Origin of the sequence: Streptomyces sp. AM 2-1-1 (assembly GCF_029167645.1) — a bacterium.
In the GTDB taxonomy this organism is placed as follows: domain Bacteria; phylum Actinomycetota; class Actinomycetes; order Streptomycetales; family Streptomycetaceae; genus Streptomyces.
Map to the genome: position 1 here is coordinate 3659138 of NZ_CP119147.1, position 57671 is coordinate 3716808.

Genomic DNA, 57671 nt, shown 5'->3' on the forward strand with positions numbered 1-57671 from the left:
CATGCGGCGGACCTGGCCAAGGGGCACCCGGGGGCGCAGGACTGGGACGACGCGCTGTCGGACGCCCGGTTCGAGTTCCGGTGGGAGGACCAGTTCAACCTGGCGCTCGACCCGGACACGGCCCGCGCCTTCCACGACGAGACGTTGCCGGCCGAACCGGCGAAGACGGCGCACTTCTGCTCGATGTGCGGACCGAAGTTCTGCTCGATGAAGATCAGCCGCTCCATCACCGAGCAGTTCGCACCGGACCTGGCGCCGTCCGCCTCGGAGGAGGAGATCGAGGCGGGGATGCTGGCGAAGTCGAAGGAGTTCGCCGCGTCCGGCGGCCGGGTCTATCTGCCTCTGGCCGACTGAGCGGCCCCGTGCCCGACCGGTCGGGCACGGGGCTCGGACGGGCGCCCGTACCCGGCCGGCCGGCCCTCGTCGGCCGGGTACGGGCAGCCGCCCCGGGACGGGCAGGGGATCGGCGGCGGTCCCGCGCCGGGGCAGCCGTCACCCCCCGGCGGGTGCGGGGTCGTCCGGGTGCGGGGTGCCGAAGCCCGGACCCTCGTATCCCGGACTGTCGAAGCCAGGACCGCCCTGGGCACCCGGGCTGGTGAAGTCCGGACTGCTGAAGTCGGGGCTGGTGAAGGAGGGGCGGGGGCTCGGGCGCGAGCCGCCCTGGGAGTTCGAGAAGTCCGGGCTGCTGTACCCGATCTTCGGGATGCGGTTCGGTGACTGCCGGGGGGTGCGTGCGGCCGGCGCGGCGGTGGGGTCGTCCAGCGCGTCGCGGAGGAACGGGAGTATGCCGCGTTCCAGCAGGGCGTGCCGCCAGGCTTCCCTGGCGCGGGCGACCTCCTCGGGCATGTCGTCCTCCTCCAGGGCGGAGGCGAGCTCGTCGGAGCTGTTGCGGAGCGCCGTGGTCAGCAGTCCGACGGCGGCCGCGAGGATCGCCACCGCGGTGAGCGCGACGAAGAGCCACCCCGCGGTGACCAGCGGCTTCGCGAGGGCCAGGGACGGGCTCACCGTCCGCAGGAGGTAACCGGTCAGCAGGAAGATCACGGCCGCGGAGCCCGCCAGCAGCGGGGCGAGCACGGTGACCACCGCGCCGACTCCCACCCCTTCACCGGAGCGCTCCGGCGCGGTCCCCGCCTCGTCCGGGTCCTGGTCGGCGTCGCCGGTGGGGACCCGGAGTTCTCCGCGTGCCTTCACGTAGTGCTCGTACTCGGTGGCGGCGGCCGCGGTGATCAGGGCGGTGGCGCTCAACGCCATGGTCCGCAGCTGCTCCCGGTTGAGCCGCTCGCCGACTCCGTCCAGATCCGGCCGCTCGTGCGCGTGGCGCAGTGCGTCGCCGAGGATCCGCTCGTACTCGGGCCTGTCCTCGGCCAGCAGGTGCGGAGCGCTTGTCATCTGCATCCCCCGATGCCCCGTGGCGCCCGACCGACCCGCGCACGGCGGGGCTGCCCCGGACGAAACGGAGGAGAGCCTGCTACTGATACGCCGATGGTAGAGCGCCCAGGGCGAGGGGTGACAGGGTGTTTCCGGAAATAGGCCCGCCGACCGCGAACGATCAGGTCGACGGAGCCCTACCCGGGGGAACCTCAGTCATGCAGGGGGAGTTGGGCGACCAGCAGCTTTCCGGCCATGGTCACACCGCCGTCCATGGCGATGGCGAGACCGTCCGCGTACAGGTGCGGTCCGTGCACCACCGGGCCCGCACCGTGCTCACCGTCCTCCGAACCGACCTCGCCCAGCAGGTACGGGATGGGGCTGTGGCCGTGGACGACCCGCCGGCCACCGTACGCGGCCATCAGCTCGCGCACCGCCTGCGCCCCGCCGTCGTCGCGGAACGCGAACCGCTTGGTGAGCTTGCGGAACAGGTCCCAGCACTCGTCGGCGTCGTTGCGGGTGAGGATGGCGTGGACCGTGTCGTTGACGTCCTCGATCGTCGCCCCGTAGTCGAGGTAGGCCGTCGTGTCGGAGTGCATCAGCAGATGCCCGTCCTCCTCCACGACCGCGTCCAGCCGGGACATCCACTGGAGGTGGACGTCGCGCAGCCGCTCCATGTCCTGCTTCTGGCCGCCGTTGAGCAGCCAGGCGGCCTGGAAGGTGGCGGTGCCCGCGCCGGAGTTCACCGGGGTGTCCGCGAACCGCTTCGCGCCGATGAGCAGCAGCTCGTGGTTGCCCATCAGGGCCTTGCAGTAGCCGCCCGCGGCGGCAGCCTCGGCCGAGAGCTGCATGACCAGGTCGATGACGCCGATGCCGTCCGGGCCCCGGTCGGTGAAGTCGCCGAGGAACCAGAGCCGGGCGTTGCCCGCCGACCAGTTGCCGTTGACGTCGATGAGGCCCTGGTCGGAGAGGGCGGCCTTCAGCTCGTCGAGGTAACCGTGGACGTCCCCCACGACGTAGAGCGGGCCGAGCCCGTCGGTCCCGCCGGGGTGGGCGTCCGGGGCCGGGGCGCCGACGGGGACTCCGGCGGGGGTGATCACGGGCAGGTCGCGCTCGGTCGGGGTGTAGCCCTCCGGCATCCCGTCGTCGGGGACGACGTTCCCAGGATGCGGAAGCGATCCGTCCGGATGTGTCCCCTCCGTGGGTACGGGCGTTCGCGCGTACGGCGGAACGCGGAAGTCGCGCAACGTCGCCGTACGCACCACGGGTTCCTGACCGGCCCCCTGAGTCATCGACCCCTCCACCACCGTCGCGCCGCCGTACACCTGACGGGCCCTGGCTGGCAGGGGTGGTCCGCGGTGTCGTGCGCCCATCATAGGAACGCGGATCGCCCCGTGTGACGCACCAGGGGCGGTGAATCCGGGCGGGTGCGCCGTTCACCTGTCCATTGGTCCGGATTAATCCTTTCAGTCCCTGGTCGGGGAGCGTGGCGCGCTCACCGTCGTGCGCGGCGGTCGGCGCTGCGAGGAGGTCCGGACGATCAGCTCGGTCGGTATCACCTGCTCGAGGGGACCGTCGTGCTCCACGCCCTCGATCGCGTCGATGAGGAGCTGCACCACGGCGGTGCCGATGCGGCGCGGCTTCAGCGAGAGCGTGGTGATGGGCGGCTCGGTGGAGGCGTAGACCGTGGACTCGCTGCAGCAGACCAGCAGGAGGTCCTCGGGGACGCGCAGGCCGTACCGGCGGGCCGCGGCCAGCAGATCGGTGCCGTTGGGGTCGAAGAGCCCGTAGACGGCGTCCGGCCGGTCCGGGCGGGCGAGCAGCCGGTCGGCGGCGACCGCCCCCGCGCACGGGTCGTGGGCCGGGTAGGACTCGTACACCGGGTCCTGGCCCACGCGCTCGCACCAGTGCAGGTACGCGGTGGTGGAGAGCCGGGTGTAGGTGTCGGTGGTGGTGCCGGTGAGGAGCCCGATCCGGCGGGCGCCCGCCGCCGCGAGGTGGTCGAGGAGGTCCAGCACGGCCGCGCGGTGGTCGTTGTCGACCCAGGCGGTGACCGGGAGTGATCCGGCGGGCCGCCCGTCGGAGACCACGGGCAGCCCCTGGCGGACGAGTTCGGTGACCACCGGGTCCTGGTCCGAGGGGTCGATGACGACCGTCCCGTCCAGCGCCACGTTCGACCAGACGTCGTGCCGCGAGGTGGCGGGCAGGATCACCAGCGCGTACCCGCGGGCGAGCGCGGCCGAGGTGGCCGCCCTCGCCATCTCCGCGAAGTACGCGAACTCGGTGAAGGTGAAAGGTTCATCCCCGTACGTGGTCACGGTCAGACCGATCAGGCCCGACCTGCCCGTACGGAGGGTGCGGGCCGCGGCCGAGGGGCGGTAGCCCAGGCGCTCTGCGACCTCGCGGACATGGCGTCGGGTGGCCTCCGGGAGCCTGCCCTTGCCGTTGAGCGCGTCGGAGACGGTCGTGATCGAGACCCCGGCCGCGGCGGCGACGTCGCGGATCCCCGCGCGTCCTGGCCGGCCGCCGCGCCGGGGGGTCTCGGTCCGGCTCACCTGGTGCTTCCCTGCTGCTGTCATGGCGAGCCGATAGTAGGGGGCGGGAGGCCCTTCGTAAGGGACGCATATGCACCGGTTGACAGGCACGTTTCTGCAAGGTCATCGAGGATGGATCGCCTTGTAAAGCAAGGGGGTTGGCACCGGCTGAGCGGATGTGTCATGTATCCATCGGGGTGGGTCGACTCCGGTGTGGAGGGGCGGGGGAGGTCTCAACTCACCACTTCGGGGGACGCGCGCTACGGCGCGAGCCACCGGCGCGCGGTTCCATGAGCGCGCGCCCCCGTGGGCGCGTCCCCCGCGGCCGGGCACCTCTCCGCCGGGCCGGGGATCTCTCCCCGTGGGCCGGGGACCTCTCCCCGTTGGCCGGGCACCTCTCGCCACGGGCCGGGCCCCCTCTCATAAGGTGAGGGGCATCGATGAGCGTCGACGGTCGAGGAGGACCTGCGGTGAGCGAGACGAGCCCCAAGCTGCGCGCCGAGCTGGACGGTGTCCCCGCCTATGTGCCGGGCCGGCCGGCCTCCCAGGACGGGCCGGTCGCGTTCAAGCTGTCGTCCAACGAGAACCCCTACCCGCCGCTGCCCGGTGTGATGGAGTCGGTGCTCGCTTCCGCGGCGGACTTCAACCGCTACCCCGACATGTCCTGCGCGGGCCTGCTGGCCGAACTCTCCGACCGGTTCGGGGTGCCCGCGGACCACCTCGCGACGGGAACCGGATCGGTGGGTGTGGCGCAGCAACTGCTTCAGGCCACCTCCGGCCCCGGTGACGAGGTGATCTACGCCTGGCGCTCCTTCGAGGCGTACCCGATCATCACGCAGGTCAGCGGAGCGACCTCGGTGAAGGTGCCGCTGACCGCCGGTGACGTCCACGACCTGGACGCGATGGCGGGCGCCGTCACGGACCGGACGCGGCTGATCTTCGTCTGCAACCCCAACAACCCGACCGGGACGGTGGTCCGCCGGGCGGAGCTGGAACGTTTCCTGGACCGGGTGCCCTCCGACGTTCTGGTGGTGCTGGACGAGGCGTACAAGGAGTTCGTCCGCGACGCCGACGTGCCGGACGGGCTGGAGATCTACCGGGACCGGCCCAACGTGGCGGTGCTGCGAACCTTCTCGAAGGCGTACGGACTGGCCGGCCTCCGGGTCGGGTTCGCGGTGGCGCACCCGCCGGTGGCGGCCGCACTGCGCAAGACGGCCGTGCCCTTCGGTGTGAGCCAGGTCGCCCAGGACGCGGCGGTCGCCTCGCTGCGGGCCGAGGACGAACTGCTGGGCCGGGTGGGCTCGCTGGTGGCCGAGCGGAACCGCGTCCACCGCGGGCTGGTGGAGCGGGGCTGGACGGTCCCGGAGAGCCAGGCCAACTTCGTCTGGCTGCGGCTCGGCGAGCGTGCCGGCGACTTCGCCGCGTTCTGCGAGCGGGCCGGCGTGGTGGTGCGCCCCTTCGCCGGTGAGGGCGTACGGGTCACGATCGGCGAGGACGAGGCCAACGACGTCTTCCTGAAGGCGGCCGAGGCGTACCGCAAGCTGCTGTAGCGCCGGGCCGCAGGGCCCCCGGGGCCGGCGGTGGAGCACGGTGTCTTCCTGAGGCCCCGGAACCCTGACACCACGGGGTCCGGGGCCGCTTCCGTCCGTGGGCCGGTGCGAGGCGGGTGGACGGTGCCGAGGCGGGTGGACGGTGCCGAGGCGGTCCGCCGTGGTGTCGGTCACACGGTCCGCTCGTGGCGGAGGTCCACCGACCGGGTCGGCCCTCCGCCACGACCCCGCACCGCCCCGTGTTGGCCCGAAACCGCTGGTCCCCGCCGGTTCCACCCGTCCTGCCGCGGGCATCTCCGGAGGGGACCCCCGTTCGAAGATCCGGAAGAGCGTGCGCCATACTTTTGCTTGTGAATGTGAACGCGTTCACAAGCGCACCCCGATCGGTCCCGTAATGGGTGGGATCGAAGGGGTGCACCGCGGCTGTCACTACGGCGACGTAAGGAGACGACGACGTGGAGCTGGCTCTGGCGCCCGAGACGATGGCGCGATGGCAGTTCGGCATTACGACCGTCTACCACTTCCTCTTCGTGCCCCTGACGATCTCCCTCGCCGCGCTGACGGCGGGGCTGGAGACGGCATGGGTGCGGACCAACAAGGAGAAGTACCTCAAGGCCACCAAGTTCTGGGGCAAGCTCTTCCTGATCAACATTGCCATGGGCGTCGTCACCGGCATCGTCCAGGAGTTCCAGTTCGGCATGAACTGGTCCGACTACTCGCGGTTCGTCGGTGACGTCTTCGGCGCCCCCCTCGCCTTCGAGGCGCTGATCGCGTTCTTCTTCGAGTCCACCTTCATCGGGCTCTGGATCTTCGGCTGGGACAAGCTGCCCCGCAGGATCCACCTCGCCTGCATCTGGATGGTCTCGCTCGGCACGGTCCTCTCCGCGTACTTCATCCTGGCGGCCAACTCCTGGATGCAGCACCCCGTCGGCTTCCGCATGAACGGTGAGCGCGGCCGTGCCGAACTCACCGACTTCTGGCACGTGCTGACCCAGAACACGGCGCTCGCCCAGTTCTTCCACACCATCACGGCGGCCTTCCTCGTGGGCGGCGCGTTCATGGTCGGGATCGCCGCTTTCCACCTCGCACGCAAGAAGCACATCCCGGTCATGCGGACCTCGCTGCGGCTCGGCCTCGTCACCGTGGTCGTCGCCGGTCTGCTGACCTCCATCAGCGGTGACCTGCTCGGCAAGGTGATGTTCAAGCAGCAGCCGATGAAGATGGCGGCCGCCGAGGCGCTCTGGGAAGGCCAGGAGGGCGCACCCTTCTCGATCTTCGCGGTGGGCGACGTCGCCGAGGGCCACAACGACGTGGAGATCTCCGTCCCCGGGGTGCTGTCCTTCCTCGCCGACGACACCTTCACCTCGTACATCCCCGGCATCAACGAGTTGAACGAGCAGATGCAGGAGAAGTACGGCCCCGGGGACTACCGGCCCAACATCCCCGTCGCCTTCTGGGGCTTCCGTTGGATGATCGGCTTCGGGATGGCCTCGTTCGCCCTCGGCACCCTCGGACTCTGGCTGACCCGGAAGAAGTTCATGCTGCCGCCGGGCATGCGGACCGGCGACGACGAGGTACCGCATCTGGTCCTCTTCAAGAACAAGGCGCTCAGCCCGAAGCTCACCAGGCTCTACTGGCTGGTCGCCCTCTGGACCCTGCTCTTCCCGCTGATCGCCAACTCCTGGGGCTGGATCTTCACCGAGACCGGACGCCAGCCCTGGGCCGTCTTCGGGGTGTTCAAGACCGCTGACGCCGTCTCCCCCGGGGTCTCGCAGGGCGAGGTCATCACCTCACTGATCGCCTTCACCCTGGTCTACGCGATCCTCGCGGTGGTCGAGGTCAAGTTGCTCGTGAAGTACATCAAGGCCGGCCCGCCGGAACTCAGCGAGGACGACCTCAACCCGCCCACCACGATCGGCGGTCACGACGACGCCGACGCCGACCGGCCGATGGCCTTCTCGTACTGAGAGGAAGGAGCGGAACGATGGAACTCCACGACGTCTGGTTCGTCCTCATCGCCGTCCTCTGGATCGGTTACTTCTTCCTGGAGGGCTTCGACTTCGGCATCGGTGTCCTGACCAAGCTGCTCGCCCGCGACCGCAAGGAACGACGGGTGCTGATCAACACGATCGGGCCCTTCTGGGACGGCAACGAGGTCTGGCTGCTCAGCGCGGGGGGCGCGACCTTCGCGGCCTTCCCCGACTGGTACGCCACCCTCTTCTCCGGCTTCTACCTGCCGCTGCTGATCATCCTGCTCTGCCTGATCGTGCGGGGCGTCGCCTTCGAGTACCGGGCGAAGCGGCCGGAGGAGCGCTGGCAGAGCAACTGGGAACACGCGATCTTCTGGACCTCGTTGATCCCCGCCGTCCTCTGGGGCGTGGCCTTCGGCAACATCGTGCGCGGAGTGAAGATCGACGCGCACATGGAGTACGTGGGCGGGTTCTGGGACCTCCTCAACCCGTTCGCCCTGCTCGGCGGGGCGGTGACGCTCGCCCTCTTCACCTTCCACGGCGCGGTGTTCGCGGCGCTGAAGACGGTGGGGGACATACGCGTGCGGGCCAGGAAGCTCGCCCTGCGCCTGGGGCCCGTCGCCGCGGTGCTGGCGCTGGGGTTCCTGATCTGGACGCAGGCGCGCACCGGGGACGGGTGGTCCCTGCTGGCGATGTCCGTCGCCGTCCTGGCGCTGGTCGGCGCGATCGCGGCCATCGCCGCCGGCCGGGAGGGGTGGTCGTTCGCCTTCTCGGGTCTCACCATCGCCGCCGCCGTGGCGATGCTCTTCCTGGCGCTCTTCCCGGACGTCATGCCGTCCTCGCTGAACGGCGCGTGGAGCCTCACCGTCACCAACGCCTCGTCCACGCCGTACACGCTCACGATCATGACCTGGTGCGCGGGGATCGCCACGCCCCTGGTCCTGCTCTACCAGGGGTGGACCTACTGGGTGTTCCGCAAGCGCATCGGCACCCGGCACATCGCGGACGCGCACTGACCGACGCGCACACCGCCGACGCGTCCTCCGCCGACGGGCGCCGGACGTGGCGCCCGGCGGCGGCCCGACCGCCACCGGACGTCTGCCGCCACCGGGCGTACCGGCCGCACGGCCGCACCGACCTCAAGGGGTGTTTCACGTGAAACCAATCGATCCGCGTCTGCTCCGGTACGCCCGCGCCACCCGCTTCTTCCTCGGGGCCGTGGTGGCGCTGGGCGCCGTCGGAGCGCTGCTGGTCATCGCCCAGGCGATGCTGGTGGCCGAGATCGTGGTGGGCGGGTTCGAGGACGGGCTGGACGTCTCCGGTCTCCGTACCCCTCTGCTCCTGCTGGCCGGGGTCGCGGTGGGCCGGGCGCTGGTCGCCTGGCTCACCGAGCTGGCCGCCTACCGGGCGAGCGCGGCGGTCAAGTCGGAGCTGCGCGGCAGGCTGCTGGAACGGGCCTCGGGGCTCGGACCGGCCTGGCTCCACGGGCAGCGCACCGGTTCGCTCGTCGCCCTCGCCACCCGGGGCGTCGATGCGCTCGACGACTACTTCTCGCGGTACGTCCCGCAGCTCGGCCTGGCGGTCGTGGTGCCCGTCGCGGTCCTGGCGCGCATCGTCACCGAGGACTGGGTGTCGGCGGCGATCATCGTGGTCACGCTGCCGCTCATCCCCGCCTTCATGATGCTCATCGGCTGGGCCACCCAGTCCCGGATGGACCGGCAGTGGAAGCTGCTCTCCCGGCTCTCCGGCCACTTCCTGGACGTGGTCGCCGGGCTGCCCACCCTCAAGGTCTTCGGCCGGGCCAAGGCGCAGGCCGAGTCGATCCGGAAGATCACCTCGGATTACCGGCTGGCGACCGTCCGGACCCTGCGGCTCGCCTTCCTCTCCTCCTTCGCGCTGGAATTGCTGGCCACCCTCTCGGTGGCCCTGGTCGCCGTCACGATCGGCATGCGACTCGTACACGGCGAACTCGACCTGTACACCGGCCTGCTGGTGTTGATCCTCGCCCCCGAGGCGTATCTGCCGATCCGCCAGGTCGGCGCGCAGTACCACGCGGCGGCGGAGGGGCTCGCGGCGGCGGAGGAGATCTTCGCGGTGCTGGAGACCGAGCTCCCCGAGGGCGGTACGGCGGACGTGCCGGCGTCCCTCCGGATCGAGCTGGACGGGGTGACCGTCCGCCACGGGGGCAGGACCGACGCCTCGCCCGCAGGGGCCTCGCTGGTGGTCGAGGAGGGGGAGACCGTCGCGCTGGTCGGCCCGAGCGGAGCCGGCAAGTCCACGCTGCTCGACGTCCTCCTCGGCTTCACGGCGCCGGACGCGGGAACCGTCCGGGTGGGCGGTGTGGATCTCGCCGCCCTCTCCCTCGCACACTGGCGCGCGTGTGTCGCCTGGGTGCCGCAGCGCCCCGTCCTCTTCGCCGGCACGGTCGCGGAGAACGTCCGGCTGGCCCGGCCGGACGCCGACGACGCCGCGGTGACGGCGGCGCTGCGCGACGCGGGGGCGCAGGAGTTCGTGGCGGCCCTCCCCGACGGGGAGCGCACCCTCCTGGGCGAGGACGGCGCCGGACTGTCGGCCGGGCAGCGCCAGCGGCTCGCCCTGGCCCGCGCCTTCCTCGCCGACCGGCCGGTCCTGCTGCTCGACGAGCCGACCGCGAGTCTGGACGGCGCCACGGAGGCGGCCGTCGTGGACGCCGTACGACGGCTGGCGGCGGGGCGGACGGTCCTGCTCGTCGCGCACCGGCCCGCGCTGCTGCCGCTGGCCGACCGCATCGTGACGCTGGGACCGCCTCCCACCGGCGCACTCTCCGCCGGGGCGGCGCACGAGCGGGCGGACGCCTCGCGCACGGCTCCGGTCCGCGCGGAGCCGCCCGTACGCACGCCCGCTCCGCACCTCCTGCGGGAGACCGCGCCGCGAACGGGCAAGGTGCTCGCCCGGGTCCGTGAGGCAGCGGGCGCCCCGCGCCGTCGGCTGGCCCTCGCCCTGCTGCTGGGCAGCCTCGCGCTGGGTTCCTCGGTGGGGCTGATGGCGGTTTCCGGCTGGCTGATCTCCCGCGCGTCCGAGCAGCCCCCGGTGCTCTACCTGATGGTGGCGGTCACCGCGACCCGCGCCTTCGGCATCGGCCGGGCCTTCTTCCGCTACGCCGAACGCCTCGTCTCGCACGACACCGTGCTGCAGCTCCTCGCCGAGCTGCGCGTCGCCGTCTACCGAGGGCTTGAGCGCGTCACACCCGCCGGACTGCGCACCACCCGCCGGGGCGACCTGCTCTCCCGGCTGGTGGCGGACGTGGACGAGCTCCAGGACTACTGGCTCCGCTGGCTGCTCCCGGCCGGTACCGCCGTGATCGTGGGCGTGGCCTCCGCCGGCTTCCTCGGCATGCTCCTTCCGGCGGCGGGCGTGGTCCTCGCCGCGGGCCTGCTGCTCGCCGGAGCGGGTGTGCCGCTGGTCAGCGCGGCGGCGGCCCGCCGGGCGGAACACCGGCTCGCGCCGGCCCGCGCCGACCTCGCGGTCCGGGTCACCGACCTCCTCGGCGGTACCGCCGAACTGACCGTCGCCGGTGCGCTGCCCGCGCGCACCGCGCGGGTGCGGGAGGCCGACGGGGTCCTCACCCGGATCGCCGCCCGGGCGGCCTCCGCCACCGCCCTCGGCGGCGGCCTCTCCTCGCTCCTCTGCGGGCTGACCGTGGTCGCCGCCGCCCTGGTGGCGCTGCCCGCCGTACGGAGCGGCCGGCTCGGCGGCCTGGAACTCGCCGTCGTCCTGCTCACTCCGCTCGCCGCCTTCGAAGCCGTGACCGGGATGCCGCTCGCCGTCCGGTACCGCGCCCGCGCCCGCCGGAGTGCGGAGCGTGTGTACGAGGTGCTGGACGCGCCCGTCCCCGTACGCGAACCCGGGACGGCAGCCGCGGCGCCCGCCACCCCCTTCCCCCTGGAGCTGCGGGGAGTGACGGCCCGCTACCCGGACGCCCCCCGGCCCGCCCTGGACTCCGTCGACCTGACCCTGGAGCGGGGCCGCCGGATCGCCGTCGTGGGCCCGTCCGGCTCCGGCAAGACCACGCTCGCACAGGTCCTGCTCCGCTTTCTCGACGCGGAGTCGGGTACCTACCGGCTCGGCGGCACGGACGCCGCGGCACTCGACGGGGACACGGTCCGCGCGTACGTCGGGCTCTGCGCGCAGGACGCGCACGTCTTCGACAGTTCGGTACGCGAGAACCTGCGTCTCGCCCGTACCGACGCCGGCGAGGAGGAGCTGCGGGACGCCCTCGCCGGGGCACGTCTGCTCGACTGGACCGACTCGCTGCCGAAGGGTCTGGACACCTTGGTGGGCGAACGCGGCGCCCGGCTCTCCGGTGGCCAGCGCCAGCGCCTCGCGCTCGCCCGCGCCCTGCTCGCGGACTTCCCGGTGCTCGTGCTCGACGAGCCCGCGGAGCACCTCGACATCGCCACGGCCGACGCGCTGACCGAGGACCTGCTCGACGTCACCCGGGGGCGCACCACCGTGCTCATCACCCACCGGCTGGCGGGTCTCGACGCGGTGGACGAGATCGTGGTGCTGGACGGCGGGCGGGTCGCACAGCGCGGCACGTACGCCGGGCTCGCTGCGGTGGACGGGCCGCTGCGCCGGATGCTGGAGCGTGAACGGGCGACGGACCTGCGCGCGGTGCGTTCCCCGGCCGGTTCCCGGCCGGCTCTCGTCTGAGGGCCTCGGCGGCGGCCCGGGCCAGGCCCCTTCCCCGGCCGGGCCGCCGCCCTTCCCCAGAAGGGGCACTTCCGACTTTCCGTGCGTACCGCCGCTCCGTACGCTCGGTGCATGGCGGAGCGGCAGGAGCACGAGCGGCACCCGGCGGGCCAGGACGGGGCCGCGCCCCGGAACGCGTGGGACCAGGACTCGCTCGAAGCGGCCAGCCGGGCCGCCCGTGACCTGCAGGGTCTCTCCCCCGAGCTCACCGCCCGCGTACCGCAACTGCTGGAGGCCATGCGCTCGGTCGGTACGGGGCTGGAGCTGCACTCCACGCTGAACCGCATCTGCGAGACGGCCGCCGAACTCGCCCACGCCAGGTACGCCGCGATCGGGGTGGTGGACGAGACGGCCGAAGGGCTCCTCGACTTCGTCACGCACGGCATGCCGGACGAGCAGGCGCGCGTGATCGGGCGCCGGCCGAGCGGCCGCACCGGCCTGCTGGGGGCGCTCATCCACGATCCCGCGCCGGTGGTGCTGACCGATCTGACCACCGATCCCCGGTACGCCGGGTTCCCGCCCGGCCATCCCCCGATGCGTACTTTCCTGGGCGTTCCCATCAGCGTCCAGGGGCAGATCTTCGGCAATCTGTACCTCGCCGAGAAACACCACGGTGGCGCGTTCAACGAGTACGACCTGCACATGGTCCGGGTGCTCGCCACCGAGGCGGGCATCGCCATCGGCAACGCCCGCCTCTACGAGGCCGCCCGGCAGCGCGAGCGGTGGATCGACGGCTCGGTCGCGGTGACCACGGCGCTGCTCGCCGGCGGGGACGCGGACGAGGCCCTGACCGTCGTCGCCGAGCAGGCCCGCCGGCTCGCCGACTCGGCCGCGGGCGCCGTTCTGCTGCCGGTGGGGAAGGACGGGGCGGGGGGACTGGAGGTGGTCGCGGTCGCCTCCGACGACCCGTCCACCTCGCTGGGCGTGATCATCGGGCCGGAGAATCCGGTGGCGTCGGCGCTGCTGGCGGGGGAGCCGGTGTTCATCGACGACTCGGCGGACGACCTGTGCGTGATCAGCCGCGCCTCCGAGCGGTACGGCGGCCCGAACATGCTGCTGCCCCTGCGCAGCGACGACCGCGTCCTCGGTGCCCTGTCCACGCCCCGGGCCCGGGGGCAGCGGCCGTTCACGGCGGCCGAACGGACCCTGGCCACCCAGTTCGCCTCGCAGGCGGCGCTGGCGCTGATGATGGCGGAGGCGCAGCGCGACCGCGAGCGGCTCGCCGTCTACGAGGACCGGGACCGGATCGCCCGGGACCTGCACGACCTGGTCATCCAGCGGTTGTTCGCCACCGGGATGATGCTGGAGAGCGCCCGGCGCCGGTCGGTGGTGCCGGAGGTGAGGGAAGGCGTCGGCCGTGCCGTCGACGAGCTGGACATCACCATCCAGGAGATCCGTACCGCCATCTTCGCCCTCCAGCAGGAGCCTGCCGAGGCTCCGTCCGGACTGAGCGTCCGGGTGCTGCGGGAGATCAACATGGCTGCGGTGCCCCTCGGCTTCACGCCCTCGCACCGCTTCGTGGGGGAGATCGACACCCTGGTGGGCGAACTCACCGGGAAGAACCTGATCGCCGCCCTGCGGGAGGCCCTGTCCAACGCCTTCCGGCATGCCCGGGCCTCGTTGATCGAGGTGGTCGTCGACGCCACCGTCACCCTGCCGGACGGACGGGACGGCGTACGGCTGACGGTCTCCGACGACGGGGTCGGCATCCCGGAGGGCGGCCGGCGCAGCGGACTGCGCAACCTGGCCCGCCGGGCCGAGTCACTGGGCGGGGCGAGCCGCTTCGGCCCCGGGCTCGGGAGGGACGGCGGCGGTACGTCGGTGGTCTGGGAAGCGCCGCTCTGACGGTCAGCGGGCGGCGAGCAGGTGTTCGAGGACGACCGCCACACCGTCCTCCTCGTTGGTGAGCGTGCGGCGCGAAGCGGCCGACAACGCGGCCGGATGGGCGTTGGCCATCGCGTACGAGGTACCGGCCCAGTGCAGCATCTCGACGTCGTTCGGCATGTCCCCGAAGGCGACGACCTCCTCGGCGAGCACCCCGCGCTCGGCGCAGTACTCCGCGAGGGTGCGGGCCTTGGAGACGCCCGCGCCGCCGGCCTCCAGCAGGGCGGACGGGCTGGACCGGGTGAAGGACACCAGGTCCCCGACAGCCTCACGGGCCAGGGTGAGGAACGCGTCGGGGGCGATCTGGGTGTGGTGGGCCAGAAGCTTCAGCACGGGGGCACCCGTGCCCGGTACCTCCTCGTCCAGCAGCCTCTCGGCGGCCGCCACGGTCGCCCTGGGGTCCTGGAAGAGCGGCGGGTAGAGCGGCTCGTAGTGGACACCGGTGGTGAACTCCACCGCGAAGGTGGTGCCGGGCGCGGCGCTCCGTACCCGGTGCACGACGGCCAGTGCTTCGGCCCGCCCGAGCGGGTGGACCTTGATCAGCCTGCTGCCCGCGCTGAGGTCGACCACTGCCGCTCCGTTCGCGCAGATCGCGGTCGCGTGCGCCGGCAGATGGGAGACCACCGCGTCCATCCAGCGAGGCGGCCGACCCGTGACGAAGAGGACGTGCACGCCCGCCCGTTCGGCCGCCCCGAGCGCGGCGATCGTGCGCGCCGACAGGGTCTTGTCGTCGCGCAGCAGGGTGCCGTCCAGATCCGTGGCTATCAGCCGGGGCACGACGGGAGGCGGTGCGTCGGTAGGCGTGGTCACCGGGCCATTCTCCCGCATTCGGTGCACGGGCGTGCGGGGGGTCGCACATATGAGAGGCGCACGCCTCTGAGCAGCCGGGTAGGCCTCCGGCATATGCCAGGGCCTTGCGTGCGGATCTTGGGCGGGATCCGGGGCGGAGGTACCGGGGACGGAGGACCCGGGGGAGCCGGGCGGGCCGGGAGGGTGGGCCGTGGGCGGGGACCGGCGGGCACCCGGCGCGCGAGGGCCGGAACCGGCCGGGGCCCTCACTCACCGGGCGGCGGCGGACGCACCCCGGTTATCGTCGGTGACATGCGTCTGAGCACGGTGATCCTCCCCCTTTATCCCTGGGGCGAAGGACAGAAGATCTGGCAACGGGCCGAAGAACTCGGTTTCCACGCCGCCTATTCGTACGACCACCTGTCCTGGCGGTCGTTCCGCGAGAAGACGTGGTTCGGGGCGATTCCCACGCTGACGGCCGCGGCCGTCGTCACCGAGGACCTGCGGCTCGGCACCCTCGTGACCTCGCCGAACTTCCGGCACCCGGTGACGCTGGCGAAGGAGTTGATGTCGCTCGACGACATCTCGGGCGGCCGGGTCACCCTGGGGATCGGGGCGGGCGGCAGTGGCTTCGACGCCACGGCGCTCGGGCAGGAGCCGTGGACACCGCGCGAGCGGGCGGACCGCTTCGGGGAGTTCGTCCCGCTGCTGCACCGGCTGCTCACCGAGGGCGCCGTCTCGCAGCGGGGCACCTTCTACACGGCGGAGGAGGCCCGGAACATCCCCGGGTGCGTCCAGTCGCCCCGGCTGCCGTTCGCGGTCGCCGCGACCGGCCCGCGAGGGTTGCGGGTGGCAGCGGAGTACGGTCAGGCCTGGGTGACCACCGGCGACCCGAAGCTGTACGACGAGGGGACGCCGGAGCAGTCCGTCGAGGCGTTGCGCGGGCAGATCGCCAAGTTGGGCGCGGCGTGCGAGAAGGCCGGGCGGGACGTGGCGGAGCTGGACAAGATCCTGCTGACCGCGTTCACCCCGGACCGCAACCGCCCGATGGAGTCGGTCGAGGCGTTCGTGGACTTCGCGGGCCGCCACCAGGAGCTGGGCTTCACCGAGCTGGTCGTCCACTGGCCCGTTCCGGAGTCGGAGTTCGCCACGGATCCGGTCGTGTTCGAGCAGATCGCGACGGAGGCGCTCGACCGACTGGGCTGACCGGAGGCCGGAGGCCCGTGACCGTGTTCGGGCCCCGGGGCGGTGCCGGACCGGGCGGCCTTCCGGCGGGCCTCCCGCCGGGAGCCGGTCAGCCGGGGAAACGCAGATAGGCGGGGGGTACGGACTCCGCCAGCCACACCCCGTTGGCACTGACGCGGAAGACGTGCCCGTCGCGGTGCATCGCTCCCGCGTCCACGGAGAGCACCACGGGCCTGCCCCGTCGGGCTCCGACCCGGGTGGCCGTCTCCCGGTCGGGCGAGAGGTGGACGTGGTGGCGGGCCATGGGCCGCAGCCCTTCCGTCCGGATCACGGGAAGGGACCGGCCCACCGTGCCGTGGTAGAGGAACGGGGGCGGCTCGGCCGGCGGCAGGTCGAGGTCGACGGAGACGGTATGGCCCTGGTTGGCGCGGAGGCGGTCCCCCTCAAGGGTGAAACGCTGTTTGTCATTGACCTCGACCACGTACGCGAGCTCGGCCCGGGTGATCGGGAAGCCGTGGCGTTCCGCGGCTCTCAGCAGCTCCTCGACGGCCACCCACCCGTTCGGGTCGAGGGTGAGCCCGATGCGTTCCGGCTGATGCCGCAGGTGCTTGGAGAGGTACTTCGACACCTTCACGGTGCGTCTGTCGTCCATGGCTTCAGAGTGCCCGGCCCGTCCTCGGCGGCGCACCCGGATTTCTTCGGCGTTGCCGAACTACGGGTGGCTTCGGGGTTTGATCCACAAGCAACTCGACTTATCCACAGGCTGTTTGGCATTTCTGTGGACAACTGCGGTCCGCTGTGGGAAGTTTGACCAACTTCTGCATCAAAAAAGCTAGATGTATGAATTGTCTCCAAAGGGGCGCTCCACTGCTCGTGTTCCGGACCTCGCAACACCGCTCCGACCCTCGTGAGATCCCATGGTCCGGGCACAGCACCCCACTTGTAAGGGAAGAGAAACGCTTCCTCCACCGTGGTCGGAGGAGCCATGCCGGCGCGGACGGAGGGGCGGAGAGCGCGCACGTCACCGTCCCGCCGACACGAACAGCTCTTACGCTGAGCGCCGTTCTGTCCACAGAACCGTGGCCGGCATGGTCGACTCCGGCGTCCGCACGTCCCCCGAATGATCTACGGCAGGGCGCCCGCGGGGCGCACGACCGGGACGGGGGAGAAACGTCCCGCCGCCGCGACGCGGTGCCAAGCGCGGACGCGTACGCCGTCGAACGCGCCAGCACCGCACCCCGATTGGGCCGTTCCACCCCCAAGGTGGATTCTCAGCGTGCTTGTTCGTCATCACCTCTGTCGGAGCGGCGACCGACGCGACGCAACGGAACGCCGAACCCGAGTGCCCCGGCTACCGCTTGGGTGACGTCTCCGGGCCGCCCCGGAGACGGCGAAAGTGCCTCGGTCCGCGCGACCTCTCCGGTGTCACCACCAGCGCCCGGTCGTGGACGATCGCGTCCAGCACGGTTTCGGCGACTCCCTCCGGCGTACGGAGACCCGGGCGGCCCGATGTCGAACGCGCCCCGGGCACAGCCCCGTCGGGCACCCCGGGGCCGGTCGCACCGTCCGCCCCGGCGCTCCGATCAGTATCCGTCCCGGTGCCGTCCGACTCCGGCCACACCGGGCTCACCGTGCTCACCGACACGGTGCGGCCCGCCAGTTCGGCCCGCAGGCCCCGGCTGAGCGACAGAACGGCGGCCCGCACCGCGTCGTACGGGGAGGCTCCGGCCGGCCGCGACGAGGGGAGGGCGCTGGGCACCACGTTGACGATGTGCCCGCCCTGTCCGCGCGCGGCCATCTGTCCGCCGAACACCCGGCAACCGTGGATGATCTCCCACAACCCCGTGTCGAGGAGCTTCCGCCACTCGTCGGCCGTCGTCTCCAGGAGGGAGGCGTTCGGCGTGGACGACCTCCAAGGGGCCGTCGCGAGGTTGACCAGGACGTCGACGGTGCCGTACTCCGCCGCGACCTTCGCACCGAGCTTCTCCACCGCCTGTTCGTCGCCGGGGTCGACGGACTCCGCCCAGGCGGCGGGCGCCCCGAGGCGGAGCGCGGTCTCCGCGGTACGGGCGGCGCCCGCCGCGTCCCGGTCCACGGCCACCACCCGCGCCCCGGCCTCGGCGAACGCGAGCGCCGTCGCCCGTCCGACCCCTCCGGCCGCCCCCGTCACCAGCACCAACTGGCCGCCGAAGCGGTCCGCGTGCCGGCCGGACCGCCCCGCGGCGGCCGGCGCGGGGGTGCCGGTCCCGGACGGGGTCTCCAGCGCGGAGACGAACGCGGAGATCCAGGAGACCAGTTGGTCCGGCCGGGTGCGCGGTACCCAGTGCTGAGCGGGCAGCCGGCGGCGGAGCAGGTGCGGAACCCAGCGCTCCAGGCCGTCGGAGAGCGACTCCGACAGGAAGGCGTCACCGGTCGGCGTGATCAGCTGGACCGGTACGTGCGCGTACGCGTCGGGGCGGGGCCTGCGCAGCCGGGTGCGGACGTTGTCGCGGTAGAGCCAGGCGCCGTGCGCCGCGTCCCGGGGCAGCGAGGCGGTGGGGTAGTCGCCCGCCGGGACCTTCTCCAGCCGCTCCAGGATCTGCGGCCAGCGGCGTCCCAGTGGTCCGCGCCAGGCGAGTTCGGGCAGGACCGGGGTGTGCAGCAGGTACACGTACCAGGACTTGGCGCCCTGGCCGGCGAGCTGGGCCGCCCGCCGGGGCGTGGGCCGGGTGAGCCGGTCGTGGATCCAGTGCCCGAAGTGGTCCAGCGAGGGACCGGACATCGAGGTGAAGGAGGCGATCCTGCCCCTGGTCCGCTCGACCGTGGCGAACTCCCAGGACTGCACCGACCCCCAGTCGTGGCCCACCACGTGCACGGGCCGGTCCGGACTGACCTCGTCCACCACGGCCAGGAAGTCATCGGTCAGCTTCTCCAGGGTGAAGCCGCCGCGGAGCGGCACCGGTGCGGTGGAACGGCCGTGCCCGCGCACGTCGTAGAGCACCACGTGCCAGTGCTCGGCGAGCCCCGGTGCGACCCGTGACCACACTTCCTTGCTGTCCGGATATCCGTGCACCAGCACCACGGTGGGCCGGTCCGGGTTCCCCAGCTCGGCCACGTGGAGCTCGATCCCACCCGTGCGTACCCAGCGCTCGCGCGCTCCTGGGAGTCGCATCCCGCCACCTCTCGTCGGTCCGGCGCCGCTGTCGCGACGCCCCTCTTCGCAGGCCCCCGGACCGCCCGGACGCCGCTTCGGGACAGCGCGTGGGCGCGCCGTACGCGCCGGTAACCGTGCCCCCGAAGCTTGTGGCCGCCGCGACCGGGGGGTCAAGAGGGGCCCCGGCCCAAAGCGGCCTACCGGGGCCGCACGGCCGCCGCGCACAACTGCCCGGCGGAGCAGGGAGAGCGACGCCCCGGCCCGGGTCACTCCTCCGCCCGACTCCCCTACGGGGGAGTACAACTCAAGTGTGACGCGGATGCGACCGTCAGGTCTGACGACGCCCGGCGCCCGCACCACTAGCGTCGTCCCCGTGACTGTGATCGCGATGCAAGCCCTGAGCAAGCGGTACCCCCGGGTGACCGCTCTTGACCGGCTCTCCTTGGACATCGGACCGGGTGTGACCGGTCTGGTGGGTGCCAACGGGGCCGGCAAGTCCACATTGATCAAGATCCTGCTGGGACTCTCGCCCGCGACCGAGGGATCGGCCTCGGTGCTCGGGCTGGACGTCGCCACGCACGGTGCCGCGATCCGGGAGCGGGTCGGGTACATGCCGGAGCACGACTGCCTGCCGCCGGACGTGTCGGCGACCGAGTTCGTGGTCCACATGGCGCGGATGTCGGGCCTGCCTCCGACGGCGGCCCGGGAGCGCACCGCCGACACCCTGCGCCACGTCGGCCTCTACGAGGAGCGCTACCGTCCCATCGGGGGGTACTCGACGGGCATGAAGCAGCGGGTCAAGCTGGCTCAGGCCCTGGTCCACGACCCGCGGCTGGTCCTGCTCGACGAGCCGACCAACGGCCTCGACCCGGTCGGCCGCGACGAGATGCTCGGCCTCATCCGCCGGGTGCACACCGACTTCGGCATCTCCGTCCTGGTCACCTCGCACCTCCTGGGCGAGCTGGAGCGCACCTGCGACCACGTCGTCGTCATCGACGGCGGCACCCTGCTCCGGTCCAGCTCCACCAGCGAGTTCACGCAGTCGACGACCACGCTCGCGGTCGAGGTCACCGACAGCGACGCCCACCCGGACGGCACCGACGCGCTGCGCCGGACGCTCGTCGCCGCCGGCGTGAAGCTGGTGGGCACCGACGGCGTCGACACCGGCGGCCTGCCCGGCGCCGGACACATCCTGCTCGTCGAGGCGGTGGGCGAGGAGACGTACGACCTGGTGCGCGACAGTGTGGCCGGGCTGGGGCTCGGTCTCGTCCGCATGGAGCAGCGCCGGCACCACATCGCCGAGGTGTTCCGCGCGGGTGAGGGTGGTCAGCAGGTGCCGGCCCAGCTCGCCGCAGGCCCGTCGCCCGGCGTCCCGGCCCGGGCCCCGGCCCTCGGAGCCGTACAGGAGAATCCGCTGTCCGCAGCCGTACCGCAGGCTCCGGATGCCGGAGCCGTCCACCAGGCCCCGGCACCCGGAGCCGTCCAGCAGAAGGGGAGCGGTCCCGATGAGCACTGAGATCAGGGCCGGAGGCGCGCCGCGCGGCGACGCCTCCCGCATCCACGACATCGGCTACCGCTCGTACGAGGGCCCGCGGCTCGGGCGCGGTTACGCCCGCCGTTCGCTCTACGTCCAGTCCTTGAAGGGCGCGTTCGGCCTCGGGCGCTCGGCCCGGTCCAAGGTCCTGCCGATGCTGATGCTCGCGGTGATGTGCCTGGTCGCGGCGATCATCGTGGCGGTGTCGATGGCGGCGCCGGGTGCCACGAAGCTGGTCGTGAAGTACACGTCGTACGCGATCTACCTCCAGGCGGTCATCGCGCTGTTCGTCGCCTCGCAGGCCCCGCAGAGCGTCTCGCGGGACCTGCGGTTCCGGACGGTTCCGCTCTACTTCTCGCGGCCGATCGCGCACGTCGACTACGTCCTGGCGAAGCTGGCGGCGATGGCCTCCGCCCTCTTCGTCCTCACCGGGCTGCCGCTGGTCGTCCTCTACGTGGGCTCGCTGCTCGCGAAGTTCGACTTCGCCGACCAGACCGGCTGGTTCGCGCAGGGGCTGGTGTCGGTGGCGCTGCTCTCCGTGCTCTTCGCCGCGCTCGCGCTGGTGGTGGCCGCGCTGACCCCGCGGCGGGGCTTCGGCGTCGCGGCGGTGATCGCGGTGATGACCATCTCGTACGGGGCGGTCTCCACCGTCCAGGCCATCGCCTACTCGACCGGTTCCGACGGGGCCATCGCCTGGTTCGGGCTCTTCTCCCCGATCACGCTGGTCGACGGGGTGCAGACCGCGTTCCTCGGTGCCTCCTCCGCCTTCCCCGGTGGGGAAGGTCCGGGGGCGGCCATGGGCGTCGTCTATCTGATCGTTGTCCTCGCGCTCGTCACCGGCTCGTACGCCGCCCTGATGCGCCGTTACCGGAGGGTCGGGCTGTGACCACCATCGAGATCGACCACGCTTCCCGCTGGTTCGGGAACGTCGTCGCCGTCAACGACGTGAGCATGACGATCGGCCCGGGCGTCACCGGGCTGCTCGGCCCCAACGGCGCGGGCAAGTCCACCCTGATCAACATGATGGCCGGATTCCTCGCTCCCTCCACCGGAACGGTGACGCTCGACCGCCGGCCGATCTGGCGCAACGAGTCGGTCTACCAGGAGATCGGCATCGTCCCCGAGCGGGAGGGCATGTACGACTTCCTGACCGGCCGCGAATTCGTCGTCGCCAACGCCGAACTGCACGGGCTGGGCGCGGCCCAGGCGGCGCGCGCGCTCGCCACGGTCGAGATGGAGTACGCCCAGGACCGCAAGATCCAGACGTACAGCAAGGGCATGCGCCAGCGCGTGAAGATGGCCTCGGCGCTGGTCCACGACCCGGCCGTGCTGCTGCTCGACGAACCGTTCAACGGCATGGACCCCCGGCAGCGGATGCAGCTGATGGACCTGCTGCGGCGGATGGGCGAGCAGGGCCGCACGGTGCTCTTCTCCTCACACATCCTCGAAGAGGTCGAGCAGCTCGCCTCGCACATCGAGGTGATCGTGGCCGGACGGCACGCGGCCAGCGGCGACTTCCGCCGGATCCGCCGGCTGATGACGGACCGCCCGCACCGCTATCTCGTCCGCTCCAGCGACGACCGCGCGCTCGCGGCGGCCCTGATCGCCGACCCGTCGACGGCCGGCATCGAGGTCGACCACGGCGAGGGTGCGCTGCTGGTCCAGGCGGTCGACTTCGGCCGGTTCACCACGCTGCTGCCGCGGGTGGCGAAGGAGCGGGGCATCCGGCTGCTGGCCGTCTCGCCGTCCGACGAGTCCCTCGAATCGGTCTTCTCGTACCTCGTATCGGCCTGAGTAGTGGCCTGAAGGAGCTGTGAAGCGTCATGTACGACCCCACGGTCGCCCGGCTCACCTACCGGGCCCTGCTCGGCCGGCGCCGGGCCGCCATCCTGTTCGTCCTGCCCGCCCTGCTGATCGCGATCTCGCTGGCGGTACGGCTGCTGGCGGGAGCCGACGACCAGATCACCTCCGACGTCCTGGGGGGCTTCGCCCTCGCCGCGATGGTCCCGCTGATCGGAGTCATCGCGGGCACCGGCGCCATCGGCCCCGAGATCGACGACGGTTCGATCGTCTACCTGCTGGCGAAGCCCGTGAAGCGCCCCACGATCATCTTCACCAAGCTGATCGTGGCGATCGCCGTCACGATGGTCTTCTCCGCGCTGCCCACGCTGATCGCGGGGTTCATCCTCAACGGCAACGGCCAGCAGATCGCGGTCGCCTACACCGTCGGGGCGCTCGTCGCCTCGATCGCGTACAGCGCGCTCTTCCTGCTGCTCGGCACGGTCAGCCGCCACGCGGTCGTGCTCGGCCTGGTGTACGCGTTGGTGTGGGAGGCCCTCTTCGGCAGCCGGATGCCGGGGGCGCGCACGCTGAGCGTGCAGCAGTGGGCGCTCTCGGTCTCCGAGAGGATCGGTGCCGAGGGAGCGATCACCGCCGACGTCCACCTGCCCCTCGCCACGGTGCTGCTGGTCGGGGTCACCGTCGGCGCCACCTGGTACGCGGGCCAGAAGCTGCGCACCCTCAAGCTGGCCGGCGAGGAGTGAGGCGCGGGGCCCGGCGCTGAGCCGGTTTTGCACCCCGGGGCAACCCCCGCCCACCGGGCGGGGGTTGCCCCGCGTTCGTCGGCCCTTCTCCGCGGGGCCGGTGCGTGACGCGACGCCTACCGGGTCGTTGGTCCGCATGCGTGGAGGCAACTGGAATCCGTGACGACGAGCGTGCGTGAAGCAGGGGAATGCCGGCCCCGGGTGCGTGAGCCCCGGACGGAGCCGGCCATCGAGTGAGTGGCACCCGTGAGCGGCCTCCGCCCCTGACGCCCGGGGTGAGGGCCGTCCTTCGCCGTTCCCCGCGTACGGAAGGCATGCCCATGCCCACGGAAGTCGCCCTGCTGGAGTCCCGCGCTCTGCGCGTCGAGCAGATGGTGCGCGTTGACATCCTCGACAAGGTGAAGAGCCTTGTCATGCTCCCGGACGGAATTCACGTTCGCACAGAGGACGTGGCACGTTACTTCGAAGTATCCACAGAGGCGTTGAAAAAGGTCACCCAGCGCCATCGGGACGAGATGGAGGAGAACGGCCTGGTTCTGCTGCGCGGCTCTGACCTGCGGTCCTTCCATAGGGACATGTTGTCCCTATGGAGCGGTGGAGAAGCCGAAAGTTATCCACAGGCAGCCACCCAGCTCACTCTGTACACCCGTCGCACGGTGCTCAACGTGGCGATGCTTCTTCGCGAAAGCGACATCGCCCGGTGTGTGCGTACGTACCTGCTCGACGCCGAGGGGGACCTCCGGGAACGGTACGACGCGCTCCACTTCCGCGTCACCGGCATCGAGAGCTGCCTCGCCGGTGTGGGTTCGGCGCTCCAGGAGCTGGGGCCGGTGCTGCGCAGGATGTCGGAGCGGTTCGACAGTCTGGACCGCAAGCTGGGGGCGACCCATGAGGTCGTCGGTGCGATGAGCGTCCGACTGGCCGACGTCGCGCACGACGTACGGCGGGTCGACGCCCGGCTGGGCGACGTGGCGCACCGGCTGAGGGAACCGCACCCCGCACCGCGCGAGGAGTGACCCCCGGGGTCCGTGCCCGCGGCCTCCGGTCGCGCGACTGCCCGCGGCCTCCGGGGGCCGCGGGCAGTCGGTCGGTACGCCGTGCGGTACGGCTTCGGTACGTCGTGCGGTACGGCTCTTGGGCCGCCGGGTGCTACCGCGTCCCGCCGGCGAGGAGTTCCTCCAGGACCACCGCGATGCCGTCGTCCTCGTTGGAGGCGGTGATCTCGTGGGCCACCGACTTGAGTTCCTCGTGCGCGTTGGCCATGGCGACGCCGTGCCGGGCCCAGCCGAACATCGGGATGTCGTTGGGCATGTCCCCGAAGGCGATCGTGTCCGCGGCCTTCACGCCAAGCCGGCGCGCGGCGAGCGAGAGCCCCGTCGCCTTGCTCAGGCCGAGGGGGAGGATCTCGACGATCCCCGGGCCCGCCATCACGATGTTGACCAGGCTGCCCACCACCGCCCGCGCGGCGGCGGCCAGCTGGTCGTCGCCGAGCTCGGGGTGCTGGAGGTAGACCTTGTTGAGCGGCGCGGTCCACATCTCGTTCGGGTCGTCCACGTGGACCACCGGCAACGGGCCGTCGTGGGGCCGGTAGCCGGGGCCGACCAGCACCTCGCCGTCCAGCCCGTCGCGGCTCGCGGCGAGCAGCAGCGGACCGACCTCCGCCTCGATCTTGGACAGCGCGAGCCCGGCCAGCTGCCGGTCGAGCGTCAGCGAGGTGAGCAGCTTGTGCTCCCCGGCGTGGTAGACCTGCGCGCCCTGGCCGCAGACGGCGAGGCCGTCGTAGCCCAGGTCGTCCAGGATCTGCCGGGTCCAGGGCACGGCCCGGCCGGTGACGACGATGTGCGCGGCGCCCGACCGGGTGGCGGCGGCCAGCGCGTCGCGGGTCCGGTCGGAGACCGTGTCGTCGTGGCGGAGCAGCGTCCCGTCGAGATCGGTGGCGACGAGCTTGAAGGGAAAGGTCACTTGGCGACCGGCTCCAGCACCTCACGCCCGCCGAGGTACGGACGGAGCACCTCGGGCACGCGCACGGAACCGTCCGCGAGCTGGTGGTTCTCCAGGATCGCCACGATCGTGCGAGGTACGGCGCAGAGCGTGCCGTTCAGCGTGGCCAGCGGCTGGACCTTCTTGCCCTCCCGCATGCGCACCGACAGGCGGCGGGCCTGGAAGCTGTCGCAGTTGGAAGCGGAGGTCAGCTCGCGGTACTTGCCCTGGGTGGGGATCCACGCCTCGCAGTCGAACTTCCGGGAGGCCGAAGCCCCCAGGTCGCCGGTGGCCACGTCGATCACCTGGAAGGGAAGCTCCAGGCCGGTCAGCCACTGCTTCTCCCACTCCAGGAGCCGGCGGTGCTCCGCCTCGGCGTCGGCGGGGTCGACGTAGGAGAACATCTCGACCTTGTCGAACTGGTGGACGCGGAAGATGCCCCGGGTGTCCTTGCCGTACGTACCCGCCTCGCGGCGGAAGCAGGGCGAGAAGCCGGCGTACCGCAGGGGCAGCTTGTCGGCCTCGATGATCTCGTCCATGTGGTACGCGGCGAGGGGGACCTCGGAGGTGCCCACCAGGTAGAAGTCGTCCTTCTCCAGGTGGTAGACGTTCTCGGCGGCCTGGCCGAGGAAGCCGGTTCCCTCCATGGCGCGCGGGCGGACCAGCGCGGGGGTGAGCATGGGGACGAAACCGGCCTCGGTCGCCTGTGCGATGGCCGCGTTGACGAGGGCGAGCTCCAGCAGGGCGCCGACGCCCGTCAGGTAGTAGAAGCGAGAACCGGAGACCTTGGCGCCCCGCTCCATGTCGATCGCGCCCAGCGACTCACCGAGCTCCAGGTGGTCCTTGGGCTCGAAGCCCTCGGCCCCGAAGTCGCGGATGGTGCCGTGCGTCTCCAGGACGACGAAGTCCTCCTCGCCGCCGACCGGCACGTCCTCCTGGACGATGTTGCCGAGCTGCAGCAGGAGGCGCTTGGCCTCGGCGTCCGCCTCGTTCTGAGCGGCGTCGGCGGCACGCACGTCGGCCTTGAGCTGGTCGGCGCGGGACAGCAGCTCCGCCCGCTCCTCGGGCGTAGCCCTGGGGATCAGCTTGCCGAGCGACTTCTGCTCGGAGCGGAGTTCGTCGAAGCGGACGCCGGACGACCTGCGCAGCTCGTCGGCGGAGAGAAGGGCGTCGACGAGCGCGACGTCCTCTCCACGGGCGCGCTGGGAGGCGCGAACACGGTCGGGGTCCTCACGGAGCAGGCGAAGGTCAATCACCCCACCAGGCTACCGGTGGGACTTCGGCTACTCGAATCGATAGGGACGAGCGTGTCACTATGCCCGAATTGACGAGAATGGTATCTCTGGGAAGGTTCCGGAATCGCGCGGGAGGGTGGCTCCGGTGGGTCCGCCCGGTCGTCGGCTCCCTCGGTCCGCGAAGTCGCGGGGCGCTCCTTGAAAGGCTCCCGGGAACGTGGCACGGCTGCGGTGCGGGGGGTGGTGCCGGTGGGGACGACGTCGGCCGAAGGGCATGGTCGGACGGAGAGAATCCACGCACCGACCGGGAAACTCCCGCATCGGAGTGGAGTGGCCTCCTCATCCGGAATCGGGTGGAATCAGCTCTCTCTCCCGCGGTATCACCCCTGCCCCGTCCCGGAGTTGATGGTGATCCACATGGTGGTTGTCCACAGGTGGAGTCCGGCGGGAGAGGTTATCCACAGGCTGTGTGGAAAATCTGTGGACGACTGAAGTCACCCCTGGGCCGAGCGGGTGGATGGGCTCCGAACTCATGGATTCATCCTTCAAACCGCCTTTCGGGCACTCATTCGAGTGGTAATTCGCGATTATGCGTCGTTGATCAAGGCATTTGAGCCAAACGGGCTGGATGAGGATCATGGAGGATCCTGCGGGGCTTCCCGCCGCCCTGGGAATGACTGGGGTGGTTTGTCGATGATGTCGAGCCTCAGTGTCGACTTGTCCCCAGGCATCGGCGGAGCCCTGTGGATAACTCTGTGGGTAAACGCCCGGGAGGGCCCGCAGCGACAGCCCAGGAAGGGTGGAGCGGCGTGGAGGACTCGTGACCGCCGTCCCGAGACGTACCCGCGCGGCGCGAGCGGGCCCTGGCGGCAGCCGTCCTGAGGGCGCCCGGACGAGCGGACGACTTCTCCACTCCTGCCCCGGCGGTCTGGGCGGCCCGGGCTCCGACTGTTCCCTCTCCCGACCGCTCCACGTCCCGACCGTCCCGGCGCCGCGCCCCCGGCCCAGGGCCGGGACCCCGTGGTCAGCCGCGCCCGTCCTGGCTGCGGGCGAGCCAGTCCGATGCGGCGGCGAAATCCGTGTCCGAGGTGCCCTCCCGCAGCGGGCCCACCTCCTCCGGCGTCACCCCGGCCCGGGGATAGGAGCCGAGGAAGCGCAGGTTCGGACAGATGCGCTTCAGCCCCATCAGCGCCTCGCCCACCCGGCGGTCCGCGATGTGCCCTTCGGCGTCCACCGCGAAGCAGTAGTCCCCGATGCCCTTGCCGGTGGGCCGGGACTGGATGAGCATCAGGTTCACCCCCCGCACCGAGAACTCCCGGAGCAGCTCCAGCAGCGCGCCCGGACGGTCCTCGCCCAGCCAGAGGACGACGGAGGTCTTGTCGGCGCCGGTCGGTGCCGCCGGCCGGGCCGGCCGCCCGACCAGGACGAAGCGGGTCTGCGCGTTCACGGCGTCGTGGATCTCGGTGGCGAGCGGTTCGAGCCCGTAGGTCGCCGCCGCGAACTCCCCGGCGAAGGCGGCGTCGTACCGTCCGTCCCGGACCAGGCGGGCGCCGTCCGCGTTGGAGGCGGCCGACTCCCAGACCGCCTGCGGGAGATGGGCCGCCAGCCAGTTGCGTACCTGCGGCTGGGCGGCCGGGTGGGCGGTGACGGACGTGATGTCCTCCAGCCGGGTGCCCGGCCGCACCAGCAGCGCGAACGAGATGGAGAGCAGCACCTCGCGGTAGATCATCAGCGGTGCGCCCACCGCCAGTTCGTCGAGGGTCGCGGTGATCCCGCCCTCGACCGAGTTCTCGATCGGTACGAGGGCGGCCGCTGCTTCCCCGTTCCGTACCGCGTCCAGCGCCGCCGGTACGGAGACCATGGGGACGAGTTCGCGGGTGGCGGCTTCCGGGAGCGTACGGAGCGCCACCTCGGTGAAGGTGCCCTCGGGGCCGAGATAGGCGTAACGCGTGGCGGACATACGGTCACTCTAAGGGCTGCGGGGGAACCCTCCGCGGCCTGTGCGCGCACAGGCCGGTCGGCCCGTGCGGGCACCGAGAAGGGGACGCGGAGCGTTCGGACCGGTCAGGACTCCAGCAGCCGCTGCCCCACGTACTCGCCCCGCGCGACGCCTCCCGGTACCGCGTAGACGCCGCTCGCCTCGTGCCGGATGAACGGTGCGAGGGCGTCCCCCCGGTCGAGCTTGCGCTGCACCGGCACGAAGCCCCGGAACGGATCGGCCTGCCAGCAGACGAAGAGGAGCCCCGCGTCCGGCGTCCCGTCCGCCGCGATGCCGTCGTGGTACGAGAACGGCCGGCGCAGCATCGCCGCGCCGCCGTTCTTCTCGGGCGAGGAGATCCGGGCGTGGGCGTTGGACGGGATGAGGGGCTTGCCGTCCGGGCCGATCTCGTCCAGCTCCATCGCGGTCGTCTCGCTGCCGCCGCTGAGCGGTGCGCCGTCGTCCTTGCGTCGGCCGATGACCCGTTCCTGGTGGGCGACGGAGAGCTTCTCCCAGTCGTCCAGCAGCATCCTGATGCGGCGGACGACCGCGTAGGAGCCGCCCGCGAGCCACTCCTGGGCCGGGTCCGCGGTGGCGGAGTCCGAGGGGCCGGGCACGAAGATCCGTGCGTCGAAGTCGTGGTCGGCGGGACGCGGGTTGTTGGTCCCGTCCAGCTGACCCATCAGGTTGCGGGCCGTCATCGGGTGGGCGGTGGCGCCCGGCGTGCGGTTGAAGCCGTTCATCTGCCAGCGCACCCGCGCCGCCGTCCCGGCCGCCTTCTGGACCGCGCGCAGCGCGTGGAAGGCGACGAGCGCGTCGTCCGCGCCGATCTGCACCCAGAGGTCGCCGTTCGAGCGTCCGGAGTCCAGGTGGTCGGAGGAGAAGGCGGGCAGCGGGTCGAGCCCGGCGGGCCGGCGTTCCGTCAGCCCGGTCCGGTCGAAGAACGTCCGGCCGAAGCCGAAGGTGAGTGTCAACGAGGACGGGCCGGCGTCCCGGGCGATGCCGGTGTCGTCGCCGGACCCGGCGGGACGGCCCGCCATCAGCTCCTCGGCCAGCACGGACCAACGCCGCATCAGGGCGGCCGCCTCCGTGCGTCCGGCTCCCGCCGTGAGGTCGAAGGCGACGAGATGTCCGCTCGCCTGGAGCGGAGTGGTGATCCCCGGTTGATGTTTCCCGTGAAACATCGCCTCGGTCGAGCCGATCGAGGTGAGCGCCGCAGGGGTGTCGGGACGCGCCGCCGCGTATCCGGTGGCCCCGCCGGCGGCTCCCAGGACCAGGCCGGCGGCACCGGCCGCTCCGGCGCCACCGAGGAGCTTCCGCCGGGAGACCCCCGCCGGCTCGGTGCCCTCGAAGGAGCCCGCATCGTCGCTCCCGGCACGCGCCGGTGCCGGGCGCACAGGGGTGTTCCGCTTGTTCACGCTGGTCAGCCGATCTTCACGTAGCCGTCGACGGTGGTCTGGTCGATGTCCGAGGTGCGGACGGTGACCGCGAGCTTCCACCGGCCCGCCATGGGGATCTGGACGTCGCTCGCGGTCCAGTGGCCTTCGGCGAGACGGTCGGGGAGGACCGGTAGCGGCCCGATGTCCTTGGCCTCCAGCGTGAGAGCCATCCGCACCTCGGGTACGTCCATCGCCGTGCCGCCGGCGTCCTGGAGCCACAGGTGCATGTCGTTGGAGCCGGTCCGGCCGGGGTCGACGTCCACCTGCACGGTCCCCTTGCCGGCCCTGCCGCCGGTGTCGAAGGGCAGGCTCACGGTGACCGGCTGGGCGGGGGCCGGAGCGGCGGCCGTGTTGGTGCGCGCGGCCTCCTCCTCCGTACGGCCCGGTTCGGTGGACGACAGGAGGGTGGTGACCGCCAGCAGGACGACGGCGACACCGGTCTCGACGAGGACCGAGCGGCGCAGGCCGGTCCGGCCGGGGTCGGCGTCGCGGGCCCTCTTCACCTTCGCCGCGGTCATCAGGGCCTGCTGGCGCGCGAGCTGCGCGGCCCGCTCGGGGTGCGTACCCGCTCCGGCGACGGAGACCGAGGTGCGTACCGGCCCCTCGGCGACCGGGGCGCAGACGCGTACCGGCTCCTCGGCGACGGAGGCCGACGGGCGCACCGGCTCCTCGGATGCCGGCTCCGCGGGTGGGTCGTCCCCCTCCACCGGCACGTCGGTCGCCGGATCCGTCGCGGGCGGCCCCCCGACCGTCAGCCGTCCCGTCCAGCGCCGGGAGATCCAGGCCACGCCCACGAGGACCGCGACCAGACCGACCTTGACCAGCAGCAGCCGGCCGTACGTCGTCCCGGTGAGCGCCGACCAGGAACCGACCTGGCGCCAGGACTGGTAGAGCCCCGTGCCGGCCAGTACCACCACGCTGACGAAGGCCACCCGGGAGAAGCGCCGCACCGCGCCCGCGGGCAGTTCCGGGACCCGGTACAGGGCGGTCAGCAACGCGGCGAGACCGCCCAGCCAGGCGGCGACCGCCAGCAGGTGGGCCATGTCGACCGGCATGGCGATGCCCGGCTGGAGTCCGGTGGAGGCGTGTTCGGCGAGCGACCACGTCCCGGCGATCCCGGTGGCGACCACCGCGCCACCGAGCGCGAGGCCGAAGGTGAGGTCCTTGCGCTCCGTCTCGTCCTCGCGCTGGGGGTACGTGCCGAACAGCACGGCGACGAAGAGCGCGGAGGCGCCCAGCAGGAGCAGCCGGGAGATGAGCGCGGCCCCCGGCTTGGTGTCCAGCACCGCCTGGAGACCGCCGGGATCGAAGGCGTCGGAGAGCTTCCCGCTGCCGGTGTACGGGTTGCGCAGCATCAGCATCGCCAGGGTGGACGCGGTGAGCGTGATCCAGCCGCCGACGACGAGCCGTTGCAGCGGCCGGACCGAGGCGCCGCCCCGCCAGCAGGCGAGGACGAACGCGGAGCCGCCCGCGAGCAGGATGAAACCGGTGTACGCGGCGTAGCGGGCGATGCCGTACAGCGCGCCGACCAGGCCGCCGCCCGCCGTCGAGGCGGGCAGGGTGACGGTGGTGGTGGACGGCGCCCCGATGGAGAAGGTGAAGGCGCCGGAGACCGGATGGCTGTCCGCGGAGACCGCCTGCCAGGCCACCGTGTAGGTGCCGTCGGGGAGCCCGGAGTGGAGCGTGACGGCGTACCGGGCGGCGCCCCCGGCACCGGTCGAGCGCGGGCCGCCGGTGTCGGCACGCTCCCCGGTCGGGTCGAGGACCCGGATCGCGTCGTCGCTCAGCGAGACGGACTCGGAGAAGGAGAGGGTGATGCTGCGGGGAGCCGTGTCCACCACCGCCCCGTCCCGCGGGTCGCTCCCCGTGAGGGCCGCGTGCGCGGACGCGGGGGCCGCGCACGCCAGCATCAGGCCGAGGAAGAGGCCGGTCAGCGTGGCGAGGAGCGCGGACGCGCCGAGCGGCCGGCGTACCGGGGTGGGCCCCGGGCGGGGTCCGCGGAGCGGGGCGGTGGCTGTCATGGTGGGTTCAGTCCCTCACTGCTTCGCCGGGTTATAGGTCGTCTCCTCGACGGGGAGCTCGACCGTGATCGGGCCGGACTTCTCGAAGTGCAGCTGCACGGAGATCTTCTGGCCCTTCTTGGGCTGCCGCTTGAGTTCGTCGAACATGATGTGGTTGCCGCCGCGTTCGAGGTCCAGCTCGCCCTGGGCGGGCACCTCGAAGGAGGCCACCATCCGCATGGCCCGACCCTTCGTCTCGTGGATCGTGACGTGGTCGGAGATCGGGCTGGTCACGGCGGTCAGCCGGTCGGTGGCGGAGCCCGCGTTCTCGACGACGAGGAAGGCCGCCGCGATGTCGCTGACGGGCTGCGGCATGAAGGCCCCCACGACCTTCAGCTCGGGGGAGCCCTCGGTGGAGCATCCCGCGAGGGTCAGGCCCGTCACGAGGGCGAGTCCGCCGGCGAGGGTCGCGCGGCCTGTCACGGGTTCGCCCCCTCGATGAGCTTGGGGAGGTCCGCGGTGTAGTCGTCGGCGGTGGTGTCCTCGCTGTAGAGGACGTATCCGGCGTCGGTCTTCGGAGAGAACGCCATGACCTGGGCGCCGTGCATGGAGACGACGGTGCCGTCCTTCTCCGTGGTGGCGGGGTCGATGCCGATGCCCATCGACCGGGCGCCGGCCTGGATGGTCTTGAAGTCGCCGGTGAGGCCGATGAAGTCGGGGTCCTGGGCCTTGAGCCAGGCGCCCAGCGAGGCCGGGGTGTCGCGCTCGGGGTCGGTCGTGATGAAGACGACCCGGAGCTCGTCCTGTTCGGCGGCGGGCAGCGCGCGCTTGGCGAGCGCGATGTTGCTCATGGTCAGCGGGCAGACGTCCGGGCAGTTGGTGTAGCCGTAGTAGATGAGCGTCGGCTTGCCCGCGGTCTCCTTGCGGAGGTCGTACGTCTTGCCGTGGGTGTCCGTCAGGACGAGGTCCGGCTTGGTGAACGGCTGGTCGAGGACGGTGGCGGCCCGGGTGGTGGTGGAGGTGGAGACGTCGGACACCGGCTTGGCGGCGGACCCGTCGTCCGAGCCGCAGGCGGTGAGTGCCAGTGCGGCAGCGGCGGCGAGCGCCACGGCCGACGCCATTTTCTTGGTGCGCATGGAGGGTGTGTTCCTGGTCTGTGCGGTGCGGTGGGTGGCCCCGGGGTCCACCGGGGGCCGGGACCGGATGCGCGCGCGCCCGGTCCCGGCCCGAAGGGCCCCGGGAATGCCGTCTGTCGGATGACCGCCGGCCTGGCGGACGACCGCCGGCCGGAGGTCACCGGTGAGGGCTCTCAGGCGGTGCGGCGGCGGGCGAGGACGCCGAAGGCGACGCCCGCGATGCCGATGACGATGCCGACGACGCCCAGCACCCGTGCGGTGCCGTCGCTCGCCGAGTCGGACGACGCCGAGGCGGTGGTGGTGTGTTCGGACGCGTCGGCGCCCTTGTCACCGGCGGCGTCGTCAGCGTTGTCGTCGGTGTCCGTGGCGCCGGCGGAGCCGTGGGCGTCCGCCGCGGCGTCGGTCAGGGTCAGCACCGGGGCGGGGTTGTCGGGCTCCTCACCGCCGGCCGGGGCCTCCTCGATCCAGCGGACGACCTCCTTGCTGCTGTACGTCTGGAGGGCCTTGAAGACGAGCTGGTCGGTATCCTCGGGGAGCTGTCCCACGGAGAGCGGGAACTGCTGGAAGTAGCCGGGCTTGATCGCGGCGGCGGCGTCGGCGGTCCAGGTCACCTTGGAGACGGCCTCGGTGACCTTCTGGCCGTGGACCTCCAGCGGCTTGGCGAGCGTGGACTTGGTGACGTCGATCTTCCAGCCCGGTACTGCCTGCGGGCTGACCGAGGAGAGCGGGTGGTCGGTGGGGAAGTTGACTTCGAGCTTCACCGTCGAGGCGTCGTCGCGCTCGTTGGGGACCTTGAAGTTGATGGTGGCGTAACCGCCCTTGGCCGCCTCGCCCTGGGGCTGCACGCTGACGTGGGCGGAGGCGGGACCGGCGAGCAGCAGAACGGCGGACGCGGCGATGCCGCCCGCGACGGCGATACGGGAAACGTTCATGGCAGGGATCACTCCACGGAGCGCAGGAGAGGTGGTCCGGCGCGCGGGTGCGCGACGGCATCGCGCCACCCGCTTCCCGGGGGGACCGTCGTGACGGCTCGGCCGCAGGGCCGGGGAAGGGTGGTCGCGTCAGGCTGCGAGGGCGTACGCGGGGGGAGGCCCGCGCCTGATCACCAGATGCTGCAGAGGATCGCCGGTGGCCGGCGCCGGGGCGTCCACCGGGGTACGGGCCGGGCGCGGCCCGGCCGTCGGGGCGCCCGGGAAGCCCGCGCGCAGCACCCGTACGAGCGCGAGCGCGGCCCGCAGGGAGCGCAGCCGTGCGGCGGCGGCGAGTTGGCGGCCGCCGTGCGCGGAGAGCCGCGCCAGTTGGAAGAGCGACACCTCGCCCCGGCGCAGCAGCCAGCCCGTGACGAGCGCGGCCAGCAGGTGGACCAGGACCATGGGGAGGCTGGGCAGCAGCGCCGGCGAGGAGCCCACCGCGGCGGAGGCGAGGTGGGCGTGCGCCCCGGAGACGGTCGCCGGGTCGACGCCCGCGTCGGTGACGATGCGGTGGGCCTGGGCCGCGCTGATCCCGCCCGGGGTGTCTCCGCAGAGCAGCGAGGCGGCGAACCGGATGAGCGACGCGTCGCCCGTCGCCGGCGCGGTCGCGGTGCCCGCGGGGGCGGACCCCATGGCGGTGGCCGTCATGGGGTGGGCGAGTTCGAAGAGCGCGTGGAGCGCGACCTGTCCGCCGGCCAGGGCCGGTGCGATCGACGGCAGTGAGCGCTCGCGCCCGGCGAAGGGGGCCACCACCGCGAGCACGACGAGGAATCCGCAGAGCAGCGCCCACCAGGGTACGGCCGAGGAGGAGGCGAGCCCGTGCCCCGCGGCGGACAGCACGACGCAGACCGCGGCGAACACCGAGGCCCTCAGGAGCCGCAGGCCGGCTCCGGCGCGTGTGGCGGACCGTGCGTCAGGCGTAGACATGGCGGGCCCATCATCGCACTGCGTCCCCGTCCGTGGGGCGGCAGGTCCGCAACATCATCTTCCGTACCGTTCGGTGGGGGTTGTGCGGGAAGCGGAACTGTTGCGGGGGACGCATTACGGGACGGGTGGGACGGTCGTTGTACCTGGTGACAGAGGTGTCAGTGGATCACGGGTCCGGACATACACCGTCAAGCGGAATATTCGCGTCCGCCGAATGAGGGCCATCACGGCCGAACCGTGCTTACGGGGGGCCCTTCACGGCAATACGTATCGGTATGTCGAGCCGCAGCCAGGAGGCTGGAGCATGAGCATGTGGTGGTCACTCCATTTGCGGCGCGAAGCCGCGAGCGTTCCGCTCGCCCGTCGATTTCTCCTCGGCAGCATGGAGACGGCGGGAGTGGATCCGGACATCTCCTACGACCTCTCGGTGGCGCTCACCGAGGCATGTGCCAACGCCGTGGAGCACGGCGGGGACCAGGGGGGCACCGTCCCCGGACCTCCGGGCGCTCCCGGTCAGTACCGGGTCACCGCGTACCTGGACGGTGAGACGTGCCGTATCGAGGTCGCGGACTCCGGACCGGGCTTCCCCGCCCGGCGAGCCCGTCGCCCCGCAGCCCGTCCCGCCGGTACACGCGGCGCGCCGGCGGCCGTGCCGGACCGCGCCGCCGAACCGTGGGACCTGGCCGAGAGCGGTCGCGGTCTCGGGCTCATCGAACAGCTCGCCGACCACGTCCACATCGGCAACCGTCCGGGTCGGGGCGTCGTGGTGAGCTTCGACAAGATCCTGAAATGGCGCGAGGACGCGCTGCTCATGGTGTCCTGAGCGGCGCGCCCCCGCGTGGGGCCGTGCGGGGCGGGCCTCAGCCCTTGAGGCCGGCGATCCAGCTCTCGATCTCGTCGGAACGGCGCGGCAGTTTGTCGGAGAGGTTCCGGTTGCCGTCCTCGGTGACGAGGATGTCGTCCTCGATCCGGACGCCGATGCCGCGGTACTCCTCGGGCACCGTCAGGTCGTCGGCCTGGAAGTACAGACCCGGCTCGACCGTGAGGCACATGCCCGGCTCCAGCGTGCCGTTGACGTACGTCTCGGTGCGCGCGGCGGCGCAGTCGTGGACGTCCATGCCGAGCATGTGACCGGTGCCGTGCAGGGTCCAGCGGCGCTGGAGGCCCAGCTCCAGGACCTTCTCCACGGTGAGGTCGCCGAGCAGGCCCCACGCGACGAGGTGCTCGGTGAGCACCCGCTGCGCGGCGTCGTGGAAGTCGCGGAAGCCGGCACCCGGCTTCACCGCGGCGATGCCCGCCTCCTGCGCCGCGTAGACCGCGTCGTAGATCGTGCGCTGGAGCGGCGAGAAGGTGCCGTTGATCGGCAGGGTCCGCGTCACGTCGGCGGTGTAGAGGTCGTGGGTCTCCACGCCGGCGTCGAGCAGCAGCAGTTCGCCGGAGCGGACCGCGCCGTCGTTGCGCACCCAGTGCAGCGTGGTGGCGTGCGGGCCGGCGGCGCAGATCGATCCGTAGCCGATGTCGTTGCCCTCGACGCGGGCGCGCAGGAAGAACGTGCCCTCCAGGTAACGCTCGCTCGTCGCCTCGGCCTTGTCGAGCACCTTCACGACGTCCTCAAAGCCGCGCGCGGTGATGTCGCACGCCTTCTGCAGCTCGGCGATCTCGAAGTCGTCCTTCACCAGGCGCGCCTCGGAGAGGTACACCCGCAGCTCCTCGTCGCGCTCGGCGGTGACCTTGTCGGTCAGGGCCGCCTCGATGCCGGCGTCGTAGCCGCGGACGACGCGGACCGGGCCGGTGGCCTCCTTCAGCGCGGCGGCGAGCTCGCGGACGTCCTTCGCCGGGATGCCCAGCACCTGCTCGGCCTCGGTGAGGGAGTGGCGGCGGCCGACCCACAGCTCGCCCTGGCCGTCGAGCCAGAACTCGCCGTTCTCCCGGTCGGAGCGGGGCAGCAGGTAGACGGTCGCGTCGTGGCCGCTCCCGCCGGTCTTCGGCTCCAGGACGAGAACGCCGTCCTGGGTCTGGTCGCCGGTGAGGTAGGCGTACTCGGTGGCGGCGCGGAAGGCGTACTCCGTGTCGTTGGCGCGGGTCTTCAGGTGGCCCGCGGGGACGACGAGGCGCTCACCGGGGAAACGCGCGGAGAGCGCGGTGCGGCGGGCGGCGGTGTGCGCGGCCTGCGGCAGCGGCGCGAGACCGGTCAGCTCGGTGTCCGCCCAGCCCGACTTCATGCTGTCGGCGAGTTCGTCGGAGACGGCCGGGTACAGGCCGTTCTTCCGGGTCTTGATCGGCTCGGTCTCTTCGGTCGCTTCGGTCTCTTCGACTGCTGGGGGTTCCGGGGTGCGCTCGTCGGACACGATTCGTCTCTCCTTGGTACGACACTGGGCCCCACCATCGTACGGGCGTGCGGAAGGGGGCCCAGGGCCGAAGGGCCTCTTACCCACGGAGCGCGCGGCTGGATGGCACCGCACCGTCGGAGCCCTGCTGAGCTGCGCGAACGCAGGAAGCGGACGAAGAGCTTCCGGAAGTGAGGGCAGTCGGCGGGGTGCGGTTCTCGCCGGAGTCAGTCGAAGCGCACCGCGAGCAGGGTCACGTCGCCGGTGCGGTCCGCGGGGGTGCTCCGGGGGAGCAGGGCGCGCAGGACGTGGTCGGCGACCGCGTCCGGGTCACGGCGGGCGGCCCGGGGCACCCCGGCGGCGGCCGCGTGCAGCCGGGCGAACGCCCGGTCCGTCGAGTCGCCGGTCCGGCGCAGCAGCCCGTCCGTGTAGAGGAGAACGGTTTCGCCCGATGCGGGGGTGAACTCCACGCTCGGCGCCTCCCAGGAGGCGAGCATGCCGAGCGGTGCCGAGACGGTGGTGTCGACGAACTGCGTGCGCCGCTCGCCCAGCACCAGCGGCGGGGCGTGCCCGGCACCGGCCAGCACGATCCGCCGCAGCGCCGGTTCGCAGTAGGCGAAGAGCGCGGTGGCGGTGCGCGCCGGTTCGGTCAGCCGGAGCAGCAGTTCCAGGTCGGAGAGGACGGCGACGGGGTCCTCTCCCTCCATGACGGCGTAGGCGCGCAGACCGGAGCGGAGCCGCCCCATCGCGGCCATGGCTCCGGGACCTCGACCGCCGGCGGAGCCCACCGAGAGTCCGAGGGCGCCGCCGGGGAGCGCCAGGGCGTCGTACCAGTCGCCGCCACCGTCCGGTCCGGCACGGTGGCGCGCGGCGAGCCGTACGCCGGGGATGCGCGGCAGCCGGCTCGGCAGCAGTTCCTCGGCGACGATCGCCGCGTCGGCCCGGGCGCGCTCGAGTTCCAGGAGCCGGACCAGGTGCTCGGCGGCGTACCGCCCGTAGAGGCCGACCACGTGCTGTTGCCGTTCCAGCGGTTCGGCCGGTTCGTCGTAGAGCCAGACGACCGCACCGAGAGCGGCGCCGGCCCGCGAGGTGAGGGGCAGGGCGAAACTGGCGGCGTAGCCGAGCCGGGAGGCGACCTCGCGCTGCCGGGGGTCGAGTTCCGCGTCGGCGAGGAGGTCCGGGCTGCTCACCGGGTCGGTGGCGGGCGGCCCGTCGAGGAGCCGGCCGTAGGGAGTCGAGCCGCGCGGGACGGTCTCGATCGCGCCGAGGTCGGCGTGGCTGAGGCCGAGACCGAGGGTGGAGTGCGGCCCCCGGCCGTCCCGCGGTTCGAGGAGCAGCATCCCGCGGCGTGCGCCGACGAGGGCGGCGCCGGCGCTCAGCAGCTCCGGCAGGGCGCTGTCGAGGGTGTGGGTCGCGGCCAGGCGCTCGGTGAGCTCGTGGAGCGTGGTGAGGTCCGAGACCCACCGGGCCAGCCGGTCCTGGAGAAAGGCGCCCGGTGCGGGCGGCACGGTGGTCGGCGGTTCCGGAGTGTGCGTCGAAACCGGAACGGGGGGATGGATTTCAGCCATATGTGGCAGGTGTCGGGCGCTCATGGCCTCCGGCTTTCCGACCGGCGAGTTCCGTCGAATAGCATCGCAAACCCCCCTGTCATTCTGCGCCACTATCAAGGCATCCACATGTACACGTACAAGTAAGCAGATGTCCAGCATTGTCCTTGCGGGATTGCTGGTGTCCGCACGCCGCTCAACTTGGCCGAAAAATGCGAGAGGTGGCCATTAATTGCGGTCGACTGGGCGGGCTCGACGGACGGCGCCCCCGAGGATGCCGTGTGGGGGTGTTGTGCGGGGCGAGCGTCATCCCGGACATGCTGGGTACGTAAATCGTTGAACCGCCGGGCAGTGGGGTCCGCCCCGGAACCCGGCAGCGTGAGCGGACGTCCTTGTCCGTGACACCACCGCCCGGGAGCAGCGCCCGTCCGCTCGGGGCGGCACGTGCGAGGCACGCGTCCGATCCGTCCCGCCGCGGTGGGCGGTGTGACGCGGCCCCGCTCTCGACCGTTCGACTCCGCAAGGCCGTTCGACTCAGGCTCGGTCCGGTTCGACCCGTCCTCACTCCGCAGCGTTCGGCCCGGCTCCGCCCGGTGCCCGCCACGCGCCCGTGGGGCTGCCCGATGAGCACGCGCACACGGTCAGGTACGCGCGGATCGCGCACGTACGGAGATGTACGCACAGTCAGGGTCGTCGCCGCGCAGCGGAACCTCGCGCGGGCGGCGACGTGGACCTCGGCGTTCAACGGAAAGGAACGAGCGCTCATGCGCGAGATCCTCGGAAGGCGACGCAGGAACCGGTTCCGGCGCGGGGACGGCACCGCTGGGCTCGACGCGGCGCTGACCTGCGCCACCGGATGGCAGTGGCCCGTGCTGCCGGGCGTGGGGCTCGCCCCCGCCCGGGACGGATGCGCCTGCCCCGACCCCGAGTGCGTGGTTCCCGGCGCACACCCCTTCGACCCCGGACTCCTCGCCGCCACCACGGACGCCCGCATGGTCCGGTGGTGGTGGACGGCACGGCCGGCTGCCCCGGTGCTGCTGGCCACCGGTGGCCGTGCGCCGTGCGCGGTGAGCCTGCCGGCGGTGAGCGGGGCGCAGGCCCTCGCGGTGCTGGACGCGCGGGGCATGCGGCTCGGGCCGGTGATCGCGACGCCGTCCCGGTGGGCGCTGCTGGTCCGCCCGTACACCCTGGAGCGGCTGGGGGAATTGCTGCACGCCCAGGAGTGGGTGCCCGGTTCGCTCCGATTCCACGGCGAGGGCGGCTACCTGCTGCTTCCTCCCGCGGGGAAGGGGGACGGCCGGGTGCGGTGGGAGCGGCCGCCGTCGGCGGGACGTGTCGCACCCTGGCTGCCGGACGTCGGGACCGTCCTGGACGCGCTGGTGGAGGCCAGCACCGGGGCACCGGGCGGCGGGAGCCGACTGGCCTACTGAGGCACCCGCGGAGCCCCCGGCGTGGGCGTGAGGCCCAGGCGGGAGCCGCGGGTGTACGCGGGACCCTCGGGTGTACGTGAAGTCGGGGGTGGTCCGGCTCCCGCGCGACGTTCCCGGCGAACGGCGCGTCCGGCGACGCCCTTCCGCAGAACGTCACCCCTCCGTAGAACGTCGCCCTTTCCGCAGAACATCACCCAGCGCATTTCGCCGGATCTGCGGACGCCGGAGGATTTCCGTACCGGAGAGGGGGCCCGCCTGTGCGAATTCTTGACCTGCTTTTCGAACCCGGACGCCCCTGACCCTCTTTCTGGGGCGTTTTTCTCCGCGGTTCCTGATTATCCGTCGAATGGAGAATGCGTCGTCCCGCCCCTGTCCGGGCTCCCAGGAAGGGCCCCGCCGTTCCGGCGGGGCCCTTCGGCCGGTGCGCGTACGGCAGGCACACGGCCCACGTGCACCGGGAGCACAACTGCCGTGCGGGGTACGCCGCCTGAGGTGTGCCGCACCGCCCCGGTGGGGGTGCTCGTGGCCGGGGCGTCGTGGCCTGGGGAGCGGGATGCCTTGGGATGGGTCGGGGCAGGGGTTCCGGCCCCGGGGGTCCGGAGCGGCGGGCAACGCGGCGTACGACGTTCCGGGTGCGGGTGGCAAGCTGCCGGGCTGCGGGGTGTGTTGGGGCTGGTCGCACGGGCGACGCGCGGTCGTGACCGGCGCTCTTCGCGGGGGGAGGTCCGTCCCACGCGGGGCGGCGGGCCGCTCACGGCTTCGCCGCGGGCCGGGCCGCACCCGGAAATGAGGACGCCCGGTCGCTGGCGACGGGGGATGCACCAGCGACCGGGCTTTCAGAACCGTAACAAGAGATCTGCCGTTCGCAAATTCGATCTGGCCTGGGAGGGCGGCGATTTACCGGCCGGAACGGCCTGTTGTGACGCGCGTCACCGACGGTTCCCCGGGGTTCGTCACTGTCAGCTGAGCGTCACTTGGCGGTTGGTGAGCCCGCCGCGCGCCCGGCGCTCCTCCGCGGTCAGCGGGGCCTCGGAGGCGAGCGCCCCGGCGAGCCGCTCGGCGAACGCGGCCGCGGGCTTCTCGCACTCCTCGGCGGTCATCGCGCTCGGCAGGTCCCACACCGGTACGACGAGCCCGTGGGCCCGGAACGAACCGACCAGCCGCGTTCCCTCGCCGAGCGAGGAGGTGCCGGCGGCGTGCAGTCGGGCGAGCGCGTCGAGGAGCTTCTCCTCGGGGTGCGGCATGACCCAGCGCAGGTGGTTCTTCTCCGGCGTCTCGCACCAGTACGCGGCGTCCACGGAGGAGAGCAGCGCGGTCGGGATCGCTGCGGCGTTGGCGCGCTCCAGGGAAGCGGAGACCTCGGCCGCGGCGTTCTCCGCGTCCGGCACCCAGAACTCGAAGCCGGAGTGGACGACGGGCTCGAACGGCGCGTCCGCGGCGAGCAGGTCCTGCAGGCGCGGTCCGTCGGCGGCGACCCGGCGAGCGGCGACCGGTGTGCCGGGCTCGGCCTCCAGCGCCTGCTGGAGGGAGTCGGCCAGGCCGCGGCTGAGGTCACCGGAGGAGGTGTCGTTCTGCAGGGCGAGCAGGATGGACCCGTCGTCACGGCGGAGGGCGGGCCAGGCCATCGGCAGCACGGTCGCGAGCGTGACGGAGGGGACGCCCTCGGGCAGCCCGTCCTTCAGCGTCAGCGGGACGGTCGCGGCGGGCACCAGCTCGCGCAGCGCGACCCAGTCGCACTCGCCGGGAAGCCCTTCGAACGGGCGCTGGACCAGCTCGGTGACCGCGTGCGCGGCGGTGCGTCCGTGACACGCCTTGTACCGTCGTCCCGAACCGCAGGGGCAGGGCTCGCGGGCCCCCACGACGGGGATCTCCCCGTCGTTCACCTGCGGCTTCGCGGCCTTGGTCGTCTGAGGGCGCTTCTTGGCCATGGTGGGCATTCTCCCGGTAGCGACGGTGCGGTCTGAGGCGCGAGCCTAGTGCCTCCAGCGCCCCTGACCCGACGGAGCCCGGGCGCCCGGAGGACGCCGCGCGGGTGTCGCCGGCAGGTGATCCGGGGTGGGGTTCCGGTGCGGCGGTCAGGTACGACGGTCAGGTGCGTCGTCGCGGGTCGTCGCGGGTGACCGGTCCGGTCGTGAGCCGGGGCGGTCCGGGGAGTCCGTCCTCCCCGGGGAGCCCGTCCGGTCCGGGGAGGCCGTCCTCCCCGGGAGCACGTCCGGTCCGGTCCATGGGGGCCGGTCCGCCGGTCCGGGCGTCGCTGGGGTGGGGTGGGCCGCCCGGATGTCAAAGGTCCGTCGGCCGGTTCTCGCACCGGGCCGGGTGACGCCGAGCTCCCTCGCTCGGCTCACCTGTCGCGGGACGGGCCGCGGGATGGTGCCCCGCGGAGCTGCCGTGTCCGCGCCGCTCAGCCCGCCTCGCCGAAGGCGGAGAGCCCGTCGAGATCCAGCTCCTCGAAGCCGGAGAGCCCGTCGAATCCCGGGAGGCCCTGGAGCCCGTCGAGTCCTTCGGAGCCCGTACGGCCGCGCGGGCCGCCGAGCGGCCCGAGGCCGTCGAGTCCTTCCACTGCGCCGAATCGTTCCTCGGCCGCCACCAGCGCCCAGACCGTGACCTCGCCCGGGGCGTCGTCCCTGACGCCCCACTTCTCGGAGAGGGCACTGATGATGTTCAGCCCGCGACCGCCCCGAGCCGTCACCGAGGGGGTGGAGGGGACGGGCCGTGTCGGACCGCCTCCGTCCGTGACCTCCACGGTCAGGCCGCCCCGGCGGTCCACGCGCCACGCGGCGCGGACGTCGCCGTCACCGACGTCCACGTGCTGCCCCAGCGGCCTGCCGTGCCGACAGGCGTTGCTGAGGAGTTCGGACAGGATCAGGACCGCGTCGTCGACGACCGCGTCCGAGACCCCGTTGTCCCGCAGTTGTGCGCGCATGTGGTGCCGCGCCTGCCTCACGCCCGCAGGGCCGTGAGGAACGGCCATGCTCGACGACGTGGGCACTTCTTGTGCCACCACCAACGTCACCCCCGAGACCTCCTTTGCCCCACGCCACGAAGGGGATGCCCTCCTGAGCTGCGCCGGAAACCGGTCAAAGCATCTCCGGTGACGCACTCGAAACGAGTCGACACGTACCGAATGCGCCGGTGCACTCCCCGTGACGGGGCGGGAGGGGTGGTTCGTCTACCCGCGTCCGAGTTGGGCCAGGACCTTTTTCGGGCGGTTGGTGATGATCGCCTCGATGCCGAGTTCGGCGCAGAGGGCCACGTCCTCCGGCTCGTTCACGGTCCAGACGTGGACCCGGTGTCCGGCGCCGTGCAGCCTGCGGACGTAGTCGGGGTGGTTGCGTACGATCCGCATCCCGGGCCCGGCGATGCGCGCACCGGCGGGCAGCCGCCCGTCCCGCAGGCGGGGGGTGAGGAACTGCATCAGGTAGACGGTGGGCAGGGTGGGGGCCGCCGTACGGACCCGGTGCAGGGAGCGGGCGGAGAAGCTCATGACACGGACGGCCGAGGGACCGTCGGCGGGTGGGGCGTCCAGGCCGAACTCCCTGAGGAGGCGCAGCAGCCGGTCCTCGACCTGTCCCGCCCACCGGGTCGGGTGCTTGGTCTCGATGGCGAGCTGGAGCGGCCGGCCCGTCGCGCGCACCTCGGTGACCAGCTCCAGCAGGCGTTCCAGGGTGAGTACGGAGGTGAGGTCGCCGGGCACCGGATCCCAGTCCGGGGACTCCTCGCGGTCCTTCCAGGAGCCGAAGTCGAGCGCGGCGAGCTGCGAGAGTTCGAGCGCGGAGACCGCGCCCCGCCCGTTCGAGGTGCGGTTGACCCGGCGGTCGTGCACACAGACGAGATGTCCGTCGGCGGTGAGCCGGACATCGCACTCCAGCGCGTCCGCGCCGTCTTCGACGGCTTTCCGGTACGCGGCGAGGGTGTGCTCGGGAGCGTCGTCCGAGGCTCCGCGATGGGCCACGACCTGGAGGGAAGAAGGGCTGGAGGGCTGCCGTGCGTCGGTCACCGCGTCATGGTGTCATCGCGACGTGGCGGGTGCGCGGTCCTCGTACCGGGAGCGCCGTTTTGTCTGATGTAAAGATTGGTGTGTGGATGCACAGGTCCTGCTTACAGTGGCCTGACGTGTTCTGGGCAAAGCTGGGCCCAGACACCTGCGATGCGGATCTCTTGCCGACTGCCGAGTGGAACCGAGGAGTAAAGAGCTGTGAGCACCGAGAACGAGGGCCACGAGGGCGCCGCGGTCCCCGACGTACCGCCCGCTCCGTCCGCACCTCCCGTGCCGGCCGCCGCTCCCGAGGACCCGCGCCGGGCCACGCCTCCCGCGCCCGGCGCCCCGGCCACCGCACATCAGGACGACGCGGCTCGGGCGGCGCACGCCGAGCCGTCCCACGAACCGCCGTACGCGGACGGCCGGGGCGGCGACTCCTCCCCGTCTGCCGAGCCCGCCGGACCGTACGGCACCACTCCCGCACCGGCCGACCAGCGACCGGCCGCGCCCGCGCAGCCGGATGCCGCGCACGCTCCGGCCCCCGACCCCGCGCAGGGCCGGCCGCAGGCGCCCGCGCACGCTCCGGGGGCCGACGCGACGCAGCAGCTCCCGCCGCACACCCCCGCCTACCCTGCGCCGCACACGCCCGCGCCCGCCTACCCGGCACCGCAGGGTGCACCGGCGTACCCGGCACCGCACAACGCGGCGCCGGCCGGCTCGTGGCCGCCCCCGGCCCCGCCGGCCGTCCCGGCGTACGCCGGTGGCGGCGACGGCCACGGTGGCACCGTCTGGGGCGCCTCCGCCGAGCAGGAGCCCAAGGGCCCCCGCAAGCGCCGGGCCGGCGGGCTCGTCGCGATGGTCGCCGTGGCGGCGCTGGTCGCGGGCGGGGTCGGCGGCGCCCTCGGCTTCTGGGCCGCGGACAGCAATGACGACGGCTCCTCCGGTTCGACGACGATCAGCGCCTCCGACAGCCCGAAGGCGCTCAAGCGCGCCGACGGCACCGTGGCGGGCGTCGCGGCCAAGTCCCTTCCCAGCGTCGTCACGATCGACGCGCAGAACGGCGACGGCGAGGGCGGCACGGGCACCGGCTTCGTGTACGACAAGGAAGGCCACATCCTCACCAACAACCACGTGGTCGCCTCCGCCGCGGAGAGCGGGCAGCTCACCGCGACCTTCTCCGACGGCAAGAAGTACGAAGCTGAGGTGGTCGGCCGCGCCGAGGGCTACGACGTCGCCGTCATCAAGCTGAAGAACGCCCCGTCCGGCCTGAACCCGCTGGCCCTCGGCAACTCCGACAACGTGGCGGTCGGCGACTCGACCATCGCGATCGGCGCCCCGTTCGGCCTCTCCAACACGGTCACGACCGGCATCATCAGCGCGAAGAACCGCCCGGTCGCTTCCAGCGACGGCTCCTCGTCCAGCAGCAGCTCCTACATGAGCGCGCTCCAGACGGACGCCTCGATCAACCCGGGCAACTCCGGCGGCCCGCTGCTCGACGCCACCGGCGCCGTGATCGGCATCAACTCCGCCATCCAGTCGACCGGCAGCGGCGCCCAGACCCAGGCCGGTTCCATCGGCCTCGGCTTCGCCATCCCGATCAACCAGGCGAAGAACGTCGCCGAGCAGCTGATCAAGACCGGCCAGCCCGTCTACCCGGTCATCGGCGCGACGGTCTCCATGTCGGAGACCGGCGACGGCGCGGTCATCTCCGACCAGGGCTCCGGCAGCACCGCCGCCGTTGCCGCGGACGGGCCGGCCGCCAAGGCGGGCCTCAAGGCGGGCGACGTCATCACCAAGTTCAACGACACCCCGGTCGACAGCGGCCCGACTCTCATCGGCGAGATCTGGACCCACAAGCCGGGCGACCGCGTCACGTTGACCTACGAGCGCGACGGCAAGGAGTCCACCGTCGAACTCACCCTGGGCGAGCGCAAGGGCGACAGCTGACCGGCTACGCTGTAGGCCGTTCCCCGGCGGTGGCACCGCCGCTCCGGGGACCGGGGTGGGTTGCCCGAGCGGCCTAAGGGAACGGTCTTGAAAACCGTCGTGGCAGCGATGTCACCGTGGGTTCAAATCCCACACCCACCGCCAGGTGAGAGAAGCAGCAGGTCAGAGGGCGGGTCTCCGGAACGGAGGCCCGCCCTCTGCATTCACCTTGTCTCACCTCACACCCCTGATTCCCGGTGCCGACCAGGGCGTGTGGGCCATACGCGGGCCAGGATCGGCCCTACTCCTCGGCGCGAAGCCCCAGCTCAACGAGCCGGTTGGCCGCAGCCGAACCGCCCTTGAGGAGCTTGGCGTAGAACCGGTAGAGCACCGCGAGGCTGTGGCCGGCGCGATAAGCGGCCTCCACCGGGTCCATGCCGGACTTGATCCACAGCGAGATCGCGGCGTGCCGCAGGGAGTACGGGACCTCGGCCAACGCGGTCCGAAGCTCCTGTTCGCTGAGTACTGCCTTCCGTGCCTCGCTCCAGACCCCGGAGTATTCGTTCGACGTCAGACGGCCGCCACGCACCGCCGGGAACAGTCGGCCGTCTGGTGCGACGCCGAAGCGAGCGATGTGGGCGCGGACCATGCGCACGTATATCGGCGGGACGGGAACGGCGCGTACGGCCCTCCGCGCCCGGTGCTTTAGGCCACGCTCGTCGTGCGACTTCCCGCTGTCGGTCCAGCCGCCCCCGACTTCCGGGTGGCTTTCCGACACCAGCACTTCACCCCACGCCTCCGGCTCGCTCTCTGGCGGCAGGATGAAGTCCGATTCCTTGAGCGCTGCGGCTTCGCCGGGCCGCGTTGCCACGTAGTAGACGGCCCCGTAGAACGCTTCCAGACGCTCACCGCGTTCTCCCTGCGCGGCCACGGCGGCGAGTAGAGCGCGAGCGAGCCGAGGGCCGGGCACCCACCGGAAATCGACCTCGTCCGAGGTCTGCGGAGCGGCCCAGTCCACCGACAGGAATGGGTGGCGTGTGAGGAGGGCCCGTTCCTCAACTGCGTAACGGAAGGCGTTGCTCAGAACCATGCGCTTTCGGTTGGCGGTGTTCTCCGCCGCAGGTTTCCCGTTCAGGAGCCGGGAAAGCGCCGTGAGTGCCGCTCGCACGTGCTCCGGCTTCGCGGCTTCGTCCACCCGCATCGAATGCTGCCCAACCCACTCCAGTGCCTTCCGGACGTCGTCGGGGGGTTCTTGGGCGTCGGAGCGCGAGATGATCTGATTCTTCGGGCCGTCCACGGCTCGAAACGCCCACTGGTACAGAGCGGTACGTAGTACGCGGGCATCAGGTCGGGCGCTGGGCCCAGTCGTGAAGACGGGTGTCACAACTGCAAGGGATTCCGCAATGCTTGCTCGATGCTTCGCAGCCGCCCCGGGCCACTTCATCAGCGCGTACGCCTTGGCGTGCTCGAACCATGTTGGCATTGCGAGGGCGGCAAGCTCCTTCTCAGGAAGACCGGTCTCCTCGTCGAACTGCTGGCCCGCTCGCAGAGCAGCCATGAGCTGAGAGCGGCGACCATCGGCCTGCGGTTTGAGGGTGAAGCTTTTCGAGTGCCCCTCGGCTCCCACACGCCAGCGGAGTTCCCAGGGCTTCGGCCGGCCTTTGCGTTGCCGGATGGACCAGATGACGACATCGAAGGTGAGCATGTGTCTCCATGAAGAGAGGGCCCGCCGTAGCGGGCCCTCTCTTGGTCAGGTTGGTGCGGACTCAGGCGGCTTCCTCGTACCTGGCGAGCCAGGCGTCAAGGTCGGCTCGGCGTACGCGCACCTGGTGGTTCGGGAGCTTGATGAGCTTGGGTGCGAGGCCCCGTGCGCGAAGCCGGTAGAACGCGGCGCGAGACATGTTGAGTTCGGCGAGGACTTCGGGGAGCTTGAGCATCTGAGGGCGGGCCATCGTGTGGGCTCCTTCGAGACGTCTGGTCGCCACAGAAACCACGTAATACACAGAAACCCTGTCCGGGTGGTCTGACCTGCGGGTTTGGTGGTGGGGGTGGGCTGCCACAGAAAGCGCGGGAAGTTCCACAGAAATAAGGGGCCGGTGGGCGGCTCGTATTTGTGTGGTTCTTCTGCGGGTTTCTGTGGCAGCCGCCCCGGGACCGCTCGGGGCGGTGCTGTCCCAGCTCAGGGGTGGTGTGGCGTTATTTCTGTGATTCTGTGGTTTCTGTGGCGGGGTTCAGGCGGTGGGTTCGCTGAGCTGGGGGTGGGTGAGGTAGCGCGGGGAGGGTGGCCGGCCGCGTCCTCCCGTCTTGGCGACGGGTTGGGCCCGGACGTACCCGTGGTCTTCCAACAGGTCCAGGGCGGGGTCCAGGTCCGCGACGGTGGGGAACTCGGCGCGGGAGAGCTTGGTCATGACCTCGCGTTTGCTGACCTCGGCCCACTGGTTGGCCCGAAGCAGGTCCAGGACGGTGCGGGCGCGGTTGGCGGTGTGGTCGGCTCCCATGAGGTCGAACACCGTCAGGGCGTGGCCGGTGAAGTAGTCCGCGAGCTTGATGGCGTCGCGCATGGTGTCGGCGGTGACGGGCTGGGTGTGCCCGTTCTCCGTGTGCGCGGCCAGGTGGAGCAGCCCGGCAAGTCGGGCGGTCGCGCCGCCCAGCTTCGCGGCCCAGTTCCGGATGTGCCCCAGGTCCCCGCCCCGCTTCCGCAGCCGGGGTTCCTGCCGACGCTCGTAAGCGGCCAGGGCCTCGTTGGCCTCGGGGGTGAGCTGGAGTACGGCCGGATCGGTCCAGCCCGCCAGAGACATCACCAGCGAGGTGACGCGTTCCTCGTAAAGGTCGGCCACGTCCTCGGCCAGGGGCTCGGGGGTGACTTCCCGATAGCCCACCAGGTCTTCGGGGAGGGAGTACAGGAACCTGCCCAACAGGCCCCTGTCCCCTGCTCCCTTGATGCGGCTGATGTCTTCCAGGACGGAGGGCTGAACGGTCTGACCCATGGTGAGTGCGGGGGAGTCGATGAACTCCTCCCGCCCCCTACGGTCCACCCGCAGGCGGTCCCCGGCGTGGCCTTTGAGGAAGGGCTCCATGTTGGGGGTGCCGGAGTAGCGTCCGGCGATGATGTCGAAGATCCCGCCCTCGGCCGACATCACCGACAACCTGCCGCCCTGTTCCGCGAGTAGTGAGGAGATGACTTCCGGGGTGGCGTCGTCGGCCAGCAGCCGGGGCTTGTTGGGCACGGTGACGGCCTCGGCGGCCTGCCCGAGGCTGATGGCTTCGGCCATGAGCTGATCGCGCTTGTCGGCGTCCGCGCGGGCTGCCTTGGTAGCCGCGTTGTCCGCGACTTCCTTGGCGAGGCGTGCGGTGAGTTCGGCCTCGATGATCGCCCCGGCCGCCTTGGTGGCCATCAGCTTCTCGCACGTGTAGAGCGGGTCCGTCATCAGTCCGAACACCGCGCTCTTGCGGCTGCCCGGGGGCAGCGCCATGACGACGAACAGGTTCAGCGGTTCCCGCCACCGGCCTCGGACATGGACGGTGGCGCGGCCTCCGGCAGCGGTCGCCAGGACCGCGAGAGCGAGCGACCCCGCAGCATCCACCGACGTTTGCGTCTCCTCCGCGACCCCGCGCACGAAGTCACCGAGCCAGGGAGGGAAGACCTCCGTGGGGAACGCCGGCAGTTCGCGGCGGGCGGTCAGCGGGATCGGGTCGTCCCACGAAGCCGCGGCTTCCTGCTGTGCGCCCTGGGCGTCGAAGTAGGCCCACAGCTCGGAACTTTCCATCGGCTGGGTGCTCATGCCGCGCTCGCCTCCCGTGCGCCGCCACGGACGAGGCCGGAGCGGATCGCGGTACGGCTCTCGGACGCGGACAGGCCGGCCGACTGTCCGGCGCTCATCAGCTCGCTGGTGACGGTGGCCTCGGTCAGGTCCTCGGTGCGGATGAGGCGGGCCAGGGCGTAGGCGGCGAAGTACACCGACCGATTACGACCGCCCTCGCGGGCGGACAGCACCTTTTCCAGCTCCCCGCGCAGGGCGGTGGTGCTGTAGGCGGTGGCGTTGCGCATCCGGGCCGACAACTCGGAGAGAGGCATCGGGGCCGGTGCGGGCGGGGTGGTGAGCAGGTCACCGAGCCACGCAGGGAGGGGGGCGGCCGGGGCTTCGTGAATGACCTCATAGCCCCCGGTGCCGACCAGGCTTCCGGCGCCGACCACGTACCCGCCCCAAGCCCGGGTGTCGACCTTCCAGCCCAGGGTGCCGCCCGTGCTGCGTAGCGTCTTTCCCTCGGGGGCGGTGAAGTACAGGTGCTGTCCGCCACGGCGGGTGCGCACGGTGTACGTCTCGGTCGGCAGCCGCTCACCAGCGCGCTCGCACAGGGCGGCGAACACGTCCAGCCCATCGGCCATGCCCGCCCACTCGGACGGTGCCGTGTCGGCAGAGTCCTTGGGCAGGTCCAGGTCCACCACCACGAGGCCGGCGGGACCGGTGGCGATCCCGACGTTGTACGGGGCCGACTCCCAGCACGCGCGGATGCTGTCCGCGTCCAGGGTGGCCCGCTGCTCCGGGGTGCGGTGACCGTCCGAGCAACGCCCGATGCCGGGGCAGTACCGCTCAGGGTGCCCGGCGGGCCGCTTGTCACCGGGGCGGACGGGGAAGACGGGCCAGCCGCGCGCGGCGGCCGTCAGAGCGGCGTTCAACAGGTGGGTGCTCATGCTGCCGCCTCCTCGGTGCGGGTGAGGAACGCGGTACCGATCCATCGGGTGTAGGCGGGCGGCAGCGCCTCGCGCAGGGCCAGGTGGTCATGGGACCAGCCGATGCCCTTGGCCTCGCGGATCTCCTGCACGGTGGCCTTGCCCCCGCCCTTGCCGTAGGCGGCGACGTAGGGGCCGTCGAAGTATTCGCCGTGCCGCCACCCCCGCACCCTGCCCCGGTGCACGGGGTGCGCCGGCTGCGGGGCGGTCCAGTTGCCCAGCTCGAAGTAGCGGTGCATCAGCACGGCCAAGGAGAACTGCTCACCGCACAGCCGCAGGTCTTTACGGACCTCGGAGCCGGCCACGTTCTCGATGACGTAGGGCCGGCCGACGATGTCGAGCGCGGCCCGGGTGGGCGCGATGAGACGAGGGTGCCGGCGGCCCGTGCGGACGTTGCGGGCGGCGTTCGTGCCCTTGGTCGGCGCTCCCTCTCCCTGGCAGGGGGGCGAGGCGTGGATGAAGTCGAACTCGTGCCCGTGCTCGCGGATGAACGCCACGGCGTCGCCCTGGTGGAAGGCGTCACCGCAGTAGTCGGGCTGGGCCTTGATGTCGACGCCGGTGACGTGCCAGCCGAGATCCTGGTAGCCGCGTGCCGCGCCACCGATGCAGCAGAACGCGTCAAGCACTCGAAGGCGGGATCGCCGGATGGGGGTGGGTTGAGTCATGCTGGGGGTTCTCCTGTTTCTGCGAAGGGACAAGGGAGCCGGGGCGGTCGCGGTCTTGTGGTGAGAGGCGACCGCCCCGGGCACAGCTACTGGTGCTCGGTGGGTGCGGGCAGCTCCGGCAGCCCGGCGCGGGTGAGTGCGGCGGGGTCGTAGCCGGGCAGGGAGGCGCGGGTGATGAGCGCGGTGGCGAGCTGTTCGGCATAGGCCGCCCCGGCGTGCGCCACCTCGATCTGCGCTCCGGCCCGGAGGGCTTCGACGCGTTCGACGTGTGCGTGTTCCTCACGCCGCACGGTGGTGTGCCGTTCGTGGGCGGCGCGGTCGCGGCGGTCGGTGCGCCAGTACCGGGCGGCGATCCCGTACGCCACGGCGGTGGCCACCGCCCACAGCAGGATCGGCAGCGACCATCCATCGGCGTATCCGGAGACCCCCGCGAGTGCGAGCGCTCCGGAGGTGGCGAACGCGGTCCCCGCCAGGACCCCGTCACCACCCCCACGCCCCGTGGCGGCGAAAGCGCCGGCCGTTGCCGCTCCGGCCGTCAGCACGACCATCAACGCGGCGTTGCCGGCGCTGTGTTCGGCTCCGTTGGCGTTCCAGATGCGCCCCAGGATCAACACGGTTGAGGTGGCCACGACCGGGGCGACCTTGGGGGCGGCGTGGGTGAGCCAGTGGTGCTGGGTGAGGGGTTCGTTCATGACGTGACCTCCTACAGGTCCGGGATGGCGGCGACGACTGCGGCGGTGAGTTCGTTGATGGGGCCGGAGGCTCCGGTGGAGGCGAGGAAGAAGCCGAACATGGCGGCGATGAAGGCGGAGCCCCATCCGAGGGTCTTAGAGCGCAGGAGGAAGAACAGGACGAGGCCGAACAGGGCAACGAGGGAGACGGTGAGGGTCATCGGGACTGTCCCTTCGAGGTGGTCTTGAAGGCGGGCTTCCTGGGGGTGTCGGTGCCGTCGCGGTAGAGGCGCAGCCAGAGGTTGTAGAGGTGGCGGCCGACGCGGATGCGCTTGCGCTCGCCCCGGCAGCGGCGGCAGGTCTTGCCGGGCCGGAGGTTGCCGCGCCGGTCCTTCTTGAGCGCGTAGCCGAATCCCTTGCACTTGCGGCAGTCCCCGAACGGGCTTGCCGCGCACAGACTGGCGTAACTGAGGGTGACTATGAGCAGGCAGGCGCTAGCAAGGAGAACGAGGGTCATGGAATGCCTTCCAGGCGGGGTTCCGGGGGTTTGCGCAGGTGGGATGCTAGGTGCGAGATCCCTGTTGGGGGCCGGTTCGGGGTGCTAGCGGGGGTGCTAGACCTAGCAGCGGTGGCTGCTAGGTCTAGCAGCGCCCCGGGTCAGCTCCCGGACCGGCTTCCGTCACGCACCGTGATTGCTTTGGTGATGTCGGCGCGGGCGATGCCCCGGCGGGTGGTGCCCTTGCCCTTGTCGCTGGTGCCCCAGACGTCCTGCGCGGTGACGCCGTGGGGCTTGAGGTTCGAGGTGACCGTCTCGGCCTTCCAGCCGCCGTAGACCTCCGGGCGCAGGGCGGTGAGCCGGGCGGCGATCTTCTCGTTCCACACCTTGTCCTCGTCGGCCGGCACAACCTTGAGGATGTCGGCGAGGAGGTCGAAGGAGGCTTCCCCGTTCTCCGGCTGCTGGCCGATGGCGTGGCCGGTGAGGTTGCCGTACTCCTCGCGCATCTTCCGGGCCCTGGCCACGACCTTCTCCGCGCCGACCGCGTCCACGAACGCGGACGCGACGATGCGGGGGTCGTCGCCCTCACCGGCCATCCAGCAGATGCCACGGTCGGTGCGGGAGAACATCGTGGCCCGGTATCCGGCCTTGTACATCGAGGTGCCCAGCACCATGTCGTTGGCGGGCTGGCCCATGACCTTCAGGCAGAACCGCAGTACGGCGTTGGCGCTGATGCCGGTGGGCAGCGACTTCGCGTCGGGCCGCTGGGTGCCGAACAGCATCGTCATCCCCAGCGCCGGACCCCGCTTGCCCAGGTCAGTTGCGATCTCCTCCAGCTCCGCCCCGTACTTCTCATGCTCGAAGGGGACCTGGCACTCATCGAAACCGGCGACGATCGGGTGCAGCCCCAACGTCTTGTCGTTCGCCAGCTCCGGGGTCACCTTCGACTCCGGGCAGCGCGAGCGCGGCAGGGACTTGATGACCTTCGCCCGCCTGCGCAGCTCCGCCCGCAGCTCCCGCAGCGATTCCAGGACGTAGAGGATGTCCTCGTCCTCATCCCCGGCCCGGTAGCGGTGGCAGACCGGCTCCAGGGCGCCGAAGTCGCCGGTGCCCTTGAAGTCGAACGCGTACAGCTCCGCACGCGGGTCCAGGGCCGCGATCAGCAGGAACAGGCGCATCAGGAACGTCTTGCCCATGCGCGGGATGGACCCGACGATGACGGACGCGAACATCAGGGTCACGGCCACGTCGCCCATGCGCTGGTCGTTGCCGAACACGACCGGCCTGAACAGATCCACGCTGCCCGACTTCAGCAGCGGCCAGGCGGGCTTGGTGGTCTCGTTCATGGGCTTGTCACCCACCCACAGGATCAACCTGCCCTCGTGCTCGGTCGGGTCGGAGGAGGGCCACACACAGCCGACCTTGCGGCGCAGACCGGAGGCGAGGGGCTTGCGGGCCTCCATGATGTCCTCCGGGGTGACACCCCACGGAAGGTCCAGGTCAGCGCGGTATCCGGGCCCGTCACGGGTGATCTCGGAGGTGAAGCGCATCCCGTTCATGTCGCCGCCCTTCTTGATGGCGGCCGACAGCTTGACGTTGCCGATGTTGTCCAGGGCGCGCAGCACGATGGGCCCGGTGAGCTTCTGCAGCTCGGTCTTCAGCACGGCGGGGCCGATGACCGGCTGATCCTGCGGCGAGCCCCAGAATCCGGCGACCAGCACCGCAGCGGACGCCATGACCGCGAGCCAGGCCGGGGCCATGACGTACAGGGTCAGAGCGAGAGCGGCGCCGAAGACCAACCCGACGAGGGTGACGAACGTCCGCAGCCGCACGCGGTGGTCGCGCTGCCGCGACAGCTTCAGGTACTCGGCGGTGTTCTCCTTGTAGACCTCATAGGCCCGCAAGGGCGCGGCCTCCGCGTCCCACATCCACCTGTTGGTCTCCTTCACCAGCCGCGCCACACCCTGCGGGGCACGCAACCCCAACTGGAGCACGTACACGGGAGTGCGGACGCCGTGGAAGGCGGTGGCGTAGAACGCGTTCGACGCGGCGCGCTGGGTGGTGGAGACGAACCCCGGCTTCGAGGTCAGCCAACTCGGCAGGATCGGCAGCCGCTTGTAGGTGGTGACACCCGGGTCGGGCAGGGTGGGCGAGTCGACCGGACGAAGCCGCGGCGGCTCCTCCTCGTCGTCGATCTCGACCGGCGCGGTGGGAACGGACGCTTTGGCCGGTTCCGGGGCCGGGGCGGTGGGGCGCTTGGTGGTGATGTCGAAGACCTCGGCGTCGGGACGCTCGGGCGCTTCGGCCTGTTCGGTGACATGCGTGTCAGACACGGTGAGTCCGTTCTCATGGATGGGGTGGGGATCGCGTCCGGTCAGACGGCGAGCTGCGGGGAATCCGCGCAGGTCACGCACATGCCGAGCGATGTGGGGATGCGGTATCCGGCATCGGTGCGGCACTCGGGGCAGACCTGCCGGGCGGTGTTCGCCTTGGCGAGAGCCGCCCATTTGGCCGGCGTCATCGGCCGGACCGTCTTGGCCAGGTCGATCCGGTAGAGGTAGGCGACGCGGACGGGGCTGGTGCCCTTAGCCCAGTAGCGGCGCGAGCGCCACAGGACCTGTGCGGCGATGTCCTGCCCACCGGGCCGGAGCCCTGCCGCCCTGAGCTGGCGGCGCGTGGCATAGCCGTCCGGGGCCATGCGCCACGGGAACGTGGGCACCCCGTAGCGGGAACCGGTCGGGTCGTAGAAGCGGTGGTTGCCCATCAGGCGGCCTGTGCCTCAGACACCGCCCGTTCGGCCCGCTCAGCCTTCAGCGCGTCCCGCAGGAGGCGGCCGTTGGCCGACGAGGTACGGACCGCCTTGCGGATCGCTTCGGCCGTCAGCTTCTCGTCGGGCCAGTCGGCCGTTGCCGACCGCGCCTCGGTCAGCAGCTCATCCGGGGTGCGGGTCGGCCGGGGTGTGCGGGCCGACTGCGGTACCCGACCGGTCGCCCGGCGCGGACCCGACTCGACAGCGGCCACCGGCCGCAGCACGGGCGGTTCAGCCGACTTCACCGGCTCGACTTCCGCGACCGGTCCGGCCACCGGCTCCGGGGCGACCGCCGGGGCCGGGTCAGCCGACTCGGGGGTCGGGGGCTCGGTTCCGGCGGGAGGGGTCTCGGGGGCCGACTCTTGCAGGTCAGAACCCAACCGATTTGTAATCGACTGAGGCGATTCATCCTGGTTCGGGTTCTGGATCGGGCTGCTCTCCGTTTGGCGACGGAAGAGCCGACCGAACAGGCCCCGGCCAGTGGAGTCCCCGACTGCGGACCGCTGTGCCTGCGCGAGTGCGGCGGTGGACCGGGCGGCCCGCTGGTGGAGTCGCGGGGTCATTCCGGGGGTGCTGGTGCCGGTCTCGATCTCCCAGGCGTGCGCGAACGCTTCCTCGAAGTCGAGTTGACCGAACGGGGCGGCTGAGACGAACCGGTCGGCCAACTGGGCGATGCTCCGGTGTTGACGTCGGCGCTTGCGCTCGTGCCTGCGCCGGGCGCGTTCTTCAGGGCTGTTGGTGTCGGCGGACAGGGTGGTGACCCACTGGCGGATCTCGAAGAGCACCGGACCCAGCAGGGTCACGGCCGCCAACCCGATGCCAGCCGCCTGCCGGTCCGGGGCGGACAGGCCGGGGAGGTGGAGGCCGTAGGTGTAGTTGATCGAGGCGGCGAAGCCTGCCGCTGCGAGGACCAGCAGGCGCAGGAACCAGCGCACCCACCCGGGCAGGTGCCGTTCATCGGCGTAGGCGACCCCGGCGGCCATGACCCACGCCGCGCCCTCGATCGCCAGCGGCAGGGGCAGCAGCATCGGGGAGATCCCCACGAAGTGCAGCACCTGAGCAGGCAGCGATCCGAGCGCGGACGCGGTCACCAGCGCCAGCGTGCCCTTGCGGTAGACATTGCCCGGTGTCAGCGCCTCACCGCGCGCCGCGCGGCGCTCAGCGCGGGTACGGGCCTGCGCCTCGCGGGCCCGTACCCGGTCTGTCTGGCGCTGCTCGTTCAGACGGGAGGCGCGTTCATCGGCCGCCTTCTCCCGCTCGATCCGGCGGGCATCAACCGCAGCGGCATCGATGCGCCGCTGTTCGGCGTCAGCCGCGCGGTCCGCGCGGCGCTCTTCAGCGAAGGCAGTCATGCTGCTGCCCCCGTCCCGCTGGTGGTGCCGGGGCGGCCCTCACGGCGGCCGTTGACCGTCCGCAGCCCGGGGGCCGATCCGGGCGCCGGAGCGATGCTCCAGCCCCCGCCTTCCTGCTTGGTCCGGTACATCTGCTCATCCGCCCGGCGCAGCAGCGCCGACAGCTCGCGGGCAGGTTCCTCGGGGGCGTCGCTGGAGAGCGCGGCACCGATCGAGGCACCCACTGTGAGGTCGCGTCCGTCGTGGTGGAGGGGCGCGGTGATCTCGCCGTGGAGACCTCCCAGCAGCCACGGCAGAGCGGCCGGAGCGGGCAGTGCGACAGCGGCGGCGAACTCATCGCCCCCAATCCGCCCCGCAACCGAGCGGCGGGGGCCGCTGAGCGCGTCGGTGAAACTCGCCCCGGTGGCCCGGATCACGGCGTCTCCTGCCGCGTGGCCGTGGGTGTCGTTGACCGCCTTGAAGCCGTCCAGGTCCACCAGGACCACGGCGACGTGCGGGTGTTGGGTGAGGATGCGGGTGGCCTGCTCCTCGAAGGCGTCGCGGGTCCACAGGTTCGACAGGGGGTCGCGGCGGGCGTTCTCGTACCGGCGGTGCATCCGCAGGCCGTGGACGGCCCACCCGGAGGCGAGCGGCAGAGCGGCCGACAGCGCGGTCAGGGCGTGGCTCATGCCGCTTCCCCCGCCCCGGTGAAACGGCCGGCGGACTGAGCGGCGCGCAGGAAGGGGACGGTACGGGTCAGCGCGTCGGCGTAGAGCGCGTCCCACGCGGCGATCTCGTCACCGCCCTCCCCCTCGGCGGCCAGGTCCGCGATGACCTCGCGGGCCACGTCCAAACGGGCGGCACGCTCCTC

48 protein-coding genes and 1 tRNA gene (2 of these 49 running past the window's edge) are annotated in these 57671 nt (G+C 71.9%); 16 read left to right on the forward strand and 33 right to left on the reverse strand.

The genetic code is table 11. From position 1 onward, the window contains the following. Positions 1-354, forward strand: the end of a protein-coding gene (gene thiC / locus PZB77_RS15905) for a phosphomethylpyrimidine synthase ThiC (RefSeq protein WP_275493263.1). 1443 nt of this gene lie to the left of the window's left edge; the window shows 354 of its 1797 coding nt (coding positions 1444-1797); its start codon lies off the left edge, out of view; its stop codon occupies positions 352-354. A 138-nt stretch (positions 355-492) separates the two neighbouring features. On the opposite strand, the gene PZB77_RS15910 is transcribed toward thiC, so the two are convergent. The 3 genes from PZB77_RS15910 to PZB77_RS15920 form a co-directional block, all read right to left on the reverse strand. Next, positions 493-1395, reverse strand: coding sequence for a hypothetical protein (locus tag PZB77_RS15910; protein WP_275493264.1), 903 nt, complete (start codon positions 1393-1395; stop codon positions 493-495). Between the two features lie 185 nt (positions 1396-1580). Beyond that, positions 1581-2660: a metallophosphoesterase gene (locus tag PZB77_RS15915; protein ID WP_275493265.1), complete on the reverse strand. Its 1080-nt coding sequence runs from the start codon at positions 2658-2660 to the stop codon at positions 1581-1583. Positions 2661-2834: 174 nt separating this feature from the next. Continuing rightward, entirely contained in the window at positions 2835-3947 is a 1113-nt protein-coding gene (locus PZB77_RS15920; protein ID WP_275493266.1) for a LacI family DNA-binding transcriptional regulator, read from the reverse strand. A gap of 425 nt (positions 3948-4372) precedes the next feature. On the opposite strand from PZB77_RS15920, the gene hisC reads away from it, so the two are divergent. From hisC to PZB77_RS15945, 5 genes are all read left to right on the forward strand, one after another. Beyond that, the gene (gene hisC / locus PZB77_RS15925) at positions 4373-5452 is read left to right on the forward strand and encodes a histidinol-phosphate transaminase (RefSeq protein ID WP_275493267.1); all 1080 of its coding nucleotides are present in this window, start codon (positions 4373-4375) and stop codon (positions 5450-5452) included. A gap of 455 nt (positions 5453-5907) precedes the next feature. Continuing rightward, positions 5908-7419 carry a cytochrome ubiquinol oxidase subunit I gene (locus PZB77_RS15930; protein WP_275493268.1) on the forward strand — a complete coding sequence of 504 codons (1512 nt, stop codon included), beginning with the start codon at positions 5908-5910 and terminating at the stop codon, positions 7417-7419. 17 nt (positions 7420-7436) lie between these two features. Next, on the forward strand, positions 7437-8438 hold the full coding sequence (gene cydB / locus PZB77_RS15935; protein ID WP_275493269.1) for a cytochrome d ubiquinol oxidase subunit II: 1002 nt from the start codon (positions 7437-7439) through the stop codon (positions 8436-8438). A 139-nt stretch (positions 8439-8577) separates the two neighbouring features. Then, positions 8578-12114 (forward strand): thiol reductant ABC exporter subunit CydD, encoded by a 3537-nt coding sequence (gene cydD / locus PZB77_RS15940; RefSeq protein WP_275493270.1) that lies wholly within the window; start codon positions 8578-8580, stop codon positions 12112-12114. A 111-nt stretch (positions 12115-12225) separates the two neighbouring features. Continuing rightward, complete coding sequence (locus tag PZB77_RS15945) at positions 12226-13998, forward strand: GAF domain-containing protein (RefSeq protein WP_275493271.1); 1773 nt, start codon at positions 12226-12228, stop codon at positions 13996-13998. Positions 13999-14001: 3 nt separating this feature from the next. On the opposite strand, the gene PZB77_RS15950 is transcribed toward PZB77_RS15945, so the two are convergent. Continuing rightward, a complete protein-coding gene (locus tag PZB77_RS15950) occupies positions 14002-14847 on the reverse strand; it encodes a Cof-type HAD-IIB family hydrolase (RefSeq protein ID WP_275493272.1) in 846 nt (281 codons plus the stop codon). A gap of 291 nt (positions 14848-15138) precedes the next feature. On the opposite strand from PZB77_RS15950, the gene PZB77_RS15955 reads away from it, so the two are divergent. Further along, positions 15139-16032 carry an LLM class flavin-dependent oxidoreductase gene (locus PZB77_RS15955; RefSeq protein WP_275493273.1) on the forward strand — a complete coding sequence of 298 codons (894 nt, stop codon included), beginning with the start codon at positions 15139-15141 and terminating at the stop codon, positions 16030-16032. A gap of 88 nt (positions 16033-16120) precedes the next feature. Here the strand turns inward: PZB77_RS15955 and PZB77_RS15960 are convergent, their stop codons facing one another. Together PZB77_RS15960 and PZB77_RS15965 are read right to left on the reverse strand one after the other, a co-directional pair. Further along, the gene (locus PZB77_RS15960; RefSeq protein WP_275493274.1) at positions 16121-16663 is read right to left on the reverse strand and encodes an RNA 2'-phosphotransferase; all 543 of its coding nucleotides are present in this window, start codon (positions 16661-16663) and stop codon (positions 16121-16123) included. A 699-nt stretch (positions 16664-17362) separates the two neighbouring features. Beyond that, positions 17363-19162, reverse strand: coding sequence for an SDR family oxidoreductase (locus tag PZB77_RS15965; protein ID WP_275493275.1), 1800 nt, complete (start codon positions 19160-19162; stop codon positions 17363-17365). Positions 19163-19532: 370 nt separating this feature from the next. Here PZB77_RS15965 and PZB77_RS15970 point away from each other — a divergent pair, with 370 nt between their 5' ends. The 5 genes from PZB77_RS15970 (at position 19533) to PZB77_RS15990 (ending at position 24237) form a co-directional block, all read left to right on the forward strand. Next, on the forward strand, positions 19533-20660 hold the full coding sequence (locus PZB77_RS15970) for an ATP-binding cassette domain-containing protein (protein ID WP_275496082.1): 1128 nt from the start codon (positions 19533-19535) through the stop codon (positions 20658-20660). Continuing rightward, entirely contained in the window at positions 20650-21564 is a 915-nt protein-coding gene (locus tag PZB77_RS15975) for an ABC transporter permease (protein WP_275493276.1), read from the forward strand. The genes PZB77_RS15970 and PZB77_RS15975 overlap by 11 nt, the downstream gene beginning before the upstream one ends. Continuing rightward, positions 21561-22472 carry an ABC transporter ATP-binding protein gene (locus tag PZB77_RS15980; RefSeq protein ID WP_275493277.1) on the forward strand — a complete coding sequence of 304 codons (912 nt, stop codon included), beginning with the start codon at positions 21561-21563 and terminating at the stop codon, positions 22470-22472. Before PZB77_RS15975 ends, PZB77_RS15980 begins: the two co-directional genes overlap by 4 nt. Before the next feature lie 29 nt (positions 22473-22501). Beyond that, positions 22502-23221 (forward strand): ABC transporter permease, encoded by a 720-nt coding sequence (locus PZB77_RS15985; protein ID WP_275493278.1) that lies wholly within the window; start codon positions 22502-22504, stop codon positions 23219-23221. A gap of 320 nt (positions 23222-23541) precedes the next feature. Then, a complete protein-coding gene (locus tag PZB77_RS15990) occupies positions 23542-24237 on the forward strand; it encodes a hypothetical protein (RefSeq protein ID WP_275493279.1) in 696 nt (231 codons plus the stop codon). A gap of 133 nt (positions 24238-24370) precedes the next feature. Here the strand turns inward: PZB77_RS15990 and PZB77_RS15995 are convergent, their stop codons facing one another. The 9 genes from PZB77_RS15995 to PZB77_RS16035 form a co-directional block, all read right to left on the reverse strand. Further along, on the reverse strand, positions 24371-25183 hold the full coding sequence (locus PZB77_RS15995; protein ID WP_275493280.1) for an HAD family hydrolase: 813 nt from the start codon (positions 25181-25183) through the stop codon (positions 24371-24373). Beyond that, positions 25180-26457: a serine--tRNA ligase gene (serS, locus tag PZB77_RS16000; protein ID WP_275493281.1), complete on the reverse strand. Its 1278-nt coding sequence runs from the start codon at positions 26455-26457 to the stop codon at positions 25180-25182. Before serS ends, PZB77_RS15995 begins: the two co-directional genes overlap by 4 nt. A 1003-nt stretch (positions 26458-27460) precedes the next feature. Next, on the reverse strand, positions 27461-28396 hold the full coding sequence (pheA, locus tag PZB77_RS16005; protein WP_275493282.1) for a prephenate dehydratase: 936 nt from the start codon (positions 28394-28396) through the stop codon (positions 27461-27463). Positions 28397-28500: 104 nt separating this feature from the next. Continuing rightward, the gene (gene efeB / locus PZB77_RS16010; protein ID WP_275496083.1) at positions 28501-29811 is read right to left on the reverse strand and encodes an iron uptake transporter deferrochelatase/peroxidase subunit; all 1311 of its coding nucleotides are present in this window, start codon (positions 29809-29811) and stop codon (positions 28501-28503) included. A 26-nt stretch (positions 29812-29837) separates the two neighbouring features. After that, a complete protein-coding gene (locus PZB77_RS16015; protein ID WP_275493283.1) occupies positions 29838-31874 on the reverse strand; it encodes a copper resistance protein CopC in 2037 nt (678 codons plus the stop codon). 15 nt (positions 31875-31889) lie between these two features. Continuing rightward, the gene (locus PZB77_RS16020; protein ID WP_275493284.1) at positions 31890-32336 is read right to left on the reverse strand and encodes a copper chaperone PCu(A)C; all 447 of its coding nucleotides are present in this window, start codon (positions 32334-32336) and stop codon (positions 31890-31892) included. Continuing rightward, on the reverse strand, positions 32333-32989 hold the full coding sequence (locus PZB77_RS16025) for an SCO family protein (protein ID WP_275493285.1): 657 nt from the start codon (positions 32987-32989) through the stop codon (positions 32333-32335). The genes PZB77_RS16020 and PZB77_RS16025 overlap by 4 nt, the downstream gene beginning before the upstream one ends. Positions 32990-33162: 173 nt before the next feature. Beyond that, a complete protein-coding gene (locus PZB77_RS16030) occupies positions 33163-33921 on the reverse strand; it encodes a YcnI family protein (protein WP_275493286.1) in 759 nt (252 codons plus the stop codon). Positions 33922-34050: 129 nt separating this feature from the next. Beyond that, complete coding sequence (locus PZB77_RS16035) at positions 34051-34887, reverse strand: hypothetical protein (protein WP_275493287.1); 837 nt, start codon at positions 34885-34887, stop codon at positions 34051-34053. A 304-nt stretch (positions 34888-35191) separates the two neighbouring features. Here PZB77_RS16035 and PZB77_RS16040 point away from each other — a divergent pair, with 304 nt between their 5' ends. Continuing rightward, positions 35192-35710 (forward strand): ATP-binding protein, encoded by a 519-nt coding sequence (locus PZB77_RS16040; protein ID WP_275493288.1) that lies wholly within the window; start codon positions 35192-35194, stop codon positions 35708-35710. A 37-nt stretch (positions 35711-35747) separates the two neighbouring features. Here the strand turns inward: PZB77_RS16040 and PZB77_RS16045 are convergent, their stop codons facing one another. Both PZB77_RS16045 and PZB77_RS16050 read right to left on the reverse strand, forming a co-directional pair. Continuing rightward, positions 35748-37235, reverse strand: coding sequence for an aminopeptidase P family protein (locus PZB77_RS16045; protein ID WP_275493289.1), 1488 nt, complete (start codon positions 37233-37235; stop codon positions 35748-35750). A gap of 206 nt (positions 37236-37441) precedes the next feature. Beyond that, the gene (locus PZB77_RS16050; RefSeq protein ID WP_275493290.1) at positions 37442-38923 is read right to left on the reverse strand and encodes a PP2C family protein-serine/threonine phosphatase; all 1482 of its coding nucleotides are present in this window, start codon (positions 38921-38923) and stop codon (positions 37442-37444) included. 602 nt (positions 38924-39525) lie between these two features. Between PZB77_RS16050 and PZB77_RS16055 the strand changes: the two genes are divergently transcribed. Continuing rightward, positions 39526-40191: a bifunctional DNA primase/polymerase gene (locus PZB77_RS16055; RefSeq protein ID WP_275493291.1), complete on the forward strand. Its 666-nt coding sequence runs from the start codon at positions 39526-39528 to the stop codon at positions 40189-40191. A 959-nt stretch (positions 40192-41150) separates the two neighbouring features. Here the strand turns inward: PZB77_RS16055 and PZB77_RS16060 are convergent. From PZB77_RS16060 to PZB77_RS16070, 3 genes are all read right to left on the reverse strand, one after another. Beyond that, positions 41151-42119, reverse strand: a complete 969-nt coding sequence (locus tag PZB77_RS16060) for a DUF5926 family protein (protein WP_275493292.1) — start codon at positions 42117-42119, stop codon at positions 41151-41153. Positions 42120-42592: 473 nt separating this feature from the next. Continuing rightward, on the reverse strand, positions 42593-43204 hold the full coding sequence (locus tag PZB77_RS16065; protein WP_275493293.1) for an ATP-binding protein: 612 nt from the start codon (positions 43202-43204) through the stop codon (positions 42593-42595). 156 nt (positions 43205-43360) lie between these two features. Then, positions 43361-44188: a glycerophosphodiester phosphodiesterase gene (locus tag PZB77_RS16070; protein ID WP_275493294.1), complete on the reverse strand. Its 828-nt coding sequence runs from the start codon at positions 44186-44188 to the stop codon at positions 43361-43363. A 198-nt stretch (positions 44189-44386) separates the two neighbouring features. On the opposite strand from PZB77_RS16070, the gene PZB77_RS16075 reads away from it, so the two are divergent. Both PZB77_RS16075 and PZB77_RS16080 read left to right on the forward strand, forming a co-directional pair. Next, a complete protein-coding gene (locus tag PZB77_RS16075) occupies positions 44387-46117 on the forward strand; it encodes a trypsin-like peptidase domain-containing protein (RefSeq protein ID WP_275493295.1) in 1731 nt (576 codons plus the stop codon). Between the two features lie 54 nt (positions 46118-46171). Continuing rightward, positions 46172-46261: transfer RNA gene (locus PZB77_RS16080), tRNA-Ser, on the forward strand. A gap of 136 nt (positions 46262-46397) precedes the next feature. Here PZB77_RS16080 and PZB77_RS16085 read toward each other — a convergent pair. From PZB77_RS16085 to PZB77_RS16145, 13 genes are all read right to left on the reverse strand, one after another. Further along, the gene (locus PZB77_RS16085; protein ID WP_275493296.1) at positions 46398-47801 is read right to left on the reverse strand and encodes a site-specific integrase; all 1404 of its coding nucleotides are present in this window, start codon (positions 47799-47801) and stop codon (positions 46398-46400) included. A 61-nt stretch (positions 47802-47862) separates the two neighbouring features. Then, the gene (locus PZB77_RS16090) at positions 47863-48048 is read right to left on the reverse strand and encodes a helix-turn-helix domain-containing protein (protein WP_030329340.1); all 186 of its coding nucleotides are present in this window, start codon (positions 48046-48048) and stop codon (positions 47863-47865) included. A 279-nt stretch (positions 48049-48327) separates the two neighbouring features. Next, positions 48328-49878 carry a YfjI family protein gene (locus tag PZB77_RS16095; protein ID WP_275493297.1) on the reverse strand — a complete coding sequence of 517 codons (1551 nt, stop codon included), beginning with the start codon at positions 49876-49878 and terminating at the stop codon, positions 48328-48330. Then, positions 49875-50789, reverse strand: coding sequence for a bifunctional DNA primase/polymerase (locus PZB77_RS16100; RefSeq protein WP_275493298.1), 915 nt, complete (start codon positions 50787-50789; stop codon positions 49875-49877). The genes PZB77_RS16095 and PZB77_RS16100 overlap by 4 nt, the downstream gene beginning before the upstream one ends. After that, positions 50786-51493 carry a DNA methylase gene (locus PZB77_RS16105; RefSeq protein ID WP_275493299.1) on the reverse strand — a complete coding sequence of 236 codons (708 nt, stop codon included), beginning with the start codon at positions 51491-51493 and terminating at the stop codon, positions 50786-50788. The genes PZB77_RS16100 and PZB77_RS16105 overlap by 4 nt, the downstream gene beginning before the upstream one ends. Before the next feature lie 86 nt (positions 51494-51579). Continuing rightward, positions 51580-52185, reverse strand: coding sequence for a hypothetical protein (locus tag PZB77_RS16110; protein ID WP_275493300.1), 606 nt, complete (start codon positions 52183-52185; stop codon positions 51580-51582). Between the two features lie 11 nt (positions 52186-52196). Continuing rightward, positions 52197-52385: a hypothetical protein gene (locus PZB77_RS16115; RefSeq protein ID WP_053216670.1), complete on the reverse strand. Its 189-nt coding sequence runs from the start codon at positions 52383-52385 to the stop codon at positions 52197-52199. Further along, positions 52382-52681, reverse strand: a complete 300-nt coding sequence (locus tag PZB77_RS16120) for a hypothetical protein (RefSeq protein WP_275493301.1) — start codon at positions 52679-52681, stop codon at positions 52382-52384. Before PZB77_RS16120 ends, PZB77_RS16115 begins: the two co-directional genes overlap by 4 nt. A gap of 140 nt (positions 52682-52821) precedes the next feature. After that, complete coding sequence (locus PZB77_RS16125; RefSeq protein WP_275493302.1) at positions 52822-54993, reverse strand: cell division protein FtsK; 2172 nt, start codon at positions 54991-54993, stop codon at positions 52822-52824. 41 nt (positions 54994-55034) lie between these two features. Continuing rightward, positions 55035-55424 (reverse strand): RRQRL motif-containing zinc-binding protein, encoded by a 390-nt coding sequence (locus PZB77_RS16130; RefSeq protein WP_275493303.1) that lies wholly within the window; start codon positions 55422-55424, stop codon positions 55035-55037. Then, entirely contained in the window at positions 55424-56821 is a 1398-nt protein-coding gene (locus PZB77_RS16135) for a hypothetical protein (protein WP_275493304.1), read from the reverse strand. The genes PZB77_RS16130 and PZB77_RS16135 overlap by 1 nt, the downstream gene beginning before the upstream one ends. Beyond that, the gene (locus PZB77_RS16140) at positions 56818-57489 is read right to left on the reverse strand and encodes a GGDEF domain-containing protein (protein WP_275493305.1); all 672 of its coding nucleotides are present in this window, start codon (positions 57487-57489) and stop codon (positions 56818-56820) included. The genes PZB77_RS16135 and PZB77_RS16140 overlap by 4 nt, the downstream gene beginning before the upstream one ends. Beyond that, positions 57486-57671: the 3' portion of a hypothetical protein gene (locus tag PZB77_RS16145; protein WP_275493306.1), read on the reverse strand. The gene runs 132 nt beyond the window's last position; the window shows 186 of its 318 coding nt (coding positions 133-318); its start codon lies beyond the right edge, outside the window; the stop codon is at positions 57486-57488. Before PZB77_RS16145 ends, PZB77_RS16140 begins: the two co-directional genes overlap by 4 nt.

Bases quoted from the DNA above. Each gene is read 5' to 3' on its own strand.
- PZB77_RS16030 (WP_275493286.1), bottom strand. From the start codon at position 33,921: ATGAACGTTTCCCGTATCGCCGTCGCGGGCGGCATCGCCGCGTCCGCC.
- PZB77_RS16025 (WP_275493285.1), bottom strand. From the start codon at position 32,989: ATGCGCACCAAGAAAATGGCGTCGGCCGTGGCGCTCGCCGCCGCTGCC.
- PZB77_RS16100 (WP_275493298.1), bottom strand. From the start codon at position 50,789: ATGAGCACCCACCTGTTGAACGCCGCTCTGACGGCCGCCGCGCGCGGC.
- PZB77_RS16115 (WP_053216670.1), bottom strand. From the start codon at position 52,385: ATGACCCTCACCGTCTCCCTCGTTGCCCTGTTCGGCCTCGTCCTGTTC.
- PZB77_RS15960 (WP_275493274.1), bottom strand. From the start codon at position 16,663: ATGGACGACAGACGCACCGTGAAGGTGTCGAAGTACCTCTCCAAGCAC.
- cydB (WP_275493269.1), top strand. From the start codon at position 7,437: ATGGAACTCCACGACGTCTGGTTCGTCCTCATCGCCGTCCTCTGGATC.
- PZB77_RS16135 (WP_275493304.1), bottom strand. From the start codon at position 56,821: ATGACTGCCTTCGCTGAAGAGCGCCGCGCGGACCGCGCGGCTGACGCC.
- PZB77_RS16105 (WP_275493299.1), bottom strand. From the start codon at position 51,493: ATGACTCAACCCACCCCCATCCGGCGATCCCGCCTTCGAGTGCTTGAC.
- PZB77_RS15985 (WP_275493278.1), top strand. From the start codon at position 22,502: ATGTACGACCCCACGGTCGCCCGGCTCACCTACCGGGCCCTGCTCGGC.
- PZB77_RS16060 (WP_275493292.1), bottom strand. From the start codon at position 42,119: ATGGCCAAGAAGCGCCCTCAGACGACCAAGGCCGCGAAGCCGCAGGTG.
- PZB77_RS16140 (WP_275493305.1), bottom strand. From the start codon at position 57,489: ATGAGCCACGCCCTGACCGCGCTGTCGGCCGCTCTGCCGCTCGCCTCC.
- PZB77_RS15965 (WP_275493275.1), bottom strand. From the start codon at position 19,162: ATGCGACTCCCAGGAGCGCGCGAGCGCTGGGTACGCACGGGTGGGATC.
- PZB77_RS16120 (WP_275493301.1), bottom strand. From the start codon at position 52,681: ATGACCCTCGTTCTCCTTGCTAGCGCCTGCCTGCTCATAGTCACCCTC.
- PZB77_RS16090 (WP_030329340.1), bottom strand. From the start codon at position 48,048: ATGGCCCGCCCTCAGATGCTCAAGCTCCCCGAAGTCCTCGCCGAACTC.
- PZB77_RS15945 (WP_275493271.1), top strand. From the start codon at position 12,226: ATGGCGGAGCGGCAGGAGCACGAGCGGCACCCGGCGGGCCAGGACGGG.
- PZB77_RS16050 (WP_275493290.1), bottom strand. From the start codon at position 38,923: ATGCTGGACATCTGCTTACTTGTACGTGTACATGTGGATGCCTTGATA.
- PZB77_RS15975 (WP_275493276.1), top strand. From the start codon at position 20,650: ATGAGCACTGAGATCAGGGCCGGAGGCGCGCCGCGCGGCGACGCCTCC.
- PZB77_RS15990 (WP_275493279.1), top strand. From the start codon at position 23,542: ATGCCCACGGAAGTCGCCCTGCTGGAGTCCCGCGCTCTGCGCGTCGAG.
- pheA (WP_275493282.1), bottom strand. From the start codon at position 28,396: ATGTCCGCCACGCGTTACGCCTATCTCGGCCCCGAGGGCACCTTCACC.
- PZB77_RS15910 (WP_275493264.1), bottom strand. From the start codon at position 1,395: ATGCAGATGACAAGCGCTCCGCACCTGCTGGCCGAGGACAGGCCCGAG.
- PZB77_RS15915 (WP_275493265.1), bottom strand. From the start codon at position 2,660: ATGACTCAGGGGGCCGGTCAGGAACCCGTGGTGCGTACGGCGACGTTG.
- PZB77_RS16015 (WP_275493283.1), bottom strand. From the start codon at position 31,874: ATGACAGCCACCGCCCCGCTCCGCGGACCCCGCCCGGGGCCCACCCCG.
- PZB77_RS16130 (WP_275493303.1), bottom strand. From the start codon at position 55,424: ATGGGCAACCACCGCTTCTACGACCCGACCGGTTCCCGCTACGGGGTG.
- PZB77_RS16040 (WP_275493288.1), top strand. From the start codon at position 35,192: ATGAGCATGTGGTGGTCACTCCATTTGCGGCGCGAAGCCGCGAGCGTT.
- PZB77_RS15955 (WP_275493273.1), top strand. From the start codon at position 15,139: ATGCGTCTGAGCACGGTGATCCTCCCCCTTTATCCCTGGGGCGAAGGA.
- PZB77_RS16085 (WP_275493296.1), bottom strand. From the start codon at position 47,801: ATGCTCACCTTCGATGTCGTCATCTGGTCCATCCGGCAACGCAAAGGC.
- PZB77_RS15970 (WP_275496082.1), top strand. From the start codon at position 19,533: ATGCAAGCCCTGAGCAAGCGGTACCCCCGGGTGACCGCTCTTGACCGG.
- PZB77_RS15920 (WP_275493266.1), bottom strand. From the start codon at position 3,947: ATGACAGCAGCAGGGAAGCACCAGGTGAGCCGGACCGAGACCCCCCGG.
- PZB77_RS16055 (WP_275493291.1), top strand. From the start codon at position 39,526: ATGCGCGAGATCCTCGGAAGGCGACGCAGGAACCGGTTCCGGCGCGGG.
- PZB77_RS16095 (WP_275493297.1), bottom strand. From the start codon at position 49,878: ATGAGCACCCAGCCGATGGAAAGTTCCGAGCTGTGGGCCTACTTCGAC.
- PZB77_RS16035 (WP_275493287.1), bottom strand. From the start codon at position 34,887: ATGTCTACGCCTGACGCACGGTCCGCCACACGCGCCGGAGCCGGCCTG.
- PZB77_RS16110 (WP_275493300.1), bottom strand. From the start codon at position 52,185: ATGAACGAACCCCTCACCCAGCACCACTGGCTCACCCACGCCGCCCCC.